This is a genomic window from Streptomyces sp. NPDC045470 (assembly GCF_040646595.1).
GTDB lineage: Bacteria > Actinomycetota > Actinomycetes > Streptomycetales > Streptomycetaceae > Streptomyces.
In genome coordinates, this window is record NZ_JBEZAN010000007.1 from 309,616 (window position 1) to 351,936 (window position 42,321).

At 70.2% G+C, this 42,321-nt stretch carries 40 protein-coding genes and 3 pseudogenes (1 of these 43 only partly in view); 25 read left to right on the plus strand and 18 right to left on the minus strand.

Annotated elements, in window-relative coordinates; all coding sequences use genetic code 11:
• The 3 genes from AB0A97_RS22285 to AB0A97_RS22295 all read left to right on the plus strand — a co-directional run.
• Window positions 1-1,187: the 3' portion of an aromatic acid exporter family protein gene (locus tag AB0A97_RS22285; protein ID WP_361152617.1), read on the plus strand. It extends 61 nt beyond the left edge of the window; 1,187 of the gene's 1,248 nt are visible here — the last part of the coding sequence; its start codon lies beyond the left edge, outside the window; the stop codon is at window positions 1,185-1,187.
• Window positions 1,188-1,304: 117 nt separating this feature from the next.
• Window positions 1,305-2,141: a DUF6042 family protein gene (locus AB0A97_RS22290; RefSeq protein WP_361152620.1), complete on the plus strand. Its 837-nt coding sequence runs from the start codon at window positions 1,305-1,307 to the stop codon at window positions 2,139-2,141.
• Between the two features lie 339 nt (window positions 2,142-2,480).
• The gene (locus AB0A97_RS22295) at window positions 2,481-3,698 is read left to right on the plus strand and encodes a HAMP domain-containing sensor histidine kinase (protein ID WP_361152723.1); all 1,218 of its coding nucleotides are present in this window, start codon (window positions 2,481-2,483) and stop codon (window positions 3,696-3,698) included.
• 66 nt (window positions 3,699-3,764) lie between these two features.
• On the opposite strand, the gene AB0A97_RS22300 is transcribed toward AB0A97_RS22295, so the two are convergent.
• From AB0A97_RS22300 to AB0A97_RS22315, 4 genes are all read right to left on the minus strand, one after another.
• Entirely contained in the window at window positions 3,765-4,352 is a 588-nt protein-coding gene (locus AB0A97_RS22300; protein ID WP_361152622.1) for a hypothetical protein, read from the minus strand.
• Window positions 4,353-4,414: 62 nt separating this feature from the next.
• Entirely contained in the window at window positions 4,415-5,512 is a 1,098-nt protein-coding gene (locus AB0A97_RS22305; RefSeq protein WP_361152625.1) for an LPXTG cell wall anchor domain-containing protein, read from the minus strand.
• Window positions 5,513-5,803: 291 nt separating this feature from the next.
• Window positions 5,804-6,016, minus strand: a complete 213-nt coding sequence (locus AB0A97_RS22310; protein WP_361152725.1) for a ferredoxin — start codon at window positions 6,014-6,016, stop codon at window positions 5,804-5,806.
• A 34-nt stretch (window positions 6,017-6,050) separates the two neighbouring features.
• Entirely contained in the window at window positions 6,051-7,271 is a 1,221-nt protein-coding gene (locus tag AB0A97_RS22315; RefSeq protein WP_361152627.1) for a cytochrome P450, read from the minus strand.
• 98 nt (window positions 7,272-7,369) lie between these two features.
• Between AB0A97_RS22315 and AB0A97_RS22320 the strand changes: the two genes are divergently transcribed.
• Both AB0A97_RS22320 and AB0A97_RS22325 read left to right on the plus strand, forming a co-directional pair.
• Complete coding sequence (locus AB0A97_RS22320; protein ID WP_361152630.1) at window positions 7,370-8,065, plus strand: TetR/AcrR family transcriptional regulator; 696 nt, start codon at window positions 7,370-7,372, stop codon at window positions 8,063-8,065.
• A 57-nt stretch (window positions 8,066-8,122) separates the two neighbouring features.
• Window positions 8,123-8,740, plus strand: a complete 618-nt coding sequence (locus tag AB0A97_RS22325; protein ID WP_361152633.1) for a TOPRIM nucleotidyl transferase/hydrolase domain-containing protein — start codon at window positions 8,123-8,125, stop codon at window positions 8,738-8,740.
• Window positions 8,741-8,830: 90 nt separating this feature from the next.
• On the opposite strand, the gene AB0A97_RS22330 is transcribed toward AB0A97_RS22325, so the two are convergent.
• A complete protein-coding gene (locus AB0A97_RS22330) occupies window positions 8,831-9,487 on the minus strand; it encodes a TetR family transcriptional regulator C-terminal domain-containing protein (protein ID WP_361152635.1) in 657 nt (218 codons plus the stop codon).
• Between the two features lie 71 nt (window positions 9,488-9,558).
• Between AB0A97_RS22330 and AB0A97_RS22335 the strand changes: the two genes are divergently transcribed.
• Together AB0A97_RS22335 and AB0A97_RS22340 are read left to right on the plus strand one after the other, a co-directional pair.
• Complete coding sequence (locus AB0A97_RS22335) at window positions 9,559-9,795, plus strand: hypothetical protein (RefSeq protein ID WP_361152638.1); 237 nt, start codon at window positions 9,559-9,561, stop codon at window positions 9,793-9,795.
• A gap of 579 nt (window positions 9,796-10,374) precedes the next feature.
• Window positions 10,375-11,139 carry a GNAT family N-acetyltransferase gene (locus AB0A97_RS22340; RefSeq protein WP_361152641.1) on the plus strand — a complete coding sequence of 255 codons (765 nt, stop codon included), beginning with the start codon at window positions 10,375-10,377 and terminating at the stop codon, window positions 11,137-11,139.
• Window positions 11,140-11,670: 531 nt separating this feature from the next.
• Here AB0A97_RS22340 and AB0A97_RS22345 read toward each other — a convergent pair.
• Window positions 11,671-12,003 carry a hypothetical protein gene (locus AB0A97_RS22345; RefSeq protein ID WP_361152643.1) on the minus strand — a complete coding sequence of 111 codons (333 nt, stop codon included), beginning with the start codon at window positions 12,001-12,003 and terminating at the stop codon, window positions 11,671-11,673.
• A gap of 169 nt (window positions 12,004-12,172) precedes the next feature.
• Here AB0A97_RS22345 and AB0A97_RS22350 point away from each other — a divergent pair, with 169 nt between their 5' ends.
• A complete protein-coding gene (locus tag AB0A97_RS22350; RefSeq protein ID WP_361152645.1) occupies window positions 12,173-12,898 on the plus strand; it encodes a GAF domain-containing protein in 726 nt (241 codons plus the stop codon).
• A gap of 32 nt (window positions 12,899-12,930) precedes the next feature.
• Here the strand turns inward: AB0A97_RS22350 and AB0A97_RS22355 are convergent, their stop codons facing one another.
• Complete coding sequence (locus tag AB0A97_RS22355; protein WP_361152647.1) at window positions 12,931-13,431, minus strand: hypothetical protein; 501 nt, start codon at window positions 13,429-13,431, stop codon at window positions 12,931-12,933.
• A 212-nt stretch (window positions 13,432-13,643) separates the two neighbouring features.
• Entirely contained in the window at window positions 13,644-14,105 is a 462-nt protein-coding gene (locus AB0A97_RS22360; RefSeq protein WP_361152649.1) for a lamin tail domain-containing protein, read from the minus strand.
• A gap of 667 nt (window positions 14,106-14,772) precedes the next feature.
• Between AB0A97_RS22360 and AB0A97_RS22365 the strand changes: the two are divergent.
• Together AB0A97_RS22365 and AB0A97_RS22370 are read left to right on the plus strand one after the other, a co-directional pair.
• Window positions 14,773-14,949 (plus strand): annotated as a pseudogene (locus tag AB0A97_RS22365) (chaplin); the annotation flags it as partial.
• 408 nt (window positions 14,950-15,357) lie between these two features.
• Window positions 15,358-15,681 (plus strand): LPXTG cell wall anchor domain-containing protein, encoded by a 324-nt coding sequence (locus AB0A97_RS22370; RefSeq protein ID WP_361152727.1) that lies wholly within the window; start codon window positions 15,358-15,360, stop codon window positions 15,679-15,681.
• Between the two features lie 271 nt (window positions 15,682-15,952).
• On the opposite strand, the gene AB0A97_RS22375 is transcribed toward AB0A97_RS22370, so the two are convergent.
• A complete protein-coding gene (locus AB0A97_RS22375) occupies window positions 15,953-16,348 on the minus strand; it encodes an STAS domain-containing protein (RefSeq protein ID WP_361152651.1) in 396 nt (131 codons plus the stop codon).
• 140 nt (window positions 16,349-16,488) lie between these two features.
• The gene (locus AB0A97_RS22380) at window positions 16,489-17,238 is read right to left on the minus strand and encodes a hypothetical protein (protein WP_361152654.1); all 750 of its coding nucleotides are present in this window, start codon (window positions 17,236-17,238) and stop codon (window positions 16,489-16,491) included.
• 162 nt (window positions 17,239-17,400) lie between these two features.
• Here AB0A97_RS22380 and AB0A97_RS22385 point away from each other — a divergent pair, with 162 nt between their 5' ends.
• Window positions 17,401-18,234 carry a hypothetical protein gene (locus tag AB0A97_RS22385; protein ID WP_361152656.1) on the plus strand — a complete coding sequence of 278 codons (834 nt, stop codon included), beginning with the start codon at window positions 17,401-17,403 and terminating at the stop codon, window positions 18,232-18,234.
• A gap of 69 nt (window positions 18,235-18,303) precedes the next feature.
• Window positions 18,304-19,839 (plus strand): AMP-binding protein, encoded by a 1,536-nt coding sequence (locus AB0A97_RS22390; RefSeq protein WP_361152658.1) that lies wholly within the window; start codon window positions 18,304-18,306, stop codon window positions 19,837-19,839.
• A gap of 882 nt (window positions 19,840-20,721) precedes the next feature.
• Here the strand turns inward: AB0A97_RS22390 and AB0A97_RS22395 are convergent.
• On the minus strand, window positions 20,722-21,693 hold the full coding sequence (locus AB0A97_RS22395; RefSeq protein ID WP_361152661.1) for a LuxR C-terminal-related transcriptional regulator: 972 nt from the start codon (window positions 21,691-21,693) through the stop codon (window positions 20,722-20,724).
• A 241-nt stretch (window positions 21,694-21,934) separates the two neighbouring features.
• Here AB0A97_RS22395 and AB0A97_RS22400 point away from each other — a divergent pair, with 241 nt between their 5' ends.
• From AB0A97_RS22400 to AB0A97_RS22425, 6 genes and pseudogenes are all read left to right on the plus strand, one after another.
• Window positions 21,935-23,032: an alpha/beta hydrolase-fold protein gene (locus AB0A97_RS22400; RefSeq protein ID WP_361152663.1), complete on the plus strand. Its 1,098-nt coding sequence runs from the start codon at window positions 21,935-21,937 to the stop codon at window positions 23,030-23,032.
• A 31-nt stretch (window positions 23,033-23,063) separates the two neighbouring features.
• Complete coding sequence (locus tag AB0A97_RS22405) at window positions 23,064-23,906, plus strand: hypothetical protein (protein ID WP_361152665.1); 843 nt, start codon at window positions 23,064-23,066, stop codon at window positions 23,904-23,906.
• Between the two features lie 137 nt (window positions 23,907-24,043).
• Entirely contained in the window at window positions 24,044-25,153 is a 1,110-nt protein-coding gene (locus AB0A97_RS22410) for a hypothetical protein (protein WP_361152667.1), read from the plus strand.
• Between the two features lie 115 nt (window positions 25,154-25,268).
• Entirely contained in the window at window positions 25,269-26,267 is a 999-nt protein-coding gene (locus AB0A97_RS22415) for a DJ-1/PfpI family protein (protein WP_361152669.1), read from the plus strand.
• 2 nt (window positions 26,268-26,269) lie between these two features.
• Window positions 26,270-27,067: a DJ-1/PfpI family protein gene (locus AB0A97_RS22420; protein WP_361152672.1), complete on the plus strand. Its 798-nt coding sequence runs from the start codon at window positions 26,270-26,272 to the stop codon at window positions 27,065-27,067.
• Between the two features lie 430 nt (window positions 27,068-27,497).
• A pseudogene (locus AB0A97_RS22425) lies at window positions 27,498-27,978 on the plus strand (transposase); the annotation flags it as partial.
• Window positions 27,979-28,023: 45 nt separating this feature from the next.
• Here the strand turns inward: AB0A97_RS22425 and AB0A97_RS22430 are convergent.
• The 3 genes from AB0A97_RS22430 to AB0A97_RS22440 form a co-directional block, all read right to left on the minus strand.
• Window positions 28,024-29,376 (minus strand): fumarylacetoacetate hydrolase family protein, encoded by a 1,353-nt coding sequence (locus tag AB0A97_RS22430; protein ID WP_361152674.1) that lies wholly within the window; start codon window positions 29,374-29,376, stop codon window positions 28,024-28,026.
• 360 nt (window positions 29,377-29,736) lie between these two features.
• Entirely contained in the window at window positions 29,737-30,219 is a 483-nt protein-coding gene (locus AB0A97_RS22435; protein WP_361152676.1) for an SDR family NAD(P)-dependent oxidoreductase, read from the minus strand.
• Complete coding sequence (locus AB0A97_RS22440) at window positions 30,216-31,388, minus strand: epoxide hydrolase family protein (RefSeq protein WP_361152678.1); 1,173 nt, start codon at window positions 31,386-31,388, stop codon at window positions 30,216-30,218. The genes AB0A97_RS22435 and AB0A97_RS22440 overlap by 4 nt, the downstream gene beginning before the upstream one ends.
• 201 nt (window positions 31,389-31,589) lie before the next feature.
• Here AB0A97_RS22440 and AB0A97_RS22445 point away from each other — a divergent pair, with 201 nt between their 5' ends.
• Window positions 31,590-32,543: a LysR family transcriptional regulator gene (locus AB0A97_RS22445; protein ID WP_361152681.1), complete on the plus strand. Its 954-nt coding sequence runs from the start codon at window positions 31,590-31,592 to the stop codon at window positions 32,541-32,543.
• Between the two features lie 227 nt (window positions 32,544-32,770).
• The gene (locus AB0A97_RS22450) at window positions 32,771-33,118 is read left to right on the plus strand and encodes a hypothetical protein (protein WP_361152684.1); all 348 of its coding nucleotides are present in this window, start codon (window positions 32,771-32,773) and stop codon (window positions 33,116-33,118) included.
• Window positions 33,119-33,222: 104 nt separating this feature from the next.
• On the opposite strand, the gene AB0A97_RS22455 is transcribed toward AB0A97_RS22450, so the two are convergent.
• Window positions 33,223-33,852, minus strand: a complete 630-nt coding sequence (locus AB0A97_RS22455; RefSeq protein ID WP_361152687.1) for a hypothetical protein — start codon at window positions 33,850-33,852, stop codon at window positions 33,223-33,225.
• A gap of 339 nt (window positions 33,853-34,191) precedes the next feature.
• Between AB0A97_RS22455 and AB0A97_RS22460 the strand changes: the two genes are divergently transcribed.
• The gene (locus tag AB0A97_RS22460) at window positions 34,192-35,709 is read left to right on the plus strand and encodes an RICIN domain-containing protein (RefSeq protein WP_361152690.1); all 1,518 of its coding nucleotides are present in this window, start codon (window positions 34,192-34,194) and stop codon (window positions 35,707-35,709) included.
• A gap of 52 nt (window positions 35,710-35,761) precedes the next feature.
• Here AB0A97_RS22460 and AB0A97_RS22465 read toward each other — a convergent pair whose 3' ends face one another.
• Both AB0A97_RS22465 and AB0A97_RS22470 read right to left on the minus strand, forming a co-directional pair.
• Window positions 35,762-36,277, minus strand: coding sequence for a hypothetical protein (locus tag AB0A97_RS22465; protein ID WP_361152693.1), 516 nt, complete (start codon window positions 36,275-36,277; stop codon window positions 35,762-35,764).
• Between the two features lie 40 nt (window positions 36,278-36,317).
• Window positions 36,318-37,415, minus strand: coding sequence for a hypothetical protein (locus AB0A97_RS22470; RefSeq protein WP_361152696.1), 1,098 nt, complete (start codon window positions 37,413-37,415; stop codon window positions 36,318-36,320).
• 272 nt (window positions 37,416-37,687) lie between these two features.
• Here AB0A97_RS22470 and AB0A97_RS22475 point away from each other — a divergent pair, with 272 nt between their 5' ends.
• The 4 genes from AB0A97_RS22475 (at window position 37,688) to AB0A97_RS22490 (ending at window position 41,494) form a co-directional block, all read left to right on the plus strand.
• Window positions 37,688-38,434 carry a hypothetical protein gene (locus AB0A97_RS22475; protein WP_361152699.1) on the plus strand — a complete coding sequence of 249 codons (747 nt, stop codon included), beginning with the start codon at window positions 37,688-37,690 and terminating at the stop codon, window positions 38,432-38,434.
• Window positions 38,435-38,501: 67 nt separating this feature from the next.
• Window positions 38,502-40,346, plus strand: coding sequence for an RICIN domain-containing protein (locus AB0A97_RS22480; RefSeq protein ID WP_361152701.1), 1,845 nt, complete (start codon window positions 38,502-38,504; stop codon window positions 40,344-40,346).
• Between the two features lie 358 nt (window positions 40,347-40,704).
• Window positions 40,705-41,031, plus strand: a complete 327-nt coding sequence (locus AB0A97_RS22485) for a hypothetical protein (RefSeq protein WP_361152703.1) — start codon at window positions 40,705-40,707, stop codon at window positions 41,029-41,031.
• 160 nt (window positions 41,032-41,191) lie between these two features.
• Entirely contained in the window at window positions 41,192-41,494 is a 303-nt protein-coding gene (locus AB0A97_RS22490; RefSeq protein ID WP_361152706.1) for a hypothetical protein, read from the plus strand.
• Window positions 41,495-41,545: 51 nt separating this feature from the next.
• On the opposite strand, the pseudogene AB0A97_RS22495 reads toward AB0A97_RS22490, so the two are convergent.
• Window positions 41,546-42,065 (minus strand): annotated as a pseudogene (locus AB0A97_RS22495) (helicase associated domain-containing protein); the annotation flags it as partial.
• Window positions 42,066-42,321 lie beyond the last annotated feature (256 nt).

The window sequence follows — 42,321 nt, forward strand, 5'->3', positions numbered from 1 at the left end:
CGCAGGGCCACCGCGAGCAGCCTGCCGAGCAGGGCCGCATCGCCCGGGTGCGGCAGTGGTGGATCCGGGCCTGGGGCTCGGCGGGACACGAACGCCACACGCTGCTGCTGATCGGCAAGAGCACACTGGCGGCGACCGTCGCCTGGGTGTTCTCCTACAACCTGCTCGACGCGGAGTCGCCGGCGTTCGCGCCGTTCTCCGCCGTCCTGATCATGCAGGTGACGGTGTACCAGTCCCTGCTGCAGTCGCTGCGGTACGTGGGGGCGGTGGCGACCGGGGTCGCCGTGCAGGCCGTCCTCGGGTACCTGGCCGGCCCGGACCTGCTCACCTTCGCCCTCGTGGCGGTGGTGGCGCTCACCATCGGCCGGTGGCCCGCCCTCGGTTCGCAGGGTTCCCAGGTGGCGACGGCGGCCTTCTTCGCCTTCTCCACCTATGTCTCGGCACCGTCCGGGATCGGCAAGATCGCTCACCTGGGGCAGATCATCCTGCTGGTCCTCATCGGCTGCGGCGTCGGCGTCATCGTCAACATCGCCCTGGTCCCGCCCCTGCGCTACCGCAGCGCCGAACACGGCATCCACACCCTCGCCCGCGCCCTCTGCGACCTGGTCAGCGACATGTACCCGGCGATGCGGGAGGGCGAGATGGAGGAGGAGCGCATCAGCCACTGGCGCAGCCGCGCCGAACAGACCGGCGGGCTGATCACCCAGGCCGAGAACGGGCTGCGGACGGCGCGCGAGAGCCTCTACTACAACCCGCGCAACCGCCTGGGCCGCCACCGGGGCCGTAAGAGCTTCGAAGGCTACGGCACGGTGCTCAGGGCACTGGAGCGGACCATGTACCAGTTGGCCTCGCTCACCCGCAGCCTCGACCAGTGGCGCCAGGACGGCGGCGAACGGGACCGGCGCTTCCTGCGCGGCTACGCCGACTTCCTGGAGGCCGTCTCCCGGATCACCCAGGTCCTGGGGCAGCTGACCGAGGAATCGCTGTCCGACCAGTCCGGCGAACTGTCCGGGCTGGTGGACCAGGCCCAGGAGTGCTGCCGTCGGGTGACCGAACAGGCCGAGCAGGACGGGCTGCCGCTGACCGACCCGGCCTGTCCCTACGGAGTGCTCGTGGTGGAGGCCACCCGGCTGATGGACGAGTTCCGGTACACCTGTGACGTACTCCAGCAGCAGGTCGACGCGTGACGACGGTGCCGGATTCCCCCAGGTGCGGACCTGTCCGGGTGATGTCAGGAGCCGGACGGCACCAGCACCGTGCGCCGCCCGCCGTCGTTAGTCCTTTCAACCGACAAGGAGAACGACATGCCTGCTGAGATCATCGACACTCCCCTCCACTCGGACGAGGGGCAGCCACTGTGCATCCACAGAGACTGGTTCGAGAGCGGCTGGCCCGTCGTCATGCCGCTCCACCAGGCCATGTGGACGGTGATGCTGCTCAGCACAGCGACGGCCCGGCAGCTGAGGGGAGATCTCGACGCCGTCGCCGTACAGGTCTTCGGCGACGACCCCCGGCGTGCCCCGCGCGGTCTCGGCGGCCGGGGACTGGAGTCGCCGCTGGCGTGGCTGGACACGGAGGCCGTGGAGGCGGCACGGAGCCCGGCGGAAGCCGCGCAGATCACGGCGGACGCGCGGACGCACCGTGCGTGGTGCGAAGAGGCGCTGCGCGCGGCCGGCCTCCCGGCGCCGTCCACCGTGCGGGACCTGGCGGCGGTCATGGAGCGCCTGGGGATCGCCCGGTGCGAGGACGGGCGGTGGTCGATGCCCGAGCACTTGCCACGCCCGGAGGACGTACTGCGGCTGCCCGAAACGCTCGTCGGACGCCTCCGGCACCTCCGGCGGGTGCAGGACGTCGAGCCGGCCGAACGCGCCCTGCTGGACCACGTCACCCACACGCTCGGCCGCCCGGCGCAGTTCATCACGACACTGCAACGGCTGAAGCAGGCCACCGGCTTCGGCGCGGGCAGGCTGCGGGACGCCCTCGACCACCTCGCCACCGACACGGGTGAGATCCGGCTGTACCGCGGCCAGCCGCCCGTCACCGTCGCGGCGGAGGATCTCACCGGGCAGAGCCGCTTCCTGATCGCCATGGACTGGGCCCGTATCGACGACGGCCGCCACGTGGTGGTACGCACCGTCTGACGGCTCGGTGTCCGGCCTGTCCCGCCCGTAGGGCCACGCGGATGCTCGGAGGCGGCGCGGACGGAGCTGCCGGAGCCGACGGGGGCGGCCGAGCGGTGGCGCGGACCGTTCGGCCGCCCGATGCTTACTGCCGATTTACCGCACTTCCGTGCAGGATGGGCAGGGTTTTCACCGCCGCGTACTGCCGTACTGCCGTTTACTGCCGTACTGCGCACCACCTGAGGAAGGATCAGCAGTGGGCTCGTTTCCCGTCCCCGTCCCCATATCGGTTGCCCTGTCCGTTCTGCGGGGCTGCCGGGGCTGACCGCCGTGACCGTCCCCGCCGAGCCGCACCCGCCGGTGGCCCTGCCGCCGAAACCTTCCGTCGGTCCGGAGCCCGCGCTCCACCCGGTGCGATGGCTCCGGCCGACCATCCGGATACGGCTCACGCTGCTGTACGGCGGCATGTTCCTGATGGCCGGCGTCGTGCTGCTCGCGATCATCTACATGTTCGCGGCGAACACCCTCAAGGAGGGCACCCCGGAGTTCCAGGTCTTCGGTACGGACATCAGCCTGGGCAACGTGAACTGCCGGGACCTCCAGTCCGTCGCCACGGTCGACGACATCAACGCGGCCATCAGCAACTGCCTCCGCGAGCAGCGTGCCTCGGTGCTCCAGACCTTTCTCAACCGTTCGCTGCTGGCGCTGCTGGGCCTGACCGTCGTCGCGTTCGCCTTCGGGTACGCGATGGCGGGGCGCGTCCTGTCGCCGCTGGGCCGGATCACCCGTACCGCGCAGCGGGTGGCGGGCTCGGACCTGCACCGCCGGATCGAGCTGGGCGGGCCGGACGACGAGCTCAAGGAGCTGGCGGACACCTTCGACGAGATGCTGGACCGGCTGGACCGGGCCTTCGAGTCGCAGCGCCGTTTCGTCGCCAACGCCTCGCACGAGCTGCGCACGCCGCTGGCGATCAACCGGACGCTGCTGGAGGTCCAGCTCGCCGACCCGGACGCCTCGCCGGAGCTGGCGCAGCTGGGCAAGACGCTGCTGGCGACCAACGAGCGCAGTGAGCAGCTCGTCGAGGGTCTGCTGCTGCTGGCCCGCAGCGAGAACAAGATCGTGGACAAGAAGCCGGTGGATCTGGCCGAGGTGGCCTCGCAGGCCGTCGACCAGGCCCGCACCGAGGCGCAGGCCAAGGGTGTGGAGATCCGCGGCGTGCGCCGGCAGGCGTTCGTGCAGGGCAACGGCGTGCTGCTGGAGCGCATCGCGCTCAACCTCGTGCAGAACGCGGTGCGCTACAACGTCCCCCGGGACGGATGGATCGAGGTGATCACCGAGCCGCAGCCGGGCTGTGCGGTGCTGGTGGTCTCCAACACCGGCCCGGCCGTCCCGGCCTACGAGGTGGAGAACCTCTTCGAGCCGTTCCGGCGCCTGCGGACGGAACGCACCGGCAGCGACAAGGGCGTCGGCCTCGGCCTGTCCATCGTGCGCTCGGCGGTACGCGCGCACGACGGCACCACCACGGCGACGCCCCGCGAGGGCGGCGGACTGACCGTCCGCGTCGTCCTGCCGCTGTGAGAAGCCCGTACCCGGCCGGAGGACCGGCCGGGTACAGGGCTGCCGGGCCGTCTACGGGCCGGTGACCTACTTGCCCACAATGGCGAAGGTGTCCCCGGCGGAATCACTCACCGTGCAGTCCATGCCGTTGTACCGGTCGACGAAGGTGCCGGTCAGATAGGCGAACGCGTCGTACGCCTGCTCCAGGGGCAGCCCTTCCCGGACCCTGAACCGCAACTGCACGTGGACGGATTCACGCGGCTTGAGCGTCTTGGGCGCCGGGATGGCGCCCGAGGCGACATCGCCTTCGCGCAGCGTCTTCCACGCCTTCTGCGCCGGGTCCCAGTACTGCAGGTCGGCGTAGGGGCTCAGGTAGCGCTCACCCGGGTTGTAGACGTGGTTGCTCACCCGGGCGCTGAGGCTGAAGGACTTCATCTCCTTCGTCGAGGTGTTGGTGAGGGTGGCGTTGAAGGGCTTCCACTCGTTCCCGAGGGTGATCGTCTCGGGTACGCCGAAGGACCGGCCCACGAACGCCTGGTTGTGGTGCCCCCCGATCTCGTGGCAGTCCGGCATCTCCGCGGCGGGAGCCGCTTGCGCGACGGGCGCCGCGGCCAGCGCCACCGGGAGCAGGACGGCCGTCGCCACCGAGGCCGAAAGGGCACGGCGTATCTTCATGGAAACCTCTTTCTCGTACTTCTTCGTTCGTTCGCGGATCGTGAGGGGCGCGGTCCCGCCGCTCACGCGGTGGCGTCCGTGCCGCCCTGAGCTGCCGCGCCCCGGCGCCGACGCGACCCGAACACGGCTCCCGCGCCGACCGCCATCGCGGCACCGCCGGCGAGCGCGACGGTCGGCAGTGCGGTGGGGGAGCCGGTCTGCGCGAGCTGACCGCCCTGCGGCCCGGCACCACCGTCGGAGCCACCGGTGGCACCGCCGTGCGTGGCGTTCTGGCCGGTCTGGGCCGCGTCGCCGCCCGGCTTGCCGGACTGGCCCGGCTTCGTGGCCGGGGGCTGCGTGGGCTTGCTGCCGGCGGGCAGCATCTTGAAGTCGACCCAGGTCTCCTTGGCCGAGCCGCAGGAACCGTCGCGGTTGCGGTAGTCGCCCGCGGCGAGCATGAAGCCGGAGCCGGGCTTGGCGTTCTTCACCACACGGGTACGCAGCTCCAGCGTGACGCTCTTGTGCGCGCCGATCGCGAAGGAGCCGAACAGGGTCCGCGTCTCCGCGTCGTGGAAAGTCTTCCAGGTGCCCGTCTTGATGTCGCGGTACTCGGTGTCCAGCTCCCAGTACGGCCGGTCGACGTCCTGCGAGGACGACACGTGCAGGAACGGCTGCACCTGCTCCATGGCCTTGCCGGTGGTGTTGTCGAGCGTCATGGTGAACCGCGTCCAGGCGCCGCCCGCGACCAGTTGGGCGGGTACCTTGTTGACCGCCACCCGAAGCTGGTCGGACGCGAACGCGCAGGTCTGGTCCTGGCCTTCGGTGCTCTCGCCCCCCTTGGTGCCGTCGGAGCCCTTCGTGCCTTCGTCGCCCTTGGGGGCCTTCCCCTCACCGGCGGCAGGACCGGTACCCGTGGCCTTGCCGTCCTTGCCCGCCTCGTCGGCCTTGCCGGTCTTATCGGCAACCTTGTCCTTCTCGTCTTTGCTATCACCCTTGTCGGCCTTGTTGCTTGTGCCGGTCTTGTCCGGGGTCTCGGCTTCCGTGGAGTCGGCGGAGGCAGGGGTACGGACACCGGCCCCGGGCGCCGGCTCCGTCGCGAACGCGGCGGGCGCGGCCATGACGGCGACGGGTGCTAGTACGGCGGCCGCCGCGGCGGCCGTCAGGGCACGGCGTATCTTCATCCAGCACACCTCTCGAATCCCAAGTGCCACTTCGGGTGGCATGAGCATCTGTCCACCTATCCTGACGGACTGTGCGGGGGATCGGTTGTGTACTCAACGTGCTTGAGTAAAGGGGCAGGTAGATGTTGCGTAGGTGAAACCTGGGGGGCCGACGGTTACGTACGTAACGCGGCCGGTGCACCGTCACATGCGGAAACGCCGACCACCCACCCTCGGGCCCCGCCCTGCGCCGGCGGCCGTGGCAAGTGATCGGCGAGCTTCACCGAAGCCGGACGGACTCCGGCTTCGCCGTCATTCCGCCGCTGTTCCTCTCTGTTCCTCCACCCGCAGCGCGCCGGACGGACACAGCATCCCGGCTTCGAGGGCGGCGTCCCGGTGGTCGTCGCCGGGCTCGGGGACGAGTACGGTGACGATGCCGTCCTCGTCCTGGTCGAAGACGTCGGGCGCGGTCAGCGCGCACATTCCGGCGCCGACGCAGACCGCTCGGTCGGCGGTCACCTTCATCGGTTCCACCTCTTCTCCACCTCCTCGGTCCCGGTCACCAGGTGACGGGGAGTTCGTTGACGCCCTGGATGGTGGTGCCGGGGCGCAGTTCCAGGCGCTCGACCGGGGTGGCCAGTCGCAGGGTGGGGATGCGCTCGAACAGCGCGGTCAGGATGATCTCCAGTTCGAGCCGGGCCAGGTTCTGGCCGAGGCACTGGTGGACGCCGTAGCCGAACGAGAGATGGTGCCGGGCCGAGCGGTGGATGTCGAAGGTGTCGGGATCGCGGAAGACCTCCGCGTCGCGGTTGGCGATGGAGTTGGTGACGATCACGCCCTCGCCGGCCCGGATCAGCTGCCCGCCGATCTCGATGTCGGCGGTGGCGACCCGGCTGCCCGCGACGTCGGCGATGGCGAGGTAGCGCAGCAGTTCTTCGACGGCGCCGGGGACGAGCGCCGGATCGGCCCGCAGGGCGGCCAGTTGGTCGGGGTGGTCGAGCAGGGTGATGACGCTGAGGGAGGTCATCGACGCGGTGGTCTCGTGGCCGGCGATGAGCAGGAGCAGGGCGTTGGAGATCAGTTCTCCGCGGTCGATCGTGCCCTCCGCGAGCTGCCGGTGGACCAGCGCGCTGAGCAGGCCGGACCCGGGCTCGGCCGCCAGGCCGGTGATCAGCTCGTCCAGGTACCGCTCCAGGTCGTCGCGCGCACCGGTCGCGTCCTCCACGCTCGTGGACTGCACCAGGCGCTTGCTGGCGTCCTGGAAGAAGTCGTGATCGGCGTACGGGACGCCCAGCAACTGGCAGATCACCATCGAGGGCACCGGCAGCGCGAACTGGCTGACCAGGTCGGCGGGCGGGCCTGCCGCGAGCATGTCGTCGAGGAACCCGTGGACGATGCGTTCGACGTCCGGGCGCATGCCCTTGATGCGCTTGACGGTGAACTCACTGATCGTCATCCGGCGCCGCTTGCCGTGCTCGGGCGGGTCCATGCCGATGAAGGCGGGCCGGCGGTCGCGCAGCGCCTCCAGGCGTGGGGAGATGAGCGGGAAGGTCGGGTGGTTGCGGTCGGAGGACAGCCGGGGATCGGCGAGCAGCTTGCGGGCGGTCTCGTGCTTGGTGACCACCCAGGCCCGTCGGCCGTCGTAGAGGGTCACCGGCCGCAGCGCGTCCTGCTCGTCGCGCAGCCGGGCGTAGGAAGCGGGTAATTGGTACGGGCAGGTGCGGTTGCTGGGGAAGGCGGGGGCGTCGGTCGTACGGAGCGTTGCGGAGGTCTCGGTCATCGGTCCCCTTGAAGGTGCTGACAGCCTCTTTAAAGAACGGTCAGTTCTCTAACTTGGAGGCTAGAGTGCTCCCTTAGAGAACGCAACGTCCTCTCGGCATGCTGTGCACACTCCAAGGAGCCACGCTGTCTTCGAACGCCGACGACCGGCCCGCCCCGCCGGCCGCCGACCACCGCAAAGGGCCGCGACGCCGCGGCGAGGAACTCGAACACGCCATCCTGATGGCGGCGTTCGACGAACTGGCCGAGGTGGGCTACGCCGCGCTGACCATGGAGCGCGTCGCCGTCCGCGCCCGTACGAGCAAGGCCGTCCTGTACCGCCGGTGGACCGGGCGCGCCGAACTGGCCCTGGACGCCTGGCAGGCGCGCGGCCTGTCCGGCCTCGAACTGCCCGACACCGGCACGCTGCGCGCCGACATGATCGCCCTGCTGCGGCAGGTGTCCGCCAAGATGGACAGTCCGATCGGCGGCATCATGCGCGGCCTGCTGGTGGACCTGACCCGCGACCCCGAGTTCGCCCGGCTGATCCGTGAACGCATCCACACCGTCGGTCCGGTGGCGGTCCGGACCATCCTGCGGCGGGCCGTCGAGCGCGGTGAGGTCGAGGAGTGGGTACCGGTCTCACGGCGGGCCAGCGTCGCCACCGACCTGCTCCGCAACGAGTTCCTGCTCTTCGGGGCCCCGGTGGAGGACGAGACCATCATCGAGATCATCGACGATGTCTACCTGCCGTTGGTCCTGGCCCCGGCTCCGAGGCTGACGCCCCGCTCCGGCGGACCGCGCGAGGAGCGGTGACCGCCGGTCCACCGAAAATCCCGTGCCGCGCCGTCGGCGGAGGCGCAGACTCGCTCCATGGCGGACATGCGCGCGTTCCGGGACGCGGTCGGCGGCTGGGCCGGCGGTGGTCCGGCCGGGCCCGCGAGTGATCTGGCCGTGCGCCTGGGAGTGCGGACGGCGGTACTGCTGGAAGGGCCTAGCGACCACGCGGCCGTTGAGGCGCTGGCCGAACGGCGGGGCCGGGACCTAGCCGCCGAGGGGGTGTGCGTCCTCCCGATGGGCGGGGCGATGTGCGTCGGCCGCTACGCCGGACTCCTCGGTCCGCCCGGCCTCGGCCTGCGCCTGGCCGGACTGTGCGACGAGGGCGAGCAGCGGTTCTACGAGCGCGGCCTGAAACGGGCACGGGTGCCGGGCACCGGATTCTTCGTCTGCGTGACGGACCTGGAGGACGAGCTGATCCGCACGCTGGGCACGGCGCGGGCCGAGGAGATCGTACGGGCCGAGGGCGACCTGCGCGCCTGGCAGACCTTCCTGCGCCAGCCCGCACAGCACGGCCGGCCCCGGCACCAGCAGTTGCGGCGCTTCCTCGGCACGAAGAAAGGCCGCAAGATCCGCTACGGCCGTCTCCTCGTGGCGGCCCTCGGCCCCGAACGGGTGCCGGCCCCGCTCGACGACCTCCTCAGGATTCTGTGAACGACGGGGCGGGGCCGCCGCCCGGGCCCGAGCGTCACCGTGCGGGGTGGCGCGCTCAGGTGCCGTGCACCGTGTACCTGGCGTACGCCGCTACGCGGTCCGCGTCGAGTCCGAGTCGGTGCCCGCGGCAGGCAGCGACAGCTCGCCGAGATGGGCGGCCAGCACGTCGGCACAGGTGCGCGGGGACAGGCTCGCGGGGTGCAGGACCGCTCTGAGGCCGAGCCCGTCCAGAAGTGCCGTCAGCCGCTCGGTCTCGATGCCGATGTCGAGGCCGGGCCGCAGGGCCTCTGTCGCGACGAGCCGCGTGAGCGCGCGGCGCACCAGGTTGCTGGTGCCTTCGGCGGTCCGGCGCGACAGGTCGCCGAAGGCCGGGTCGGTACGGGCCGCGGTGTTGAAGTCCAGGAAGACGGTGACCTCGGCACGGCGGCGTTCGTCGAGCGGCAGCAGCTCGGCCAGGAACCCGGCGGTGAGCCGGAGCTGTTCGGGGCGGGGGTGCCGCCCCAGGTCTCCGATCCGCTCGACGTGTTCGAGCAGGCGGCGTTCGACCCGGTCGAGCATCGACTGCATGGCGAAGCGCATCAGGTCCTGCTGGCTGTCGAAGTAGTGCCGCAGTGAACCGATGTTGAGCCGGGCCTCGTCGGCGACGGCGCGCAGCGAGGCGCGCTGCAGACCGTCGCGGACGACGACGCGGAACAGCGCGTCGACGACGAGGCGACGGCGCGCCTCCGGGTCCACGTGTCGGGGCATGCCGCCTTTCTATCACGCCTGTGATACAACGGGATGTATCACAGGCGTGATACATCGAGGGAGAGTGCTCCGTGGAGACGTACTTCCATCTCATGCTCATCAGGGTCGGCCTGATCGTCGGCGGCCTCGTGGTGCTGGCGTTACTGGTCTTCGCCATTGCCCTGGCCCTCCGGCGCAGGGGCGGACTCGCCGCAGTACGCCGCTGCGCGGATCCCGCGGTGAAGGCCGGGCTGCGCGCCGCTGCCCGCCGGTTCGAGGGCGGCGGGAGCGGGGAGCCGGGATCGCGGCGTCGGGACGGCCGGCGATGACGACTCCCGGACCGGAGCCGTCGGGACTTCCACACCCCCTCTTGCCGGCCCGATGACCGGCCCGACAGGTCCCGACGCGACAATGCCCGCGTGACGCTGACGTGGGTGACGGGAACCGCCCGCCGCCGTACGAGGCTCGGCGAAAGGATTCTTCGACTCTCCCGCACTCCCTCCTCCTGATCTTCGCCTGGCCCCGGCGCCGCGCGGTGCGCCCCAAGACGGCACCCGAACGCGCGGGCAGCACCGGCCCGGCGTTCCCGCGAGGTGGGGGAGCGGCGCGGCAATGCTTCTTCCCGACCGGTGACGACCAGTACAAGATCCGGCGCCGCGTGCGGCACCGCCTACCACGGCGCCGACGCGCGGCGGATCGGTGACGTCCTGGACGACCAGGAACGCACCGCCTGCCTGACGGACCCGCCGCGCCACGAAGGCTGTGGTGGCATGAAGGCCGCACCTCGACCAGGGCCGGCGGACAATTCAGATGCCGGCACGCGACCCAAGGTGTTGCATAGGAGCACCATGTCTCCACCGAACCCATCGCACCCCCCGGCGGCCGGCCCGGCAGATCTGCAGCTCAGAATGGAACGCAATCTGGCCGAGCACGCCTGCCATCTGCACCGGCGTCTGGACGGCGCGGCGGTCGTCGAGGCGGGTGACCTCCTGATCGCCGACAGCGGGCTGGCCGACGACACCTTCAACATCGTCGCAGCGGCGCGATTCACCGCGGATGCCGCACCGCGACGCGTCCGCCGGACCGTCCGGGAACTCACCGCCACCGGCCGGCCCTTCTCGTGGTGGGTGGGCCCTGCCTCGACGCCGGCCGACCTGTCCGCGCACCTGGAGTCCGCGGGGCTGAGCGCCTCGGAGACCGAGGCGGGCATGTGGCTGGACCTCCGCGAGGCCCCACCGCGGCCGCACACCGGCCGCCTCGACATCCGCCCGGTGACCACCCGGGAGCACCTTGCCGACTACGCCAGGGTGCTCGCCACGCTGTGGGACCCGCCGGCCGCCACCGTCCGGCAGTTCTACGCCGAAACCGCCCAGTGGGCCCTCGCCGCCGACAGCCCGGCCCGGTACCTGATCGGCTACCTGGAGGGCCGACCGGTCTGCTCGGCAGAGGTCTTCCTGCACGCCGACGTGGCAGGGATCTACAACATCGCGACCCTCGCCACGCATCGCCGACGCGGCTACGGAGGCGCCATCACGCTCGCCACGCTCCACGCCGCCCGCGACGAGGGATACCGGACCGCCGTCCTGCAAGCGTCGGCGGACGGCGAGCCCGTCTACCGGCGGCTGGGATTCCGCACCTGCGGAACATTCACCGAATACGCCATTACTCCTTGAGCGCCGCACGATGGGGAACGTGGTGCCGGCAGGCGTGTGCGCGGGGGCGTGGAAAGCGGTGGTGCGCCGGGGCGAATTCCTGTGCTTCCCAAGACGGCCCACCGAAAGCAGGTTACCCGTGTGGGTGATCGTGCGGCTGCGCGCGACGGGCCTAGGGTCGCCCCTGTCACGGATGACGACGAGGGGGAGTCTTCATGCTCAGGAAAATGCTGCGCGGTGTATCCGTGGTCGTTCTGACCTCCGCGGCTTTCGCACTGCCGTCGGCCGCGACGGCAGCCCCGCAGGTCTCCGGTTCCGCCGCCCGGGCTGCGACCGCCGTTCCGGCAGCGGTACATGGTCCCACGGCGACCTACGGTCCGTATGCGAGCTTCGAAGTCTGCTGGGTCGCCGGAAACCAGGGCCAGCAAGCCGGTCAGTGGCAGTCGTTCTTCTGCGCGCAGAACGGCACGACCTCGTGGTGGCTGTTCACCACTCCGTAGCCCGCTCGATCCGGGCCTTCCGCCGGGCGGCGCCGTGCCGCCCGGCTTTCGGCTAGTCACCCATGAACCACAGATGACTTCCCGGCGTTTCCGCGCACCTCTTCAGAAATGCCATGAGGTCCTGGAGAGCTGCCTTCTGCGACGCGTCCGAACGCCGCTCGAAAAGAGCGGCGGCTTCCGGCAGCGCGGCTTCCGCTTCCTGTTCGTTGAACAGCGTGTCACCGTAAGGGTCCACCCAAGCCAGTTTGCCGGGACCGGACCGGTCGAACGGCCCCAGAGCATCCGCCAAAGCTTCACCGTGCCCGTAGGACCCTTGCAACAGGGTGGCTTCGGACGCCTTGCTGCGCGCAGGCCGTCCGGAGTGAAGTTCCAGCTCGATCCCCACAAGTGCTCCATAACGATGTCGGTGATGCCGCTTTCCCCCGTACATCTGCGGCACGTCCCACGTTATCGCGCCGCGCAGTGCGCTGAATTTCCCGCGAAGTGACCGGTTCGCTTCCTGGACGAGACGGGCACTCGGGGAAACAGGAACCGACGCTTCCCGGAGGGAGACCGTGACACCGTTCGGCAACAGGACGGCCCGCCTGGTCCGTGCGGCGGCCCGTGAACGCGACGACACCCGCCTCCCGCAACGGCTGTGCGCGGCGATCCGCCACGGCCTGCCGGTGGACGACGTGTCCTTGTGTCTGGCCACCACACCGGCCGATCGCCAACTGCTCGCGACAACCGGACCGGCCGCCCTGCGCTTGGAGGAAGTGCAGTACGAGACGGGAGAAGGCCCTGGCCCGGAGGCGGCGGCCACCGGCCGCCCGGTGCTCTACCCGGATGTCCAGGCGCACCCCATGCCGTATCCCTTCTTCGCTCCCCGCCTGCACGAGGAACTCGAACACGCCGCCGCTGTCTGCGCTTTCCCCCTCATGCTCGGCCCACGCACCCTCGCCACGGCCGACTGTCTGCGGTACCGGCCTCTGCGTCTGGACGACCCCACGCTCGACGACACCATGCAGGTGCTGGGGGAGACGGCCGCCGTCATAGCCGACCGGTGCCTGCCGTATTTCGACAGGGACGCCCCCTTGCCCTGGCGTCCGGCCCGGCTCATCGACGATCACTGGGGTACCACTTACCGCGCCGCCGGCGCACTGGCCGGCCTCCTGGGCATCTCGGTCAGCGAAGCCCTGGCACGCCTGCGCGCGAGCGCCTTCACCACCGGCCGCCCCCTGCCCGCCCTCGCCCGCGAGGTGCTGAGGCACCGCCGCGGGTGGCCGCACGAAGAGGGTTAGCGGTGGCCAGGCGCCGTACGCGACGCACGCCGTTACGCGGTGAACTCCGGGTGGAGCCAGAGGGAGTGGAGGCTGCCGGCGAGCCGGCCGACGACGATTCCGTCGGCGATCTGCGTCAGGTCGTCGTCCGCGGACTCGTCCTGGGACATACGGAGCCAACCGCTGCCCGGATCGAACCGGGTGGGCCACGCGGCCGTCCAGGACGTGCCGGGATCCAGGTCGCGAGCCTCGCCCGCCACGAACTCTCCCTCGCGCGGGCCGACGGTCAGCCGTCCCGGCCGGGCGTCCGGCGTGCCGAGCGGCGATGTGATCCAGTTCTGCCGGGGGTGCAGCCCCCAGACGAACAGGAGCTGCCGTGTCGTCGCACCGACCTCGACCTGGAGCGTGCCGATCGACAGGCTGGCCACTCCGTCGGGGCCGACCCGTCCGGTCATGTCCGCCCGGTCGGCGACGATGTACCGGAAGCTGTACTCCGATTCCGAGTACAGCAGCCGCCCGGACAGTGCGGTGCCACTCCCCTGTAGCAGTATCAACGGTTTTTCCCTGGTTTGGCGTGTGAAGGACGTGGAGGAACGTGTTTGTCGGGGTGCCGATGCCCTGTTCCTGCCGCTCCAGCTTGCCATCATGAGTCGCGGGAGCCCCTCAGGCCCCAGCCGCAGACGAGGACGGTGCGCCGCGGCCCTCCTCTTGGCCGCGGCGCACCTGGGCGCCCGGGGCCGTCGGCCGGCGGTCCCGGGCGCGATGGTCAGCGGCGGCCCCAGCGTTCGATGTCGATCACGTGGCGGTGGTTGTCGCGCAGGGTGGCGGTGTCGCGGTGGTTGTGCCAGACGTAGTCGCGGCGGTTCTGGTGGACGTCGCGCCAGGTGTCGCGGCCCTTGCCGGTGTGGACCCGTACTTCCTGGTGGGCGCCGAGGCGCAGGTGGCGGAAGCGGTAGGTCTGGTGGGTGCGCTCGCTGGTCAGGGACCAGCCGTCGAGGTCGACCGCGCGGCGTCCGGTGTTCTTGACGGTGACCCACTCGGCGTTCAAGGACCGGTTGGAGCCGTCGTCGCGGCCGGGGCTGTCGGCCTGCACGGCGCCGATCACGACGGGGGAACGGTGCTTGGCCGGCAGCGTGTGCGCGTCGGTGGCGGCGGCGGGCAGTGCTGCGACGGCGACCAGGGCGGCCGAGCCGAGAGCGACGGCGGCCGTACGAGCGGAACGGAACATGACGAACCTCCTGCGGGCGGTCCCGCACACGGCGGGGCCGGTGTGACTCGACGCCCGGACTGCTGCCGGGCGGACATCACTGTGCGCCCGCTCGGCGGCCCGTGGTTGAAGAGGCGACCGTCCTTTACACAACACGGACATTCGCACACCCGCGCCGTGCCCGTGGTGTACGCCTCGGCGCGCGACCGGCCCTCGCGCGCCCCCGACACGCCGCCGTGCACGCGCTCCTGACCTGGGGGCTCGGTGGTCCCGGTGTCGTTGGGTGTGGTGATCCGTACGGGCGTGCAGGGGAGCGGTCGGTCGTGGCGAACGCGTGTCCATGCGGAGGAGGGTTCGTAAGGGAGTCGCGGCCGGCCGGAGAACCGTTTCGGTGCACGGGAGTCGAAAAAGTCGTGCGTTTCCTTCGGGCGGATCACTCGTTTGGTCCGATACGACGCGCTCAGCGCCGCTGCCCGTCTCCGTCGCGGTTGACCAACGAAGCGGGAGTGACCGGGTGTTCGCCCTTCGGGCGGCGCTACCCGGTCCCGGGTGCTGGGCGGTATCCCTTTCGGGATGCGGGTGCCCGGTCAACGGTGGGCGCCCGGTTCGTCACCTTCGGAAAGATGAAGGACCACACGTGCAACACATCGTGAAACGAAGCGTGCTGGTCGCCGCGACGGCGACCGGGATGCTGACCGGCGTGGGGGCGAGTGCCGCCCACGCCGACGCCGGGGCGCAAGGGGCCTCCGTCGGGTCTCCGGGCGTGATCGCGGGCAACCTGCTCCAGGCGCCCGTGCACGTGCCGGTGAACCTCTGCGGCAACACCGTCGACGTCATCGGCCTGCTCAACCCCGCTTTCGGCAACACCTGCGCCAACCCCGGCGGACATCACCCGCCATCCGGCCACAAGCCTCCGGGGCACCAGCCCCCGGGGACCAAGCCTCCGGGTCACAAGCCGCCCGGTAGCCACCAGCCGCCTGGTCACAAGCCTCCGGGGACCAAGCCTCCGGGTCACAAGCCGCCCGGCAGTCACCAGCCACCTGGGCACAAGCCTCCTGGTCACAAGCCTCCGGGGACCAAGCCGCCTGGTCACCAGCCGCCCGGCAGTCACCAGCCTCCTGGCCACAAGCCCCCGGGCCACAAGCCCCCGGGCCACAAGCCCCCGGGCCACAAGCCCCCGGGGCACCAGCCGCCCGATAGCCACCAGCCTCCTGGGCACCAGCCCCCGGGCCACAAGCCCCCCGGCCATCAGCCTCCGGGGCACCGGCCTCCCGTGCACGAGACTCCCGGCACTCCGGGGCCGGGCGGTCACCGGCCGCCCTCCGACCCCCGACTGCCCGGGCAGCGGCCTCCGGCCGAGGTGGCCGGCGCGGTGGACTCCCGGACCGAGCCCGCGGCGCAGCACAGCCGGCCGTCGTCCGCGGCGGCACCGGCCGGCGGCAAGGGGCAGCAGGTTGAGCACAGCGCGCAGGACGCCCACCTGCCGACCCTCGCGCACACGGGAAGCAGTCACGCCGGTGCCACGGCCGCCACGGGCGCGGCGCTCCTGCTCGGTGGTGCGGTGCTCTTCCGCCGCAGCCGTACCTCGCGCGCGTGACGTCCCGGCGCGTCTGACGTCCTGACGCACCTCCTCCACCAGCCGCTACGGCGGTTCCCGGCCTCGGCCGGGGACCGCCAGGGCGAGATACCGACGTCCCGTCCGCGCCGTTGCCGTCGGCTGCCTTTCCGCCTGCCATGCCCGCAGCGCCTGCGATGCCTGCGATGTCTGCGATGCCCGCGACGATGACCTCCACGCCGGGCCAACGACCGTGCGCCACAGTCGGCAACGCGCCCCACCGCACCCTTCACACGACCGGCACCGGGTGTTCTCAGCAGTGCCCTACCGGCGGGTCGGGGAAGAGCGTGCCCCGCCCGGAAGCCAGCTCCGTCCGGTGCCAGACGCGGCCGTCCTGGGCCAGCGCGCGAACGGCGGCGGCACTGCCCGTGAAGACGGGCAGCAGGGGGCCGGTCGCGGTGCGCTGGATGAGCTTGCGTACGGCGGGATGCGGGCCGGCCAGCAGCAGCGCACCGCCGACCGTGTGCAGCCGCATGGCCTTGCGGACCAGGACGGCCAGCGCATCGATGGTCAGCCGGTGGACCGCCGACACATCGACGATCACGGTGGGCACCGTGGCACGGCGGCGGATCATGGCGGCCAGGCACTCCACCGCGTCCCAGGAGCCGTCAGGCAGGAGGAGCAGGTGGTAAAGAGCGGGTCGGGTCAACGGGTTGGCGGCCTTCCGTACACAGAGTTGGACGCCTCGACCGCCAAGAGCGCGCGGCCCCTGACGGCACAACGCGCTTACCGTGCCTTTGGCATACCCACCCCCACCGGCGCCACCCCGCCCCATCAGGACGACTTTTCCTACGCCCACCGGGGCGAAGCCGGCCGAGCCTCCACCTCGCCCCGGAAGACTCGGCTGAGCGGTCGGATGTCGATGCCTACCCAGTCGTCCTGGCTGTAGTTGTACACGTTGTCGACGAGGAACAGGCTGACCAGGCTCTTCCCGCGGCTCCAGGAAATCTGTCGCTCGGGAGGGTCCGACTGTACGGGCGGCGGCGTGGGGAGCGGTGTGCCCAGCCGGGCCTGGAGCAGGTGCGCGGCACGGTCGTAGCAGGCGAGGAATTCCTCCCGCGTGGCACGCGCCTTGTACACGCCTGCGGAGGGAAGCGGATCGCCCCACAGTTCCCGCGGATCGACCGGCTCCCCGGTTCCGGATCCGGTCAGCCCGATCGCCGCGTAGGCCAGCGGAAAAGCGAGGAAGGAGTCCTCGTGGCATTCCGGTTCGTCGCACGCGACGCTCCGGTCGTCGGTTTTCGAGCAGCCCGGGTGTTCGCCGAGCAGCACATGCCAGGACAACGGGTCCGGGGCACCGAGCGGCCAGTGGTCCAGCCATCCGACGGCGGGTTCACCGCCGGTGGCCGGGCGGGCCCAGCCGCGGCGTTGGAAGGCCGCGTCGAAGGCATCGCAGCACCACGGGACGTCAGCGAGCTCCAGCAGGTCGTCGAGGTAGGAGGGAGTGAGCGGGAAGGACAGCATCGACATGGCCTCGAACCTACTGGTGGCCACGGCGGCCACAGTGGCCACGGCGGCCATGGAGGCCGCTGACGCCACGGACGTATGGAAGCCGTGCCGGACGCTGTGCCGGGCGCCGCGCCGGAGTCCTCCCGCGCTCCGCCCCATGACGGACGGCCGCCCGGCTGCGTCCGCGGGAGTACGCCGACGGCCTTCCACCGACGGATGCCCGCCGGACCGTACCGGCCGAAGCTCAAGGCTATGACGAACTCACCGCACGACCTTTCCCGTACCGGCACCCGCACCCACGTCCCGGCCCGCGCCTCTCCGCCGTCGTCCTTACGCTCGCTCCCGCCCGCCACGGCCGGGACGATCGGCGGTCAGGTGCTGGCGTCCGCGGGCATCGTGGTGCAATGGCTCGCCGAACCCGCGCTGTTCCCAGGATTCCCGCCCGGCCTCATCTACATCGGGGCGGCCGCGGTGATCGTCTGGGTGGACCGGCGGACGCCCTGGTCACCGCTTGCGGCGGTGCTGCTCTCCTTGTGGATCACGATCGGCGGGCTGGTCGGCGGACAACTGGCCGCCAACCTCGCCAGCGCGAACTCCGCGCTGGCCGCCGGCAACGCCGTGATGCTGCTGGGTCTCGCGTCGTCGTCGGTGGCCGCCGGGTTCGCCATTCGGCACAACCGCCGTCAGCGGACCGCACCTCTCGTCAAGCCGCTCAGCGCGCGGAATCCGCGCCGTACCGCCGTGTGGTTCGCCGTCGCGGGCATGCTGGCGGACGCGATCGGCGACGCGGCACCCGAAGGGCTGCGCTGGGACGGCCCGGGGCCGGCCATGTTCGCCGTGCTGGCTCTGCTCGTCGCGCTGGTGCCCGGCCGGTTCATGCCCATGCTGAGCGTTGCGCTGAGCACGGCCTTCATCGTCGGGCTGCTCTCCAATCCCGAATCCCTCGCGGCGCTGACCGACCCGGGCGACCCGGTCGGCTTCGGAGGCGTCGTACTGCAATTGGCCGGACTGGTCACCACGGTGGTCGCGGGCAGCATCGCGGCCGTCCCCCGTGCACGCCGTTCTTCCAGGGGCCAGACTCCGTAGTGATGCGGGACGGTGAAGGCCGAGCAGGCAGCGACGGCGACGGCGACGGCGACGGCGACGGAGGACGGTATGGGAGTGCACTACGCCGCGGGGTTGATGCGAGCCGCTGACGGCCCGTGGGAGCGCCGCGAGGCGTTGGTCCACGGTGACCGGCGCTGGACGTACGGACAGTTGGCGCGGACCGTCCGTGGCGTCGCGGCCGTCCTGCGTTCCTCGCCCGGCGCGCGGGACGGAGTCGCCGTCCTCGCGGACAACCGCCCGGAGGTCGTCGCCGTCCAGCTCGCCACCCACCTGCTCGGGTACCAGTTGGCCCTGCTGGCGCCGGGGGCGACCAACGCCGAGCGGGAGGAACTGCTGCGGCACAGCCGCGCGGGAGCGCTGGTCTTCGCCCCCGGCCATGCCGCGGCCGCCCGGGCGCTGGCCGCGACGGCCGGCATCGGTGAGCTGCTGTCCCTGGGCCCGGCACCGTCCTGCCGCGACCTGGCGGCGGAGGCTGCCGCGCGGCCGGCCGAGCCCGGACCACTGCCCGCGGCGCCCGTCGAGCGGGTACGGACCTTGCTGTGCACGGGCGGCACGACGGGCCTGCCCAAAGCAGTCGTGCACACGCACGGCCTGTACGACGCCCTGACCGTGCTCGTGGGCCGCCACGGGCTGGCCGTTCCCGGCGAACGGCGGCTGGTGTGCACACCCATGAGCCACATCAGCGGGCACTTCGCGCTGCCCACCCTCCTGTCGGGAGGCACCGTGGTGCTCCACGACGGATTCGACCCCGGCGCGGTCCTGGAGACGGTCGCCGTGGAGCGCGTCAACGCGCTGGTGCTGACCTCGCCCCTGATGTACCAGCTCCTGGACCACCCGGCTCTTCCTGTGACCGATCATTCCTCCTTGCGCTGCCTCGGCTACGGCGCCGCGCCCACCCCGCTGCGCCGTCAACAACAGGCCCTCGCCCGTCTCGGCCCGGTGCTGCAGCACATCTACGGCCTGACCGAAGCGGGCGTGGTGACCTTGCTCCAGCCCGGCGAACACCACGCCGACCGCCCGCACAGTCTGGCCGGGGCCGGCCGCCCGGTCCCCGGCGTGCGCGTCGAGGTACGCGACGAGGGCGGACAGCGGCTGCCGGCGGGCCGGGCGGGGGAGGTGTGGGTTCGTGGCCCGGGTGTGATGGCGGGCTACCTCGGCCATCCGGCCACCACGGCGGAGGTGATCCGGGACGGCTGGCTGCGCACCGGGGACATCGGCAGTCTGGACGCGTCCGGCACCCTCTTCCTGAAGGCCAGGAAGAACGAAGTGATCATGCACGCGTCGGGGATGCGGATCTATCCCCGGGTCGTGGAGGAGGTGTTGCTGAGCCACCCGTCCGTCCGTACGGCGGCGGTCTTCGGCGTCCCGGACGGGGGCGACGGCGAGCGGGTGCACGCGACCGTCACCCCGCATCCGGACGCCCCCGTCGACCCCGCCGCCCTGCGTGCCCACGTACGGGCCGAGCTGGGGCTGGACCACATGGTGCCGGAGTCCGTCGATGTCGTCGCGCGCCTGCCCGTGACCCGTAACGGCAAGGTCGACAGGCAGGCGCTCAAGGACAGGGCCGCTTCGGACGGCCGCTGACGTCGTGCCGGGTGCCTGCGGGCTCCGTCCTGCGGAAGACCTCCGTGTCCGATGGGAACGCTGGCATCTGCCTGGTTCCGACGCCTGGACCGCGTGCTGGTCAAGAGCCTGCGTCGAGGCGTGACCACTTGTGGGTCAGGAGTTGTCGCCAGATGTATGCCATCGGCAGGAGGTCTCAGGCCGCCCAGGTCGTGGGCGCGAGGTTACCTCCTGAGACGTCCAGAGAGGCCGATGACCGCAGCCACGACCAACAGGCCCCCGCCTTCTACCAGCAGGGCGGTGGAGATCCCGATATCGGTGGTGCTGCCGATGGCGATTCCGAGGGCAATGAGGATGGCTAGGGCCGCTATGGGGGTGGCCCTGCGATGGGTCGCTGGAGACATGAGAATGCCTTGGAGAGGAACTTCTCCGGGCACCAGCCGCGACGAGCGCTCCGCCTGCCTCTGCGATGGTGGGCGCACAGCCAACGATCGCCTTGCGAGCCGGTGCGGAGGTTACCGCCGCGCCTGCGGTTCCGACCGCGAGCGCCGCGCTGCCCATGCCTAGGAGAAGGTTCGACAGGGAGAAGGCCCCCTTGGTGTCGATGCGGTTGTCGGGTCGCCTTCGGCGTAGAGGCAGGTGTCACATGTCACTCACAAGGTTCGCTCTCTTCCCCCGAAGACTCTTCTCAGGGCACCCTGTTCCAGCCGACCGGCGCACCGCCGCATCCAGTACCTCGGTGAAGCGGGCACGGGCGACGCAGCGTACAGACGGCAGCCTGGTCTGCAACGACGGCCAGAACTTCACCACGGAAGCCCGGCCTCCGTCCGCACCGCGACCACCGAGCAAGAGGCAAGCCGTATCGCGCGGTTGCTGCCATCTCGGGCCGGTCGGTCGGTGCTCTCAGAGCCAGCCGCGTCGTGCCGCCTGGACCCCTGCCTGGAAACGGGTGGTGGCGCCCAGTCTGTCCAGGAGCGCGGAGACGCGCCGTACGACGGTGCGGCGGCCCACCCCCAGGTGCCTGGCGATCGCGTCGTCGGTGGCACCGCTGGCCATGAGTGTGAGGATCTGACGGTCCCGGGCGTCGATCTGCGTACCGATACCCGCTGCCGAGACCGGAACAGCGAGTCTCCACAGGGTCTCGAAGACGTTGGACAGCGCCTGGGACAGGCTGGACGGACGGATCAGCAGGGACACGACCTCGCAGTGGTCGTCGGCGGCGAGGGTGACCACCACCAGATCGCTGTCGCAGATGGCCAGCTTCATGGGTGGATCGTCCAGGGTCCGTGCCTGTTCCCCCGCCTCGATCATGCGGGCCATGTTGGGCCACGCGATGGGGTCGTCGAACGCGGAGCCGTGGTAGATGGCGCGGTAGACGACACCGGCGGCCATCCGCTCACGCTGCAGCGTTTCCTGCGCGCGGTAGTGCTCGGCCGTGCCGGAGTACGGCGGCACGTCGATGACCCGGATCTGCCGGCGCGCTGACTGCTGGAGCTGCCGACTGACCGCCAGCATGCGCGCGGGGTCCTCGACGACTTCCAGCGCGCCGTAGTGGCCGGCGTCCCTCCTGGCGAAACGGTAGAGCCGTTCCAGCTCGGTACCGGTCTGGCGCAATGCTGTGCGCAAGGCGTCATCGCGCTGGAGCAGCGCCTCGACGACCTGCGTGGGCGGCGCCGCCTCCCAGGAGGCATCCGCAGCCTCGGGGGCCGTCGTGACGACGACGTTCTCGGCGGCGAGTTCCTTGAGCACCGTACGGACGGCGGTCTCGCTCAGGCCGGCCCGGGCCGCCAGCCGTGCGGCGGACTCGTGCGGGTGACTGACCAGAAGCCGGTAGACCCGTCCGCGGTCGGAGTGCGGGTCCAGCACGTCGCGCACGACTTCCCCCTCGCCGTACCGAGGCCGGTCCGTCCGGCTCCCGGAGCGTACTGCGTACGTAGCGCACTCGCGCCAGTGGCCCAACTGCGCCACCTGGGCCTATGGCGCCACGCGGGGCGTTGCGGTGTGATTCCCGGTGACTGGCTGAACCACCCGCCCCATGGCCTTCACCCCACCCCGAGGACATCTGGCCTCCAGCCCACCGAGGACACCTGGCCTCCAGCCCACCCGAGGACACCTGATGAGATCAGCTCTGCCCGCCCGGCTCCTGCGCGCGAAGGCAGCAGTCGTCGCCGTGGCCGCAGCCCTCCTTCTGCTGGGCGCCCCTTCCCCCCGGGCCGAGGCAGCGGGCCCGAAGCCCCCGGAGATGAGCGACGGTTTCGGCCTGACCCAGGTCGGCGGCGCCACCGGCTCAGCCACCAACTTCGTCATCACCGTGACCACGCCCGAGGTCGCCGGTGAACACCGCATCCGGGTACTGCTGCCCGGCGACTACGCCGACCGCCCCGAGAAGCGCTACCCGGTGCTGTACTTCCTGCACGGCGCGTCCGACGACCCGGGCAACCCGAACCTGGCCTACCCCGCTCTCACCGCGGCGCAGTCGATGATCACGGTCATTCCGGACGGCGGCCGTCGGGGCTGGTACGCCAACTGGCTCGACCAGGACACCGTCGCCGGCGCGCAGAACTGGGAGAACTTCCACATCAGCCAGGTGATCCCGTTCATCGACGCCAACCTGCGCACCGACGCGAACAAGAAGGGGCGCGCCGTCGCCGGCCTGTCGATGGGGGGCTTCGGCGCCCTGCACTACGCCCAGCGGCACCCCGGCCTGTTCAGCCAGGTCGCCACACTCTCCGGTGCCAACGAGCTCTCGATGAACCACGCCGTCATGCGCGCGGCCGTCGTCGCCACGCTCACCAATATCGGCGCTCCGCTGTGCGGCAGCTCCAACCCCACGTGCAGCCTCGATTTCGGGCCCCCGGTGTCCAGCGACGCCATCTTCGGCACGCCGTACCCGATCCTGGGCGCCGACTGGCGCTGGAACGAGGCGGACCCGGTCTCACACATGGACGTCCTGGCCCGGGCCGGGACGGGCGTGTCGATCTACACCGGCAACGGCAAGGGCAGTGCCTCCGAGCCCGAGTTCTGGGTGCAGTCGGCCTCCCAGCACGCCAAGGAGCGGCTGGACGCCCTCGGACATCCCGCGCACTACGTGGACTACGGCGACGGGTCCGGCTGGGGCACCGCGTGCGACGGCGGCCACACCAGCGGCTGCTGGGCGCAGGACCTCGTGGACTTCGTCCCGCGGCTCGAAGCGGCCTTCGCGGCATCTGCCTGACCTTCCGCTCCCGACAGACAGGACTGCGCACATGATCAGACGACTGGGCATACTGCTGCTGAGCCTCACGGTCATCTGGACCGTGGCGGTCGGCGCCGCCCGGGCCGAGGCGGGCAAGCGCGTCCACAACGGCATGCAGATCCTCTTCAGTCCGTCGCTGCCGTTCGCCTTCTGCACCATCGGCGCCGTGGGCACGGACAAGTACGGCCACCACATCGCCATGTCGGCGGGCCACTGCCTCAAGGACCCCGACGGCACGTACGCGGACCGCGAGATCCCCGACGATGTAGCGCCCGTGTACGACCGGGCGGACACCGAGTTCGGCCCGATCGGGTACGTGCGCTACTTCAAGGACCCCGAGGGCTCGGGCACCGGCCACATGACCAAGGACTACATGGTCATCGAGCTGGTTCCGCAGGTGACGCTCTCCTCGCAGGGCCCCTACCTCAAGCAGACCGGCGAGGTGAAAGTCCCCGACGGGACCCCCAGCCCGAACGCCCCGCACCCCGCACTCGACACCGAGCGGCTGCTCGCCACCGGCGACAACGAGCTCATCGTCTCGGGCCAGACGGGTGTGTGGTTCGGCACCATCATGGACAACACCGGCGGCATCTACCGGTCCGCGGCCGCGAACCTGACCGGTGACTCGGGCGGCCCGGCGATCTGGCACGTGCCGGGAACCGAGCTTCCCTCCCAGGACAACAACTTCCAGGCTTCCGGCCCCTGGGCCGGGATCACCAAGGCGATCACCCTGTCCCTGCCGCCGTTCGAGTACACCAGCTCGGCCAACATCCTCGCCGACCTGCGCACCCGCGACCGCGCGGCGCCGGCCGGCGTCTTCGGCGCGGGCTTCGAAGTGACCGCCAACCCGTGAGGCCCGCCCCGGCGCGTCCCGCCCCGGTGCGCCCCGCACAGTACCGCCGGGCCGAAGAAGCCGCTCAGGTCATCCACCGGACCCGTCTCCACGGACCGCCCCAGGAGCCCCAGGAGGGGAGAGCCTTGCTCATCACCATGCCGTCCAGACGTGTGATCACCGCCGTACTCGGCCTGCTCGCGCTGGTGGCCACGCTGCTCACCACGGCGGCGCCCCCGGCACGCGCGGCCGCAGTTCCCGCCTTCGAGCTCAGCCCGCTGGTCCCGGCCGGCCCCGACTACCAGAAGAGGCTCCGGGCCGAGGTGGAGTACTGGACCCTCGGAAAGATGGCCGACGCCGGCCTCAACAACGAGGACCGGGACGCCACCGCGCCGCCGGGAGGCTGGGACGACCTCAGCAAGCCGTGGCCGCGCAAGCACGGACTCATCTCCCGCACCGCCGGAAAGATCTTCATGGAGTACACGGACGTGGAGACCGGCGCCGTCTCGACGTCCTCGTGCTCCGGCAACGTCGTCAGCAGCGCCAACCGCAGCGTCGTGCTGACCGCCGCCCACTGCCTGCGCATCCACACCCCGATCAATGTGGGCTTCGGCAATGTCGTCGCCACCAACATGGTCTTCGTACCGGGCTTCAACGGAGCGAACCTGCCCCGCGATCCGTCCAGCACCCAACTGCCCGGCAAGGACATCGCCCCGTACGGAGTCTGGGGAGTGACCCGCCAGTGGATCACCAACACCTGGAGCCAGAGCGCCGACTGGCTGCTGGGACGTGACATGGCCGCGGTCCTGGTGGCCAACCCCGACGACCCGCGCCCGATCGGCGAGGTCACCGGAGGACAACAGGTCGGCTTCAGCCAGCCGCAGAACCAGAGCAATCACATCTTCGGCTACCCGACCATCAACGAACGCAACTACTACCGCCCCGGCAACGTCCCCGCGCCACTCCAGCGGACCTTCGACGGCCGCAGCCTCATGGTGACCCAGGGCACCACCCGCAACGACCCCGTCTACTACAACGACGTGATGGCCGGCGCCCAGTCGCCCGGCTGCAGCGGCGGCGCCCTGTTGCAGAACTTCGACCCCACCACCGGTGCGGGCCTCCAGGTCGGGGTCTTCTCCCGCTACGACGACCCCTCCCAGATCATCGGCATCCTCGGCTGGGTGCAGGGCCCCAACATGAGTTCCACCCATTTCGGAACCGAGGAGCAGGCCGTCTACGACGCCGCGCAGGCGGCGAGCCGGGCATAGGCCCGCCGACGCGCCCGACACCGTGAAGGGCCGGCGAGGCCGTAGCAGCGGGATTGCTCCACCCATCCGCCGACTCCGCCCGGGCGGAGTCGGCGGATGTGCTGCTATCGGGTGTATGACTGACCAACGGCGCGTTCTGATCGTGGGATACGACGGTGCGCAGATTCTCGACATCGCCTGCCCGAGCGGCGCTTTGGACATCGCCAACCGCTACGGCGCGGCACCGCCCTACTCCATCGAGCTGGGAACGCTCGGCCGCCGGGCTGTCCACACCTCGTCCGGGATCGCCCTGGGGGCGCAGCGGGAACTGGGGACGGTGACCGGCCGCCTGGACACGCTGATCGTCGTGGGCGGTGTCGGCTGTGAGGACGCGGCGGCGGACGAGCTGCTGCTGGAGCAGGTGCGCAGACTGGCCGGACGCAGCCGGCGGGTGGCGGCAGTGTGCACCGGGGCCTACGTGCTGGCCGCTGCCGGTCTGCTGAAGCACCGCAGGGTGACGACCCATTGGGGGTGGGGCAGCCGACTGGCTGAGCGCCACCCGACGGTGGCGGTGGACGTAGCGCCCTTGTGCATACGCGACGGCAACATCTACACGTCGGCCGGAGTCACCAGCGCACTGGACCTCACGCTGTCGCTCCTTGAGGACGATCACGGGCCGACGCTGGCCCGCGCCGTGGCCCGGGAACTCGTCACCCATCTGCACCGGCCGGCCGACCAGGCCCAGATCTCCGTCTTCCTGGCCGGCCCTCCGCCGCAGGACCGGCTGGTACGGGATCTGACCGGCTACATCAACGGTCATCTGACCGAGGACCTGAGCCCAGCGGCCCTGGCGGCCCGGGCGGGCATCAGCACCCGGCATCTGACCCGTCTGTTCACCGCCTGCCTCGGCACCACTCCGGCACGCACCGTACGCGCCGCGCGCACCGAAGCCGCGGCCCACCTGGTGAGATCCAGCGCACTGCCCATGGCGGCGATCGCCCGCCGCTGCGGCTTCACCTCATCGGAAACGCTGCGCCAGGCGTTGTCGAGCCGCTATGGGGTCACCGGGGACAGGATGCGCAAGATGCCGGACATGCCGCCCGCCCGCCCGGTTCCGGGGCGGCACACTCCCTGACCATGACACCTTCGACGTCACGCAGAAATATGCTGCGCGGCAGCGCGGCCACTGCCGTGCTCGCCGCCGCGGGGCCGGCCCTGGCCGGCACGGCACACGCCGCCACGGCACACGCCGCGCCGCCACCGGGCGCGCCGCACGTCGGCATCCTCCTGTACGACGGCTACAGCCTGCTGGACCCCACCGGACCGGCCGAAATCCTGGCACGGTTGCCGGGTGCGTCCGTGACGATGATCGCCGAGAAGCGGGGTGCGGTCCGTACCGACACCCGTGACGTGGCCGTGGTCGCCGACCGCTCCATCGCCGAGGTCGACCGGCTCGACGTCCTGCTCGTACCGGGCGCGGGCAACCGCGGCACCCTCGGCGCGATGAACAACAAGGCGCTGCTGGGCTGGATCCGGGAGATGCACCGGCACAGCGTCTGGACCACTTCGGTGTGCACCGGAAGCCTCATTCTGGCCGCGGCCGGGCTTCTGGAAGGCAAGCGGGCCACGACCTACTGGGCTTCCGCCGAGTACCTGCAGTCAGCCTTCGGCGTGACATACCTGCCCCAGCGGTATGTACGCAGCGGGAAGATCATCACCGCGGCCGGTGTGTCGGCGGGCGTGGACATGGCCCTCTACCTCGCCTGCCTGATCGCGGGAGAGGACACGGCGCGAGCGATCCAGCTCGCCGTCGAATACGCCCCCGACCCGCCCTTCGACTCCGGCAACGCCGCGAACGCCGACGCTCAGTTGAAGCAACGCGCGTTGGAACTGCTTGCCGCGTCACAGACCGCTTCTTTCGGATCATCTGTCTGACCTTCGCCCAGCCGCAGCACCACGGTGAAGAGGCCATCGTGGGCGAGGCGGCGGGGAAGCCGCTCATCGTGCCGGCCAACACGGTGGGGGCAGCGGACTTCCGTGCAGTCCGGGAAGGCCGACGCGCGGCACACGTTGGCGGTCGTGGTGGACCCGGGGTGTGCGCCCTGTGCCCGTAGGGAGGCCGTGTTGGGCCGGACCATGCGGGAGCTCGACGGCAAGGGTGCGTACCGGATCGAGTACCGGATCGCCACCGACGAGGACGACGCCCGGTGCGGGCAAGGCTCACGGAGGGCGGCCAACGCGCTGGGGACGGTGGCCAGTGAGGGACCGGAGAAGTTCGTGCGGTACCTGGGTGCGGTCCTCGCGGGGCGGTCGGGCCGGGAGGAGTCGAACGGTGACGCGCTGGCCTCGGCCCGGCGACCGTGGACCGCTGCCCTTGTGGCTGTGGTTACCCAAGACCGGCATGAGCGGCCCGGACGTCGACCTGCGCTGGCACGCCTTCCTCCGCAGGTCCGATCTTGAACACACCTTCCGCTTCGAAGAGCAGACGCTCGGCTGGACGCGGCCCGAACTCCGCACTCCCGAGGCGGCGGACCGCTGGACGTGGCTCGTCATCGCCGCCCACACCCAACTTCGCCTCATCCGCGAAGCCGCAGCCGATCTGCGCCGCCCCTGGGAGAAACCGGCCGAACCCGCCGGACTCACCCCGGCCCGCGTCCGCCGGAGCTTCAGAAACATCCGCCCCACCTGCACCGCCCCGCCCGTGCACCGAAACCCCCGACTCCCGCCCCGGGCGGCCGGCCGGCTCGAAGAACCGGCGGCCGGCCACCCGATACGACGTGGGCAGAACAACCAGACGGCCCGAGAGCATCGCTGAACGTCATCAACTCACAGCGCACAAAGCATAAAGAACAAGCTCAGGGTGTGCTGTCGGGGGAGAGAACGGTGCCGGCTCAACCCCGGTGGTTCTTCTCGACGAGCGCCTTGAGCCGGGGCAGGGTCTTCTCGATGCCCTCGGCGTCGCGGCGGCCCCAGCCGGAGGCGGCGACCAGCTCGCCTCGGGGCGAGGTGGTGAAGTCGCAGGTCTCGGTGGCCCGCGTACCGCCCTCGATCGGCTCCAGTTGGTAGCGCCAGCGGTGCCGGCCGGGGTGGGCCCAGGCGATGCGGCGGTTCTCCTCGTATTCCAGGACCGTGTTGGTCACCTTGTACGGCACGTCGAACTGCACCATGGAGACGCTGAACTCCGCGCCAAGGCTCAGGCGGTCCGGGCCGGCTGTCATGGTGCCGACCGTGCCGGAGCCGTCGAATTCGGTGTGCCGGCGCGGGTCCGTGATGACGTCGAAGACGGCCGAGGGTGGTGCGGCGATGTCGATGCTGCGGGAGATTTTCAACTCGGGGACGAACTCCTCGGCCTTGTCGGTGACGCGGGCCTGGACCGCTCCCAGATGGTCGACCTCGACGCGTACGGTGTCACCGGGCTGGAGATAGGAGCGGTGCTCCGACAGCTCGTGGATGCAGCCGGTGCCCACGGGTCCACTGGCAATGATGTCTCCGGCGCGCAGGGTGGTGTCGCGGGAGGCGTGCGCCAGCATCTCGGCGAACGACCAGTGGATCTCGTCCCAGCTGCCGCCCCCGTACCGCTCGCCGTTGACCGAGCCGGTCATGGCCAGCCTGTACCCCTTGCCCGATCGGTAGGGTTCCAGCTCGTCGGGGGTGACCAGGTACGGGCCGAGGCTGGTCGCGCTGTCCTTGCTCTTGGACGGGCCGAAGACGAAGCCCATCTCGCGGCCGGAGACGTCGCGGGCACTCCAGTCGCAGCAGACCAGGTAGCCGGCGATGTGCTCCTCGGCCGTCCCTGGGTCCAGATCCGAGCAGTCGTCGGCGATTACGGCGGCGACCTCGACCTCGAAGTCCCACTCCTTCGTACCCGAAGGAACCGCGACGTCGTCGCGCGGGCCACGGATCGCGGCGGGGTTGGAGAAGTAGAAGACCGGTTCCTCGTACCAGATCGGGCTGATCGCAGGGTCGCCGGTGGTGATGCGGCTCGCGTTGCTGACGTGCCGCTCGAAGGCCGCGAAGTCGCGGACCGACGGCGGCACCGGGATCGGGGCCAGGACGTCAGCCCAGGCCAGGTCCACGACCTCGGCCGGGTTCGACCTCACCAGCGCGCCGGCGGCCTCCAAGCTCTCCCCGGATCGCAACAGGTCCAGCAGCGTGACCCCCGCGGCGTGCCCGAGGATCCGGCCGTCCTCGACCAGCCCGCAGCGCTCGCTTCCGTCGAAGGACCGGTAACTGACCCACTTCATGATGGGGAACCTCGTTTCGTGCAGACAGCAGTTCTCGGGTGTACTGGTGGAGAGGGGCGGCATCGACGGGCAGGGAAACCGCGGGGGCGAGCCGGATGGCCCGGCCTTCACTGACCGCGGTGATCCGCTCGGTGCCCGGCGCGTCCAGGGACGGCGCGATCTCGGTCAGGGCCGCCGCGACCGGCTTGGCGGTCCGCCGGAGCACGGCGACCTGACCGGGCGTCACCGGGTTTTCGTGGTAGCCCCCGGCGAAGCTCGTAGCGGCGGTGCCGGGGAAGTTGTTCACGTAACGGGTGCGCGATCCGGGGTATCGCCCGACGAGATCGACAGCCGGCGCAGCGTTCAGGATGCCGGCGTGGATCATGGCCGAGACGAAGTGGTAGCGCCTGGGTTGCTGCAGGTCGTCCCATTGCGGCGCGCCGAATCCGTCGGTGCCGCCGAAGTGAGCACGACGCCGTTGTCCGCGCGGTCGAGCGGGCACCGCAGCCCGTGGCTGAGCGGGATTCGGCTCAGATACGACAGAGCGAAATCGGACTCGCTGCCGTCCGCGGTCTCGGCCCGCCGGACCCGCTGGCAGCGGGCGTCCAGCACGAGCAGGTCGAGCCGGGTGAGGCGGGCGCCGAGTTCCTCGATGAGCCGGGTGTTCTCGTCGATGAGTTCGAGATCATCCGAGATGAAGGCGGCCCGGCCGCGGGCGCCCTTCTGCTCGGCCTCGGCCAGGGAACTCTCGCCCTTGTGCCGGTTGGTACCGACGATCACGACATGGTCGCCGCGGTCGAGACGAGCGTGAGCCAAGGCACGACCGATGCCGTCCGTGCCTCCGGTGATCACGACCGTCTTCACTGGTTCACCGTCCGGGCGAACTTGCGGACCTCCTCGGCGAACAGCTGCGGCTGCTCCAAAGCGGCGAAGTGGCCGCCGGCAGCGATGTCGTCGTTGAAGTAGCGCAGGTCGTGGTAGGCGCGTTCGGCCCAGATCCGCGGAGTACGGGTCAGCTCCCGCGGGAAGACGCTGACGCCCACCGGCAGGTCCAACTCGGTGAGACCGAGGGGCTGCTGGGCGTACTCCCAGTACAGGCGCGCGGACGAGGCGGCGGTGCCGGTCAGCCAGTACAACGAGATGTGGTCCAGGATCTCGTCGGTGCTCAGCACGTCCAGGTCGGCCCAGGCCAGGAACTTCTCGTAGATCCAGGCGGCCTGCCCGGCGGGGGAGTCGGCCAGGGCGTACCCGATGGTCTGCGGCTTGGTGCGCTGCAGGACGTGATAGCCGCCGTGCTGCTGGAAGAACCGGCCGCCCTGAACCAGCGCCGCCTGCTCCTCCGGTGTCGGCTCGGCACCGGCCGGTGGCGCGGCGAGGTATTCCGGGAAGTTCAGGTGGACGCCGCGCAGACCAGCCGGCCGTAGCTTGCCCAGTCGGGTCGCCACGACCCCACCCCAGTCGCCGCCTTGAGCGAGATAGGTCTCAAAATCGAGACGCTTCATGAGTACGTGGTAAGCCCGCGCGATCCGGTCCGGGTCCCAGCCGGTGCCGGTGGGCCGGTCGGAGAACCCGTATCCTGGCATCGACGGGATCACCACGTGGAACGCGTCGGCAGCGGAGCCACCGTGCGAGGTGGGGTCGGTGAGCGGGCCGATCGCCTTCACGAACTCCAGCAACGATCCCGGCCACCCGTGCAGCAGCAACAGCGGCGTCGCGTCGGGGTGCGGGGAGCGCACCTGCATGAAGTGGAGACCAAGGCCGTCGATGGTGGTGCGGAACTGGCCCAGCTCGTTGAGCCACGCTTCAAGTTTGCGCCAGTCGTAGCCGTCGGCCCAGTACTCCAGCAGCGCGCGGAGCTGGCCGAGGGGCACGCCCTGGCTGTCGTCGGACACGGTCTCGGGGTCGGCCCAGCGCGTCCGCCGGATCCGGTCCGTCAGGTCGGCCAGAGCGCTGTCCGCGACCTGGATGCTGAACCGCGCGACACTGTCGCCTTCCGGGGCGGGCAGGGGAAAGTCAGTGGTGCTCGATGACATGGGCTTTCCTCGGGGTATGCGTTGGATCCGCGCCCGGTATGAACCGCGGGCGCAAGTGTCGGAGGGTCCGGCCCGATTGATCACGCCGGGCGGGCTCCTTCACGATGCCGCCCCGCCGCCGCCTCGTCCAATGACTCTTCCGCATCCGGAAATACACTTTTCGTATCACCGATAGGCGTCGACGCGATCTAGGCTGACCGTGTGCCCGAACCTTTTCCCGCGCTCGTCGACCTCGATCTGCGGCTGGTGCAGTGCTTCACGGTCGTCGCCGAGCATCGGCATTTCGGCCGTGCCGCCGAGGCCCTGCGGACCACACAGCCCTCGCTGAGTCGGCAGATCCGGCGCCTGGAACAGCAGCTCGGCGTACGCCTGCTCGACCGCACCACCCACGGCAGCAAACTCACCGACGCCGGCGAGGTCTTCCTGCCCCTTGCCACCGGACTGCTGCGCTCCGCGACCGAGGCGATGGCGCGCACCCGGGCCGCGGCCCGGCCCGCCGGGATCACCATCGGCTACACCAAGGGCCTGCTCATCACCGACGCCGTCCGGGCGATGCGCCGCCACCACCCTGACGCCGAGGTCCACACCCGGCTACTCGCCTGGAACGACTCCCGGAGTGCGCTGCTGGAACACCGAGTGGACGCGGTGGTGACCCGTCTGCCGTTCCCCACCGACCGGCTCCGCGTCGCCGTCCTCTACGACGAACCCCGCGTGCTGGTCGTCTCTCGGGACCACCGCCTTGCCGGCAAGGAATCCGTCACCCTCGACGACATCGCCGACGAGCCTCTCCCGCACGTGCGCCAGTCCGATGCCCTGCTCAACGCCTACTGGCGCATCGACCCCCGTCCCGACGGCCGGCCTGCCCCTGAGGGACCCCAGGTCGAGGCGCTGGAGGACAAGCACGAACTCATTGCCTCAGGTCAGGCCGTGGCCATCGGCCCGCCGCTCGACCCGGCGACCGGGTTGCATCCGGGCCTGACCACCGTCCCACTGCACGGCGTCGAGCCGAGCCAGGTGGTGCTGGCCACCCGCGTCGGCGACCGCAACCGGCTCGTCACAGGCCTCCGGAAGATCGCCGATGCTGTCCTCACCGGCGCAGGGCGGCCCGTGTCACCCCTGCCGCTGGACGAGATCCCGGCGAAAACAGTCCGGTGAAATGCTGTACTCGCGGCGTGAAAAGGAGCTGAAGGCGCACTTCGTGGAGGAGCCGGTGCGGCGGGCGACAGCGGCCCGCCGCGAGGGCCGTTTCCCCGACCTGATCGACACCCACCGTCCGCGACGTCCACGTCCCGCAATGCTGGCCGGACGCCACCGCATTCGTACGGGCAACGCCGGACTGGTTCCGCCTGGACCGGACCGCGGGCCGACAACACGCGCTGTATGTGGCGGCCGAGAAGGACACCCTGCGGCAGCAGCTGACGGGCTGGCCGGCCGAGTACGGCATCCCCGTCCTGGTGGTGCGCGGCTTCGCCTCCCAGTCCCACGCCGAGGTCGTCCGCCGCCGCACCGCCCGCGATCCGCGCGCGGCACACCTTCTTTACCTCGGGGACCTGGACGCCTCCGGGACGGATATCGAACGCGACTGGGTTGGACGCACCGGCTGCTGGAGCCGGGTCGCCCGGGTGCTGCTCACGTACGAGCAGGTGCGCGCGTACGGGCTGCCGGCGGCCGAGGGCAAGCGCGGCGACCCGCGGTCCGCCGCGTCATCAACGACGCCAGGCGCGCCCTGAACCGGCGCTGACCGCCCGCGATGAGGAACGCAGCACCCCTCGAAGACCATCCGCATCCCCAAGGGCGACGCCCCGCAGGGCCCTCTGCACGCGGATGGACCGCCTCACCGAACCCGTCCCGGCCGCAACCTAATCGGCCGGGGACACGGTGCCGCTTGTCCGGGTCGGCGCCAAGACCTGGTTTGATTTCTGCTGACCACACAGCAGCGGGGCCGGGCAGGATCACCCTGTTCGGCCCGCTGGTCGTCCCGGCTGCTACCGGCTGAGGCGGATGCGCGGCCCCATGCGAACTCGAGGTCGGCCAGGAAGACGTCCTTCAGCTCCTTCTCCCACTGACCGCGCAGGAGCATCGGAACGGCCTCCATCCGCTCCAGGATGACCAGGGTCTCGGTCTGACCGATCAGCGCGTACCGGCCGTGCGAGGCGGGCCGGCTGCCCGGCCTGTGGGTGCGTAGCAGCTCCTGCAGGCGGGCGCGGTGCTGCTCCCCGAACGCCTCCAGGCGCTCGATGTACCCCTCGTGTTCCTCGGGGCGCACCGCGCTCAGAGCGACGTCCAGGAGGTCACCACCGTCCGGCCAGTGCTGCTCGCCTGGTGCGGCTGTGGCCCACGGGAACCGCTCCGCCGTCGCCAGGACGGCCTTCGCGTCCAGCATCGGCTCCGTGGCCGGGCCCGGCTCCGGTTCCGGAGACTCCTGCGGGGCGGGGGAGGCGGGCTGCTGAAGGGGGGCGACCACAACCAGCTGTTGGCGCCCGCATCTTGGCGCGTGCGCCGGGGCACAGGGGCACGCTGTGCGCCGGTCGTGCCGACATGCGCTGGGCGTGGTGGGGCGGTGCTTCTGGACCACTGGATGGACGGGTTTGCCTGCCGCAGGCTCGGGCGGTGATCTATCGGCCTCCAGCATGGGAGCAGCGCATGCAGCAGACGGTTGCTTCGTGCGTGAGCGCAGGATTCGTCCGCTCGACAAGAAGACCAGGCCGACCAAGCGGTGCAGGCAGTGCGGCACCAGCCCGGAAATGGCCGACCTATTGCCTGCGCCCGTAGCGGTCGATTGGTGAACGGTGAGGGGAAGATGATGAGCACTGCCCATGGGGCAGCCACAGGTGGCGCGGATTCCGACCCGCTGATCAGCACGTTCGCGGGGACCGGGGAGGCGGGCTCCGGCGGGGACGAAGGCTTGGCTGTAGCGGCTGAGTCGAACCATCCGTACGGTGTCGCGGTGGACGGCACCGGCACCGTGTACTTTTCCGAATACAGCAACCACCGGGTCCGCAAGGTCACGGCGGACGGGAAGATCAGTACGTTCGCGGGGGCCGGGGAGGCGGATTACGGGGGCGATGACGGCCCGGCCGTCTCCGCCCTGGTGAACCACCCGCGTGGGGTGGCGGTGGACGGCACGGGCGCGGTTTATGTCGCCGACGCGGGCAACCACCGGGTGCGCAAGGTCACGGCGGACGGGACGATCAGCACGTTCGCCGGCACGGGCGCCGCGGGTGCCGGTGGCGACGGCGGTCCTGCCGCCGCCGCCGAGCTGGACCGCCCGTACGGCGTCGCGGTGGACAGCGCAGGCGTCGTCTATATCGCTGACCACAACAACCACAGGATTCGCAAGGTCGCGGCGGACGGGACGATCAGTACGTTCGCCGGCACGGGCGAGGCGGACTTCGGTGGTGACGGCGGGGCGGCGGAAGCGGCTCAGCTGAATGGCCCGCACGCAGTGGCGGTGGACAGCGCAGGCGTCGTCTACATCGCCGACGCCGAGAACCACAGGATTCGCAAGGTCGCGGCGGACGGGACGATCAGTACGTTCGCCGGCACGGGCGAGGCGGACTTCGGTGGTGACGACGGGGCGGCGGAAGCAGCCCGGCTGAACCACCCCGTGGCGGTGGCGGTGGACAGTGCCGACTGCGTCCACCTCTGCGACCAGTACAACCACCGGGTGCGTAAGGTCGCCGCGGACGGGACGATCAGCACGGTCGCCGGCACGGGCGAGGCGGACTTCGGCGGAGACGACGGCCCGGCCGGCTCGGCCCAGCTGAACAACCCGTTCGGACTCGCACTGAACAGCATCGACGCCCTTTACATCGCCGACCACATCAACAACCGGGTCCGGAAGATCGCTTCACCGAGGCTGCCCAAGTCCGGCACGGTGGTCTGCTGGGCCAACGCCCGCAGCAGGCTGCGGATGGCGGTCGCGCGCGAGTCCGTCAAGGACGGTGCCGAGATCCATCAGACCCTCCCCGTTCCCCGGGGGCATCAGCGGTGGCGGCTGGTCGTGGTCGGCCATGACGACGGCGAGGCCCTGTACCGGATCGAGAACGTGCGCAGCGGCAAGGCGTTGGAGGTCGTCGGGGGGCAGGAGTGGCCCGGCGCTGTGATCGCGCAACGCGCCTATGAGGGGGACGACGCGCACCACCAGCAGTGGAGGCTGATCCCGTTGGGCTCGGCGGCGGACGCTCCGCATGTGTACGAGATCGCGAACCGCAACAGCGGACTGTACCTGCGAGCGGACACCAACGCCCGTACGGCGATCAGGCAGGACGGAGCGGAGGGCGACCACCAGGGTCGGCAGTGGCAGCTGCTGCCCGCGTGATGCCGAAGGGGGCAGAGGCGCTCCCGCCTCTGCCCCCTTCACGACCAAGGCGTCACTTGGAGCCGGGCGGCTTGTCGGCGGTCGCCTTGGGTGCCTTGCCGGCCTCCGGCGCCTCGGGCTTCGCCGGCGTCTTGGGCATGCCGGTGTACTTGCCCTTGTCCGGCTTGTTCTGCAGGTCTTCGTTCTTCTTCAGGTCGGGGTTGTTCGCCATCTTCGCGTTTGACTGCTCCATGCCTTCGGACGCTGCTGTGGGCACCGAGCCGAGATCCTGGGTGTACCCCGTCGGGCCGGCCGCCTGCTGGGTCTTTTGGACGAAGGAGCCGAGGAAGCCCATGATGAGGCGCGCTTCGGGCGATTGCTCCTGTACGATCTTCGCGCGCGAGGAAGCTCCGTGGATCGCATCGGCGGACAGGCTCGTGCTCTTGTCGTCGTATGTGGTGTCGGTGACGTCCTCCTCGAAGTCGAAGTCGAAGCCGGGGTCCGCGGTCGGGTGCGTTCGGTCGCCGTGGGTCACGGAGAAGAACCCCGCGCTCTGGCCGGCGAAGTCGAAGATGCTGTTGAACACCATGGTGGTCACCTCTGCTCGTCGTGCTCGGCGTGGTGCCGGCTCACGTGTGCTTGTGCAGCGAGCGGTCGCTGTCGGTCAGGCTCTGGCAGTCGAACATCGTGTGGTGGACGTCCAGGACGGAGACGACCTCGGCCAGCCCGTGCAGGTGGAAGCCGCCGGCGGTCAGGCCGAGGTGGCTGATGGGGTGGGCGACCAGCTGGTCGAGGCCGGGATAGTCGGCGGGCTGCGGGGGAGACAGGACCGCCACCGGCACGTCGTAGTACACCGCGATGAACCCGGAGAAGGTCACTGGGATCTCGTAGTAGTAGTGCTTGTGGCAGCGCCGCTGGGTGACGACGCTCTCCACGCGGCCGCCCGGGGGGACCTCACCGGAGATCTGCGATTTCGAGGCCCAACTGGTGCTCAGGGAACCGCTCACGGAGCCTTGGATGCCCAGCGCCAGCGAGGCGTTGAGCATGGCGGTGCCGGTGGCGCTGCCCGTGGTCGTGAAACCCACCGACTCCGTCACCGTGTTCGACATGGAGTTCGTCGCCGCGTTCCGCACCGCGTTCTCGGTGGCGTTCGCGTTGTCCACTCCGACGCTGTCTTTGCTGTTCTTGTTCGTCACGGTGTTCGCGTTCTTGTTCGCCACCTCGTTCTGGCACTGCGCCTGCATCTGCTCCTGGAGGTCCATCCGCAGCTGGTTCTGCAGTTGCAGTTGCAGTTGTGCGCTGATGCTGCCGCCGAAGGTGAGCTTGGCATCGCCTTGGAGCGACCACTTGATGTCGTTCGACACGCTGAAGTCGACCGAGTCGGTGAAGGTCATCTTGGACGTCTGACTGCGGTTGACGTACGTACGCGAAGAGCACATGTCGGGCGGGGGCTGCCTGATGTCGCACCGCTCCTCGACGAGCGGCTCCCCGAGGTTCATGTAGGCGATCCAGCCCAGCTGGAACGCGGTCACGGTCCCGGGCATGATGCCGTAACGCTGCTTGTTCACGGAGAGCCCGATGGGTTTGTGCGGCACACCTGCGTCGTCGACGTAGACCAGGTTGGGGTGGTTCAGCAGAGCCGGCCAGTCGATGCGGAGTTCCTTCAGGTTCTTCTTCGTCAGCGGCTGGCGCTTGGTCCGTCCCAGATTGTACGCGTTGGAAGACATTCCCCATCCTCGACTAATGTGGCCGAATATTGCTCGGCAAATGTGAACGGAATGTGCACGCGTTCTGGCGATCGAAGCTAGCACGGCATTTAATTCACCGAAAGGTGTCACCGTTCATCACCCTCAATCGAGTGACAAACGCCCCACGCTCTCTCAACTCCGCTTGTTCCAGGGTAACTTCGAGCAGGTGTCGATCGCATCGGCTAATCGGTGATATCGCTGAGCACCGGACGCATTGTTCTCCACATCCAGAACAGGTGAGGTATTTCGCGATGTACACCCAAGAACGCACCACGATGTCGAACCTGGTGGTCGGTGGCCCGGTAGCGGTCAACAGCTACGACAACGCGATCGTGGCGGCACTGGTCGAGAACCGGCCCGTCATGCTCGTCCACGCCTTCAACGGCGGCTATCTGCGGCCCGCCGAACTGACGGACTCGGTCCACGACAAGGGCGTCGAGCTGGCCACCGCACTGGACGACGCCACCAAGCAGGCGAAGGGCCACCTCTGGTACATCACCCCCGCTGGCTTCTTCGGGCAGCGCCCCCTGTACTTCCTCGAGAGCGCCGCGGGCCAGGTGCCGCCCACCCCCGCCACCGGACCAGGGCCGACCGCCCCCGTTGCTGCGGGGCACACCGATGCCGGGCGCGGTGACGACGGCACCCCGAAGCCGCAGCGTCGGCGTGTCACCGTGCACCAAGACGCCCCCGCGAGCCCGGCGGACACCGTCCAGGTGGGACTGCCGGACAAGGTCGACGACAAGTGGCGCGGGAAGAACGGCGCGCCCGAGGACACACAGCTCTGGGTCGTCACGGTGACGCCGTGGGGCGGGATCACGTTCGTGCCGATCACCCACCCCGACACCATCCTCGGGTTCAAGGACTACGCGGTGGCCGCCGACAGCGAGGTGCGCCTCACCTACAACTGGGGCGGCGACTTCACCGGGACGGTCATCAACACCTTCTACCCGCGGTTGCCCAACGAGTGGAGCGTTCCCTACCACCACGTCTTCACGTGACCGGCGTCCACCGCCGCATCAGACCCATCCCTGACCTACGCCCGCACCGCCTGGAAGGGGCAGTACGATGCCCGTACCCACGCAAGAGCTGAAGCTGCAGATCGTCAACGCTGCCACGGGCAAGGCCCTCGGCGTCAAGGACGCGCCGGGCGCGGAGGGGTCGCTCGTCGTCCGCGACCTGCCGGACGGCGACCCGAGCCCGGAACAGTGGCAACTCGTCCCGGTACAGGCCGCACAAGGCGGACAGGCCCAGGACGAGCAGGCGTACGTGATCCGTAACGCGGCCGACGGCAAGGTGCTCGACAACCCAGTCGCCGCCGACCGCAGTGTCCGCCAGTGGAACGCCGCCGCCAACGAGCAGGCCCAGCAGTGGCATGTCGTCCCCGTCGAGGGCGAAGCCGGTTGCTACTTCATCGAGACCGCCACCGACGGCGCCGTCCTCGACCTCGCCGACCCCAGCCCGGACGACACCGCGGTCGTCCTGAGCGAGTACGACGAGAACGCCAAGAGCCAGCGCTGGCGGTTCGTCACGGCCGAGCCCAAGCGCACCAGCGACCCGGTGCTGCGCTGGGCACCACTGAGCCACTGGAACAGCCGCCAGTCCTGGCGGCTGACCCGCTCGCCCGCACTGCGCCCGGCACCCGGCGCCACCCCCGCCTTCAGCGACATGCTGCTGGTTCTTGAGGCATTCGGGAGCGACCAGGAGGCCGGCGGGTGGAAGAGCGACGGAGCCAACCGCTCACCCGAGGGGCGACCCACCTGGTGGGCCGGGCCCGGCGCACGGTTCCTCGCCGACACCACCGGATCGGGAGGAGCGGACATCGTCGGCCTCAAACCCACGACGGGCCTGGTCACGGCCTCCGGCTGCGGCGACGGCACGTTCGACGACGAACGCGTCCTGCACGCAGCGGCCCCCTCCGCGAGCCCGGCGGACCTGTGGACCCTCGCGGACACGACAGGCGGCGGAAACCCCGACATCGTCGTCCTCTCCGCCGACGGCCTGCGCGTCTTTGCTCGCGATGAGGACGGGACGTTCCAGCCCTCGGGGGCCGAGCCGGCCCTCCAGGCCTTCGGACACGGTGTCCAAGCGGGCGGCTGGCTGCCCGACAAGCACCCCCGCTTCCTCGTCGACACCACCGGCGACGGCAGGCTCGACGCCGCCGGCTTCCACGACGACGGATTCTGGCTGTCGCTCCAGGACGAGGACGGCGCCTTCGCACCACTCACCGAGGAACCCGCCCTCAAGGCGTTCGGCCACAACGAGGAAGCGGGTGGTTGGCTGCCCGACAAGCACCCCCGCTTCCTCGTCGACACCACCGGCGACGGACGTGCCGACATCGCCGGCTTCCACGACGACGGACTGTGGCTGTCGCTCCAGAACGAGGACGGCACCTTCACCGACCCCCTGTACGTCCTCGACGACTTCGGGGTCGACCAGGGATGGAGCACGGCCGAGGAACACCCCCGGTTCCTGCTTCCGACCACCCCTGACGGAGCAGTGGACATCCTCGGCTTCGGCCCGCAGGGCGTCGTCGTCGCCCGCGGGCGCGGCGACGGCACCTTCGAGCCCGCGAAACTCGTCCTGAACGACTTCGGACTCGCCCAGGGATGGACGGGCGAGAAACACCTGCGGCTCTTGGCCGACGTCACCGGCGACAGTACCCCGGACATCATCGGCTTCGGCGACGAAGGCGTTTGGGTGGCGCACAACCGCGGCGACGGGCAGTTCGACCAGGCCCAACTGGTGTGCCGCGGCTTCGGTTACCACGACGACGCCGGCGCCTGGCGAATCGACCGCCACCCCCGCTTCCTCGCCGACATCACCGGAGAGGGACGCACCGACATCATCGGCTTCGGCGGCCCCGGGGTGTACGTGGCCCGCAACCTCCACCGTCGCTTCAGGACCCGATAATCCCGCAAGGCGCCGCAGTCACGGCACGGCGACTCGCCGCCGGCGTGCCAGAACCCGGTCACCCCGTTCCGACATGCGGCGCGCTACGCCCCCGCCGCGAAGCCGATCCTGAGGAACCGCGGTACGTACGGACTGACGCAACCCCCACAGCGAGATCCGGACCAGCCGGCGCATGTCGCGCCCCTTCCCCACGGCACCGGGAGATTCTGACGCGCCCATCAAGGCCGTCAGCGCCGATTAACGGCGGCACCAACACGCCATCCCAACCGACCGTTCCGTCACGAACAGGCTAGCTTCCACACCCACATGTGCCCCCTCCCGGTGCGGCCGACATTCCCTAAGGAAAGAGGAACGAGCTGTGAGCACCCCCTCCTACCCGCTGGCCAACGCTCCCTATGCCCAAGCCGCGGCCGTGGTCAATGGGGATGGCACCGTCGTACGAGCCCAAGGCGTCGTCGAAGTCCGACGAATTGCAGACGGCAGGTACTCCGTGAAGGTCAGCAAGGACATCGACCTGGACAAAGCCGTGCCGCTGGCCTCCCTGATCGGCCGGGTTGACTCGTCCGTCCCGGCCCAGATCTATATCAACCCCCATGAAACCAGTGACGACCCGCACACCCTGGGCGTGACGACGTACGCGGGCGCTGCCCGCGTAGACAGCCCCTTCACCGTGATCGTTCTATAAGCCCCATTGGCCGGCCCCTCACCGACACGGTCGGGCCGCCTCACCAAGACGGCAACCCCGGGGCACGAGCCCTTCGACCTGTCCGTGCCCCGACCTCACCCGGCCGATCACAGTATGAGAAAAACGGCCCTCGCCAAGACAACCACCTGGAGGTCACGCCATGGCCGATCCCATCCGGCTGTACGCCCCCTACGCCCGCGCCGCCGCCATGGTGACCCGCGACGGGATCGTGGAGAAGACGAAGAACATCCTCCGCGTGGAGAAAGTCGGCACCGGCACTTACAAGGTGATCATCGCCGAGACCGTCGACGTGACTCACGCCGCGCTGCAAGTCACCGCCGACAGCGGGGCCAACTGGGGGACCGAGGTCTACGTCCACAGTCTGGGACCGCATGTCGTGCAGGTCCTGACCGGCAAAAATGGGACTGAGGCGGCGCAGCCGTTCCACATCGCCGTCCTGTAACACCCCACAGGAATCGAGTCGTACCCATCGCATTCCGATGGCAGACATCTGTCACACCCGTTCCGGTGTCAGTGTCGCGGGCCGGCTGCGCTGGTTGCTGACCCGGGCCCCCAGCTTGTGCTCCCGCTCCTCCTGGTCCTCGCCGACGATCCGCTCGACGTGCTACCTCGAAACCTGAAGGTGGCCCTCGCGCTCGTAGAACTGCTTGGCAGCTTTGTTAGTTCATCGCCCACTTGTCGGCCTGCGTACGGCGCGGCGGCGGCTTCTCGTCCTCAGCCGCAGGCTCGATCCCGAGGCCCTGCTCGCACATCCACTGCTGCACGGTCGTCAGGTTGTCCCAGCCGAGCCGGGCCGAGCGCACCCACCGGCCGAGGCCCTCGCCCTGGTGCACGACGGCGCCGGGCTCGGTCGGCAGTGGGCGGCCGGCCTCCAGATGGAGTCGGACGAGGTGGAAGGCCCGCTGCCACTCCACCGGCCAGGCCGGGCACCACGACGGGACGATGTCCTCCAGCTGCTCGCGCCGCTCGTCCGACAGCGCCCCGGCCAACGGCTCCACCGGCAGACCCTCGGCTGCCACTGGCCATGTCAGGACGTCGCATCCGACGATTGACGCTGCTGCCGCACTGGAGACCGAGTCCGGTACCCCGCTGCTGGGGTGGGAGACGGGAGGCAGTCCAGCCGCATGGCTTCGGCGATCCCGTGGTACGTCTTCGCTGTACGTGTTTAGCGTGACCTAGGAGTTGTCTTCAAATGTCAGGCCCACATCAGGAGCGATGCGAGGGTGACGGCTGCCTGGTAGGATTCGGCGGTCTTGTCGTAGCGGGTGG

Coding starts and splice junctions, on each gene's coding strand:
- AB0A97_RS22290 (WP_361152620.1), top strand. CDS start 1,305: ATGCCTGCTGAGATCATCGACACTCCCCTCCACTCGGACGAGGGGCAG.
- AB0A97_RS22300 (WP_361152622.1), bottom strand. CDS start 4,352: ATGAAGATACGCCGTGCCCTTTCGGCCTCGGTGGCGACGGCCGTCCTG.
- AB0A97_RS22305 (WP_361152625.1), bottom strand. CDS start 5,512: ATGAAGATACGCCGTGCCCTGACGGCCGCCGCGGCGGCCGCCGTACTA.
- AB0A97_RS22310 (WP_361152725.1), bottom strand. CDS start 6,016: ATGAAGGTGACCGCCGACCGAGCGGTCTGCGTCGGCGCCGGAATGTGC.
- AB0A97_RS22315 (WP_361152627.1), bottom strand. CDS start 7,271: ATGACCGAGACCTCCGCAACGCTCCGTACGACCGACGCCCCCGCCTTC.
- AB0A97_RS22320 (WP_361152630.1), top strand. CDS start 7,370: ATGCTGTGCACACTCCAAGGAGCCACGCTGTCTTCGAACGCCGACGAC.
- AB0A97_RS22325 (WP_361152633.1), top strand. CDS start 8,123: ATGGCGGACATGCGCGCGTTCCGGGACGCGGTCGGCGGCTGGGCCGGC.
- AB0A97_RS22330 (WP_361152635.1), bottom strand. CDS start 9,487: ATGCCCCGACACGTGGACCCGGAGGCGCGCCGTCGCCTCGTCGTCGAC.
- AB0A97_RS22340 (WP_361152641.1), top strand. CDS start 10,375: ATGGAACGCAATCTGGCCGAGCACGCCTGCCATCTGCACCGGCGTCTG.
- AB0A97_RS22360 (WP_361152649.1), bottom strand. CDS start 14,105: ATGTTCCGTTCCGCTCGTACGGCCGCCGTCGCTCTCGGCTCGGCCGCC.
- AB0A97_RS22385 (WP_361152656.1), top strand. CDS start 17,401: ATGACGAACTCACCGCACGACCTTTCCCGTACCGGCACCCGCACCCAC.
- AB0A97_RS22390 (WP_361152658.1), top strand. CDS start 18,304: ATGGGAGTGCACTACGCCGCGGGGTTGATGCGAGCCGCTGACGGCCCG.
- AB0A97_RS22400 (WP_361152663.1), top strand. CDS start 21,935: ATGAGATCAGCTCTGCCCGCCCGGCTCCTGCGCGCGAAGGCAGCAGTC.
- AB0A97_RS22405 (WP_361152665.1), top strand. CDS start 23,064: ATGATCAGACGACTGGGCATACTGCTGCTGAGCCTCACGGTCATCTGG.
- AB0A97_RS22410 (WP_361152667.1), top strand. CDS start 24,044: ATGCCGTCCAGACGTGTGATCACCGCCGTACTCGGCCTGCTCGCGCTG.
- AB0A97_RS22415 (WP_361152669.1), top strand. CDS start 25,269: ATGACTGACCAACGGCGCGTTCTGATCGTGGGATACGACGGTGCGCAG.
- AB0A97_RS22420 (WP_361152672.1), top strand. CDS start 26,270: ATGACACCTTCGACGTCACGCAGAAATATGCTGCGCGGCAGCGCGGCC.
- AB0A97_RS22430 (WP_361152674.1), bottom strand. CDS start 29,376: ATGAAGTGGGTCAGTTACCGGTCCTTCGACGGAAGCGAGCGCTGCGGG.
- AB0A97_RS22440 (WP_361152678.1), bottom strand. CDS start 31,388: ATGTCATCGAGCACCACTGACTTTCCCCTGCCCGCCCCGGAAGGCGAC.
- AB0A97_RS22460 (WP_361152690.1), top strand. CDS start 34,192: ATGAGCACTGCCCATGGGGCAGCCACAGGTGGCGCGGATTCCGACCCG.
- AB0A97_RS22465 (WP_361152693.1), bottom strand. CDS start 36,277: ATGGTGTTCAACAGCATCTTCGACTTCGCCGGCCAGAGCGCGGGGTTC.
- AB0A97_RS22470 (WP_361152696.1), bottom strand. CDS start 37,415: ATGTCTTCCAACGCGTACAATCTGGGACGGACCAAGCGCCAGCCGCTG.
- AB0A97_RS22475 (WP_361152699.1), top strand. CDS start 37,688: ATGTACACCCAAGAACGCACCACGATGTCGAACCTGGTGGTCGGTGGC.
- AB0A97_RS22480 (WP_361152701.1), top strand. CDS start 38,502: ATGCCCGTACCCACGCAAGAGCTGAAGCTGCAGATCGTCAACGCTGCC.
- AB0A97_RS22490 (WP_361152706.1), top strand. CDS start 41,192: ATGGCCGATCCCATCCGGCTGTACGCCCCCTACGCCCGCGCCGCCGCC.